Annotated in this window: 36 protein-coding genes (1 of these 36 only partly in view); 12 read left to right on the forward strand and 24 right to left on the reverse strand. The window is 58.2% G+C overall.

Features of this window, described 5'->3' with window-relative positions; translation table 11 throughout:
* The 14 genes from VFV96_07635 to VFV96_07700 form a co-directional block, all read right to left on the reverse strand.
* Positions 1-4172, reverse strand: the 5' portion of a protein-coding gene (locus tag VFV96_07635; GenBank protein HEU5070268.1) for a M36 family metallopeptidase. It extends 2974 nt beyond the left edge of the window; the window shows 4172 of its 7146 coding nt (coding positions 1-4172); its start codon is at positions 4170-4172; the stop codon falls past the left edge of the window.
* Positions 4173-4322: 150 nt separating this feature from the next.
* A complete protein-coding gene (locus tag VFV96_07640; protein ID HEU5070269.1) occupies positions 4323-13472 on the reverse strand; it encodes a Calx-beta domain-containing protein in 9150 nt (3049 codons plus the stop codon).
* A 96-nt stretch (positions 13473-13568) separates the two neighbouring features.
* On the reverse strand, positions 13569-16463 hold the full coding sequence (locus tag VFV96_07645) for a hypothetical protein (GenBank protein ID HEU5070270.1): 2895 nt from the start codon (positions 16461-16463) through the stop codon (positions 13569-13571).
* A 39-nt stretch (positions 16464-16502) separates the two neighbouring features.
* Positions 16503-17987 (reverse strand): hypothetical protein, encoded by a 1485-nt coding sequence (locus tag VFV96_07650; GenBank protein ID HEU5070271.1) that lies wholly within the window; start codon positions 17985-17987, stop codon positions 16503-16505.
* An 8-nt stretch (positions 17988-17995) separates the two neighbouring features.
* A complete protein-coding gene (locus VFV96_07655; GenBank protein ID HEU5070272.1) occupies positions 17996-19369 on the reverse strand; it encodes a hypothetical protein in 1374 nt (457 codons plus the stop codon).
* A 293-nt stretch (positions 19370-19662) separates the two neighbouring features.
* Positions 19663-20562: a 5'-3' exonuclease H3TH domain-containing protein gene (locus tag VFV96_07660; protein ID HEU5070273.1), complete on the reverse strand. Its 900-nt coding sequence runs from the start codon at positions 20560-20562 to the stop codon at positions 19663-19665.
* Between the two features lie 64 nt (positions 20563-20626).
* Positions 20627-23482, reverse strand: a complete 2856-nt coding sequence (locus tag VFV96_07665; GenBank protein ID HEU5070274.1) for a hypothetical protein — start codon at positions 23480-23482, stop codon at positions 20627-20629.
* 33 nt (positions 23483-23515) lie between these two features.
* The gene (locus VFV96_07670) at positions 23516-24310 is read right to left on the reverse strand and encodes a hypothetical protein (protein ID HEU5070275.1); all 795 of its coding nucleotides are present in this window, start codon (positions 24308-24310) and stop codon (positions 23516-23518) included.
* Between the two features lie 4 nt (positions 24311-24314).
* The gene (locus VFV96_07675; GenBank protein HEU5070276.1) at positions 24315-25337 is read right to left on the reverse strand and encodes an Amuc_1100 family pilus-like protein; all 1023 of its coding nucleotides are present in this window, start codon (positions 25335-25337) and stop codon (positions 24315-24317) included.
* A 1-nt stretch (position 25338) separates the two neighbouring features.
* Entirely contained in the window at positions 25339-27279 is a 1941-nt protein-coding gene (gene pilM, locus VFV96_07680) for a type IV pilus assembly protein PilM (protein ID HEU5070277.1), read from the reverse strand.
* Positions 27280-27417: 138 nt separating this feature from the next.
* Positions 27418-28386 carry a UDP-glucuronic acid decarboxylase family protein gene (locus tag VFV96_07685; protein ID HEU5070278.1) on the reverse strand — a complete coding sequence of 323 codons (969 nt, stop codon included), beginning with the start codon at positions 28384-28386 and terminating at the stop codon, positions 27418-27420.
* 40 nt (positions 28387-28426) lie between these two features.
* On the reverse strand, positions 28427-29818 hold the full coding sequence (locus VFV96_07690; GenBank protein ID HEU5070279.1) for a sugar transferase: 1392 nt from the start codon (positions 29816-29818) through the stop codon (positions 28427-28429).
* A 77-nt stretch (positions 29819-29895) separates the two neighbouring features.
* Positions 29896-30645, reverse strand: coding sequence for an exosortase-associated EpsI family protein (locus VFV96_07695; protein HEU5070280.1), 750 nt, complete (start codon positions 30643-30645; stop codon positions 29896-29898).
* Entirely contained in the window at positions 30642-31622 is a 981-nt protein-coding gene (locus tag VFV96_07700) for an exosortase/archaeosortase family protein (GenBank protein ID HEU5070281.1), read from the reverse strand. The genes VFV96_07695 and VFV96_07700 overlap by 4 nt, the downstream gene beginning before the upstream one ends.
* Positions 31623-31891: 269 nt before the next feature.
* On the opposite strand from VFV96_07700, the gene VFV96_07705 reads away from it, so the two are divergent.
* The 4 genes from VFV96_07705 (at position 31892) to VFV96_07720 (ending at position 36417) form a co-directional block, all read left to right on the forward strand.
* Complete coding sequence (locus tag VFV96_07705; protein HEU5070282.1) at positions 31892-32854, forward strand: glycosyltransferase family 2 protein; 963 nt, start codon at positions 31892-31894, stop codon at positions 32852-32854.
* Complete coding sequence (locus VFV96_07710) at positions 32749-33507, forward strand: acetyltransferase (GenBank protein HEU5070283.1); 759 nt, start codon at positions 32749-32751, stop codon at positions 33505-33507. The genes VFV96_07705 and VFV96_07710 overlap by 106 nt, the downstream gene beginning before the upstream one ends.
* A complete protein-coding gene (locus VFV96_07715) occupies positions 33504-34739 on the forward strand; it encodes an aminotransferase class I/II-fold pyridoxal phosphate-dependent enzyme (GenBank protein ID HEU5070284.1) in 1236 nt (411 codons plus the stop codon). Before VFV96_07710 ends, VFV96_07715 begins: the two co-directional genes overlap by 4 nt.
* A gap of 157 nt (positions 34740-34896) precedes the next feature.
* The gene (locus VFV96_07720) at positions 34897-36417 is read left to right on the forward strand and encodes a hypothetical protein (GenBank protein ID HEU5070285.1); all 1521 of its coding nucleotides are present in this window, start codon (positions 34897-34899) and stop codon (positions 36415-36417) included.
* Positions 36418-36457: 40 nt separating this feature from the next.
* On the opposite strand, the gene VFV96_07725 is transcribed toward VFV96_07720, so the two are convergent.
* Positions 36458-37120, reverse strand: a complete 663-nt coding sequence (locus tag VFV96_07725) for a WecB/TagA/CpsF family glycosyltransferase (protein ID HEU5070286.1) — start codon at positions 37118-37120, stop codon at positions 36458-36460.
* 237 nt (positions 37121-37357) lie between these two features.
* Between VFV96_07725 and VFV96_07730 the strand changes: the two genes are divergently transcribed.
* Together VFV96_07730 and VFV96_07735 are read left to right on the forward strand one after the other, a co-directional pair.
* The gene (locus VFV96_07730) at positions 37358-38479 is read left to right on the forward strand and encodes a glycosyltransferase (GenBank protein ID HEU5070287.1); all 1122 of its coding nucleotides are present in this window, start codon (positions 37358-37360) and stop codon (positions 38477-38479) included.
* A gap of 63 nt (positions 38480-38542) precedes the next feature.
* Entirely contained in the window at positions 38543-39379 is an 837-nt protein-coding gene (locus tag VFV96_07735) for a glycosyltransferase family 2 protein (GenBank protein ID HEU5070288.1), read from the forward strand.
* 170 nt (positions 39380-39549) lie between these two features.
* Here the strand turns inward: VFV96_07735 and VFV96_07740 are convergent, their stop codons facing one another.
* Positions 39550-41088, reverse strand: a complete 1539-nt coding sequence (locus VFV96_07740) for an O-antigen ligase family protein (protein ID HEU5070289.1) — start codon at positions 41086-41088, stop codon at positions 39550-39552.
* A gap of 393 nt (positions 41089-41481) precedes the next feature.
* Here VFV96_07740 and VFV96_07745 point away from each other — a divergent pair, with 393 nt between their 5' ends.
* A complete protein-coding gene (locus VFV96_07745; GenBank protein HEU5070290.1) occupies positions 41482-42489 on the forward strand; it encodes a glycosyltransferase family 4 protein in 1008 nt (335 codons plus the stop codon).
* Here the strand turns inward: VFV96_07745 and VFV96_07750 are convergent.
* Positions 42469-43671: a glycosyltransferase family 1 protein gene (locus tag VFV96_07750; protein HEU5070291.1), complete on the reverse strand. Its 1203-nt coding sequence runs from the start codon at positions 43669-43671 to the stop codon at positions 42469-42471. The two genes, VFV96_07745 and VFV96_07750, sit on opposite strands and share 21 nt — an antisense overlap.
* Before the next feature lie 100 nt (positions 43672-43771).
* Here VFV96_07750 and VFV96_07755 point away from each other — a divergent pair, with 100 nt between their 5' ends.
* Positions 43772-44629, forward strand: coding sequence for an FkbM family methyltransferase (locus VFV96_07755; GenBank protein HEU5070292.1), 858 nt, complete (start codon positions 43772-43774; stop codon positions 44627-44629).
* Positions 44626-45831, forward strand: a complete 1206-nt coding sequence (locus tag VFV96_07760; GenBank protein HEU5070293.1) for a glycosyltransferase — start codon at positions 44626-44628, stop codon at positions 45829-45831. Before VFV96_07755 ends, VFV96_07760 begins: the two co-directional genes overlap by 4 nt.
* 26 nt (positions 45832-45857) lie before the next feature.
* Here VFV96_07760 and VFV96_07765 read toward each other — a convergent pair whose 3' ends face one another.
* The 7 genes from VFV96_07765 to VFV96_07795 all read right to left on the reverse strand — a co-directional run bounded on the left by VFV96_07765 (position 45858) and on the right by VFV96_07795 (position 54647).
* On the reverse strand, positions 45858-47435 hold the full coding sequence (locus tag VFV96_07765; protein ID HEU5070294.1) for a lipopolysaccharide biosynthesis protein: 1578 nt from the start codon (positions 47433-47435) through the stop codon (positions 45858-45860).
* Positions 47436-47555: 120 nt separating this feature from the next.
* Positions 47556-48227, reverse strand: a complete 672-nt coding sequence (locus tag VFV96_07770) for an FkbM family methyltransferase (GenBank protein HEU5070295.1) — start codon at positions 48225-48227, stop codon at positions 47556-47558.
* 107 nt (positions 48228-48334) lie between these two features.
* Entirely contained in the window at positions 48335-49525 is a 1191-nt protein-coding gene (locus VFV96_07775; GenBank protein HEU5070296.1) for a hypothetical protein, read from the reverse strand.
* Between the two features lie 8 nt (positions 49526-49533).
* Complete coding sequence (locus VFV96_07780; GenBank protein ID HEU5070297.1) at positions 49534-50610, reverse strand: NAD-dependent epimerase/dehydratase family protein; 1077 nt, start codon at positions 50608-50610, stop codon at positions 49534-49536.
* Between the two features lie 62 nt (positions 50611-50672).
* Entirely contained in the window at positions 50673-51812 is a 1140-nt protein-coding gene (locus VFV96_07785; protein ID HEU5070298.1) for a PQQ-binding-like beta-propeller repeat protein, read from the reverse strand.
* Between the two features lie 101 nt (positions 51813-51913).
* On the reverse strand, positions 51914-53182 hold the full coding sequence (locus VFV96_07790) for a hypothetical protein (protein ID HEU5070299.1): 1269 nt from the start codon (positions 53180-53182) through the stop codon (positions 51914-51916).
* Position 53183: 1 nt separating this feature from the next.
* Positions 53184-54647: an MBOAT family O-acyltransferase gene (locus tag VFV96_07795; protein HEU5070300.1), complete on the reverse strand. Its 1464-nt coding sequence runs from the start codon at positions 54645-54647 to the stop codon at positions 53184-53186.
* Positions 54648-54953: 306 nt separating this feature from the next.
* On the opposite strand from VFV96_07795, the gene VFV96_07800 reads away from it, so the two are divergent.
* The 3 genes from VFV96_07800 to VFV96_07810 are packed head-to-tail and all read left to right on the forward strand — an operon-like array spanning position 54954 to position 57367.
* Positions 54954-55469 (forward strand): PH domain-containing protein, encoded by a 516-nt coding sequence (locus tag VFV96_07800; GenBank protein HEU5070301.1) that lies wholly within the window; start codon positions 54954-54956, stop codon positions 55467-55469.
* Positions 55470-55520: 51 nt separating this feature from the next.
* Positions 55521-56438, forward strand: a complete 918-nt coding sequence (locus VFV96_07805) for a type II CAAX endopeptidase family protein (GenBank protein ID HEU5070302.1) — start codon at positions 55521-55523, stop codon at positions 56436-56438.
* Entirely contained in the window at positions 56435-57367 is a 933-nt protein-coding gene (locus tag VFV96_07810) for a thiamine-phosphate kinase (GenBank protein ID HEU5070303.1), read from the forward strand. Before VFV96_07805 ends, VFV96_07810 begins: the two co-directional genes overlap by 4 nt.
* Positions 57368-57671 lie beyond the last annotated feature (304 nt).

A 57671-nucleotide genomic window follows, 5' to 3' on the forward strand; every position in this document is an offset into this window, starting at 1 on the left:
ACCGCCCCGTTGGGAGGGGCAAAGCTCTCAGTCTGCAGGGTCGCACCGGCGGCCACGATGCTGACAAATGGCGTGGCAACAAGCGTTGTCGCCACCGCGGTGTTGTCGGCCAGATTGGGATCAGCCTGCGTGCCGTTCACACTCGCCGAAGTTGTCATGGTGCCGACCGCCGTGCCGCGGCCCACCAAAGTAAACGTGGCGCTTCCCCCGACCGGCAGGCTGCCCGCACTCCAGACGGCCGTGCTGCCACCAATCACGACCGAGCCCTGCGAAACATTGCTGCTGACGAGCGAAAGCGCGGCTGGCAGCGACTGATTGACAACCACCCCGGTCGCCGGATTGGGACCACGATTGGTGACGGTCACCAGGTAGGTCACATTGCTGTTCAGCACGATGGGATCGGGCTGATCCACCAAACTGATGGCCAGATCCGCAGCTTCACCAACGCCTGTCGCAATGGTCGTCACGTTGTTGGCAAGAGTGGGATCACCCTGATTGCCAGCCACCCGCGCCGTCGCGAAGATGGTTCCCGCGCTCAGAGGCATGGTATTGATGGTGGCCGTTGCCGTGGCTCCATTGGTCATCGTCCCAATCAGACAGATGACCACGTTGCCATTGATAACCGCGCTGCCTTGCGAGACCGAAGCGCTGGCGATCAGAACTGAAGCCGGAAGCGAATTCGTAATCACCACGCCACTGGCCGTCGTTGGGCCGTTGTTCAAAACCGTGGCAGTATACGTCAACGCTCCTCCGACCGTCGTTGGATTCGGAAGCCCGGACAGCGAAACGGCCAAGTCAGCGGTCGGGAGCTGAACCAGGGTGGTGGCCGTGGCAATATTATCCGACGGATCGATTTCCGGTTCCGTCGAGGAAACGGATGCCGTTGAACTGATGGCTCCAGCCACGTTCGGCTGCACCACCACTGTGACCTTCGCTGTTGCTCCGATGGCCAGATTGCCAAGGTTGGCGGTCAGCACTCCACCCTCCTGAGTGACCGTTCCCGCACTGGTGGTGGCCGAGACAAAGATCACGCTGTTTGGCAGGTTTTGGCTTACCACAACGCTCTTGGCGGTGTTCGGGCCAAAGTTCGTCACATTCAAGGTGTAAACCAGATTGCTGCCAATGGTGATCGGATCGGGTGCATCCTGCATCGACAGTGCGAGGTTGGCGCCCGGGCATTGACCCCCGCCATCTTCACACTCCACGGGATAGAGAATCAACGACCAGCACTGAATGCTGCCCACATCCTGCGCTCCGCCATCCACGGCCCGAAGCTGCCAATTCCCGTTGGCGCTGGCTTGGGATTTTCCTTTGAAAACGGCCAACGGCGATTGCGGCTTGAAGACGCCAATGAAGGGAGGATTGCCGGAGGAGATTGGGGTTGTGGCGTCGTCATCGAATACCGTGCGCAACGAGTCCGAACCGCAGCCGGAGCCAAAATTGTGTCCGCTGCCACCCGCGTTGGCGGCCAAAACATTGGTGGTGCCGTCAGGGGAAATGAGTTGCAGGGTGAGGTCCGCATCAAAGGTGTGCTGCAGGAACAACGCCACCGCGACTTTGCCCAGATTGCCGGGGAAATTTGTGACCCAAATGGGCGAGGACGCACCGGCTGGATTGTTGTCCGGAATCGCCACCGGCAGGCTGCTGTCATAACGCAACGGGGTGCCCAACACTCCGGTATCGAGCGTAAACTGATTGGTATTGGCGCCGAGATTTGATTTGGCCGCCACGGTGAATTTAACCGGAGTGCCACAGACAAAATCCGGAACAACACTGACGCGGAAGGGACCGATGTTTGAAACCGCCGCTCCAATCGGGAAAACCGGGATGGTAACGGTGGGAACAGTGATGTAAACGCCCGGAGTGGTCGTGGCGAGCGTGAGCGTCACGGATGCACCGATGGTGCCGCTCCCGTTGGTCAGGGTGAGGTAAATCTCATCACACTCGTTCGGATCAATCATCCCGTTCTCGTTCCCGCCCCGAACGACTGAACTGACCAATTGCAGACCGGGCGTGCTGAACGACTCAACCACGCCCGTTGTCGTGTCGCTATCCGGAGAGGTGGCGCCAACTCCGAGACCGCGCTTCGCAAAACCCCGCCAAATTTCACCGATATTCGCCCCCCCGTTGTCAACCTGGTCCGCCAGAATAACGGCATCCCGGGCTTCAACATAGGTTGGGCTTGCCGGCGTGAGTTTCATGGCATCCGTGATGAGTTGCAGCATCATCAGGTTTCCATCAGCGCCATACTTATGAATCATGTTGGCCCGGACCTCCCAGAGCATCGAGCACCAGATCTCACCTTGATGATGCACCTCGGAGGCTTCCGTGGGATCAAACGGGTAGATGGGACTCCGTGGCACTCCGGCGTGCGGAATGACCTGGTTGGGGTCAACATCCTTGTATGTAAAAGGATTCTTCGTCATGTCCGTGGTGTAAGGGAAATGCCGGAGACCGAAGTAATAGTTTTCAGCCAACCCTCCCAGTTGGTAACCGGCATAACCCGCGGCGGCATAGACTGCATCAGGGTCATCTTCCGGACTGCTGAGAAGAGACAAAGCATAGAAGTCAGACCACCCCTCGCCCATACCATCGCCCTGCAGGTTGCCCAACCCCATGCCGCCGCCCACCAAACGCCAGCTGGTGCCATGGGTTGCTTCGTGAAAAATCACATCGGAATCCAAGTCGCCATCCCGCTTGGGGGTCGGCCAGCCCCAAACAAACATGGCGATTTCGCCGTTGATGCCGTCCGGCGCCGGACTGAAGAAGGCGTTGTCCTCCAAACCGATATCCGCACCGGCTTGAACGTGGCCGATAATCTCATCATTACCCAAGCCGCCACGTCCCAAATTGTCATGTTGATAATTGCCGTATGCCTCGGTGAACCCAAGCTCGTATAACATGTCATGGTAGACATTCAGCTTGTAAAACATCTGGACCACTGCCGCGTTGGAGTAGGTGATGGGGTCCTGCCCCAAATCCAAGGGGAAATCGAACGCGCGATTGGCGTCTCCCTGCGGCCGTCCCACATCCGGAACGCCATCGAGATTCCGGTCCAAATAGGTATCCGCATTGTTGCCGCGCGTTTCGTTGTCGCCATCGTTGATCCAGCCGTTCGGAGAAGCGACGACGGAAAACGCATTGGTCGTCACCAGCGTCCGGGAAACCAAAGGCGGCTGGCCTGCATTTGGGGTGGGCCAGCCCGGCGAAAACGGTGACGGGCTGTCGCTGGTGTAAACATTGTAGGACGCGTCGCTGATGAATCGCGTGAGATTCTTGCGCACCAAAGTCTCCCCGGTGGTGGCGTCCACCAGGACTTGGAAACGTTCCCCCATCACCCGACTGGTCAGGTAGAGTTCCCAAGCCAGCCGCAGATTGTCGCGATCCATGGGCAGCCAAACCAACCGGGCGTGCGCCTTGCGGTTGCGAACCGCAAAACTGGAGTAGGATCCGCCCGCTGACGATTCCCCCTGCACAACCGTCTCTCCAGCCCCCAAAGGCTCTCCCATGGCCCCCATTGCATTCGCGATGGCTTCTTCCGCCGATAGTGTGGGCGTGGCGACGGATCGGGACGCCGTGCTGCGCAGGTTGGGAACAAAGCGGCTGGCCACGCTGACCAACTGGCCCCCCGCCGTAAGGTTGGCAACCAGTTTCGCCTCAAAAATCGGGACGCCGCCCAACTGTTGCTCCCATACCGTTGTCCGAAGTCCGTTGCCCTTGCCAACCGCGTCGCGGACTTTCTGGGCCGAAGTCAGCTCGTCCGCCTTGAAACCAAACAAATCAGAATGTTCATCCAAAAAGAGACGAAGGCCGCGGTCGGACTCGCCCAAATACGCATTGGCGCCGGCCACCGCCGACACGCCGCCGCCCACACCGTTGGATCCGGTCAAGAAGCCGTCCCGGGAACGAACAAACTTCGGGGAGCCAAGGAGCTTGTCAAAATCCACCTGAACCCCCGGCACCTGCTGACTGAGGGCGCTGACACTCTGATTGCGCGCCGCAATCAATGCGGGAGCCGCAGGCGCGGTTTTACGGACGTCGATTTCCGCGATCCCGCTTGAACGCGCCGGGCGCTGAAAAGCCATGGCGGAGTCCACGGCTCCACCCATGATCGACAGAGCGACCAACACGCTCATCGTTGTTGAATTCCTCATCATCGGAAACTTTTTCATGTTGATCCTAAAACCACTGCTGCCTCTTCACTGAATACGCGCAACCGCGACGTCGCGCACTTTGCCCTCAATCCTCAAGGCATTCCTATTAACCCAAACGCGCCGCCCCGGTTTTCACTTCAGCCCCGCGCGACACCGGGCGGGCTTCAATTACGGACCCACCGGACGCACCCGGAAGAACTGACTGCCGCCCGTAATCGGCAAATCCAAAACGGGTGGCGGATTGGTCGCCACTGGCGTCCACGACACGGGCGGGGTCAAGCTGCCGGTGCTTTCCACAACAATGCCGGTCGTGCCCGGAGTAATGATGCGAATAACGCTGCCGTTCAATTGAGCCTGTATTTGCGGCGTGACCGTGGTCTTGACTGAGGCCGTGTTGTTGGCCTTCAACGGGTCGGTTACGGCTGAACTGACGGTTGCAGAGTTCGTGACGGTGCCAGGTTGCGCCGCCCACGTCACCAAGGTCACGGCGGCGGATGCGCCGCTGTTCAGCGTGCCAAGGTTTGCCCAGACCACGGCACCCGTGTGGCCCGCGGTGCCTTGTGAACCGGTCACGGAAGTGAAACTCAAACCAGTCGACAAGAGGTTGGTCACAGTGACATTGGTGGCGGCCGCCGGCCCCAGGTTGGTCACGAGAATTTGGTAGGTCAGCGGCCAGCCGGCAACCACAGGGTCTGGCGTGTCCGTCATGCCCAAGACCAAATCGGCCGTTGGCGCAGTGACGGCCGACACGGAGGTCACCGTGTTGTTCTCGGGATATAGATCGGAGACCCCGCTGGCCGCCACAGCCGTGTTGGTGAGGGAGCCGGTTGCGGAAGGAATAACGACCAGCGAGAGCGACGCTGTCGCTCCGTTCGCCAACGAACCAACCGACCAGGTCACCGTGCCAGATTGATTGGTGACCGTGCCAGTGGCCGTCGTGCCTGACACATATTGCGCTCCCGCCGGCAGCGTATCCGTCACGGAAACCGTGTTGGCCGTCGCCGGACCATTGTTGGTGACCCACAAGGTGTAGGCAAGTTGGGCGCCGGCGATGGCCGGCTGCGGCGTCGCGGCCATGCCCAAGCTCAAGTCGGACGCGGATGGGATTGAACTGCCGCGCGTAATGCTGATCCACCAGCCATTTGAGATCACCCCCGCTCCCGGGCTGGTGTCATCAATCACATAAAGCGACCAAACCCCGTTGGGATTGCTGCCCGCGAAGGCCGACAACGCATTGCTGTAAGCGCCGCCGGGCGCCGGCGCCGGGAACGGCGGCAGCGGTGCATAGGACGTTGGCTTGTAAACCCCGGAGCCGAAGGCAGTGCCCAGGGGCAGGCCATTCGTTGCGCCATCGTCGAACTGCAACGTCAGGCCGCTCACACTGTTGAAGCCGCCATCGTTGGCCATCAACAGGGTTTTCTGGCCGGCCGGCGAAACCAACAATGCGCCGACATCACCCACCGACACGTGGCTGAAGTTCGAGAACGTGATCGACATTTGATTGATGCCGCCCTCCACGCCGCTGACATTGATCGTCGAAGGATACGGATTGGCGCCAACCGGCGAAGTGCTGGCTCCGCGGTCAGTGATGATGATGGGGCTGCTGTTGGTGAAACCAAACGTTGCCGTGCCGACGCCGAAGGTGAAGACGCCACGGCCAATCGGTGCACCGTTGTCACTCAAGTCAAACGTGGCGGCAATGGTCTGGCCGTTTGTCGCGTTCACCACAAAGGTGAACGGCCGCGCGGTCACCGGGGCGCCAACCACCATGGCGCCATAGTTCTGTGATGTCGTAACCGGGGTGATGCCATTGGTTGCCAGGAGCGTCGCCGTGACATTCTGGGCGTTGGTGCCGGCACTGTTCCGGAATCCAAACAGCACGGTCAATGTTTCGCCCGGATCAACCACGCCGTTGTTGGTGGACTCGGAAACCAGGGCCGTTCCCGCCGGGATGATCAGGCTGCCGTCGTCATCCGAAATGGTCAAGGTGGCTGCGCCCGGACTGACAATGGAAGCGTCTCCCACCGCATTCGACAGCGTGAGCAAAACGGTGCGGTCCCCCGTAAGAATGGAATCATCCTTGAGGCCGACCGTGAATGTCTTGGCCGTCTCACCGTTCGTAAAGACCAGGGTCCCACTGGTGGGCGCATAATCTCCGGGGGCATGGGCGCTGCCGTCCCGCGTGCCATAGTCCACGGTGACCAGGCTGTTCGTGTAGTTGGTGCGGAGCACGGTAATCGTCGCATTGACGCCGCTTTCCACCACCCGATAGGCGGCCGTGGAGAACTGCAAACCGGCGTCGTTGTCCACGATGGTTGCCGTCAGCGTGCCCGGATTGAGCACCTGCGCGCCGCCCGTCGCATTGAACAGCGAAATGGTGAAGTTGCGATCCGGCTGCGGCAGCTTGTTGTCGGTGATGGGGACGATGATCGTCTGCTCTGTCTGGCCATTGGTAAACATCAGGGTGCCGCTGGTGGCCACGTAATCCTGGCCGGCGACGGCCGTGCCGTCCTCCGTGGCGTAGTTGACGGTCACCGCACCGCTGCCCGCATTGGAACAAACCACGGTGACGGCCAGATTCGTGGCGTTCTCGAGGACGGATTGAACAACATTGGTGAAGCTGATGCCCGGATCATTGTCAACGATGACAACGGAGGCGGGATTGGGCGCCACCAACTGAACGCCTGCACTGGCGTTCGTCAACGCGGCGAAGAAGCTCAGGTTGCCAGTAACGCGCGGGTCGCGCTGGATGGCAACGCTGACCGACTTGAACGTCTCGCCGACATTGAAGGTCAGGACGCGGTTTTCAGCGGTATAATTGGTTCCTGCCACCGCCGTGCCGTCGGCCGTGCGGAAGGTGACCGTCGATACGCTGTTCGAACCATTGAGCCGTTGGACACCGAGCGAAACCAGCGCATTGGTTTCGTTCACCACGTAGGCCGGGCTCGTAAAACTCATCGCCACATCGTCATCCAAAACCGTCACCGGGACCGATGGCGAACCGCCCAAGGTTGCCCCGCCCGTCGGGTTCGAAAGCTGGACGGTGAAAGTTTGATCGCCTTGCACCACGTTGTCATTGATCAACGGAACCAAAAAAGTCCGGTTGGTCTGACCGTCCGCAAAGCTCAACACGGCATTCGTGCTGACGTAGCGGATGCCGGGAACCGCCGTGCCCGCCAGGGTGTTGATATTCACCGAGACAATGCCGCTGAACCCGTTCGAGCGCAGAACCGTGATCATGGCATTCGTCGCAGACTCGCTGAACGCATACGCCGGCGCGCCAAAAACAAACTGGCCCGGCGCTTGATCCACATCATGAATTGTTAAAACCGCCTGCGAGGGATTCAGCAATACGGTTCCCACCGGCGTGCTCAACTCCAGATTGACCGTCTTGTCACCTTCCACCGCCGTGTTCCGCAACACCGGAATCGTAACCGTCCGGCTGGTTTCACCCGCCTGGAACGCTACCGTGTTTGTCGTTGGCAGGTAATTGACCCCGGCCACTGCGGTTCCGTTGGTCGTGGTGTTGAAGATGACCGAAGCCGTCCCTTGCGTGCTGCCCTGCCGCAGAATGGTGATGGTTGCCACACCGTCAATCGCATCCTCGTTGCGAACATAGGTTGCCGCCGAAAACCTGACCGCACTATCCACGTTGACGATGTCCAGGAGGGCGGTGGGCTGCGGTCCCAAAGTTCCCGCCGCACCGTCCAGCGACAAGGTGGCCAGCAGGTCTGACGTGATTTGGTAATCCTGAATCACCGGCACGGTAATGGTTGTTTCCACTTCGCCCACCGGGAAGGAAACTTGTTGGGTTACGCCCAGATAATTCACACCGGCAACCGCGGTGATGTCGCCCGTCTGAAAATTGACCGTCAAATTGCCGGTCCCGTTGACGCCCGTGCCTGACGTGCCACCCAGGCGGTGCAATGTGACCACCACATTCGTGCCATTTTCATTTACCACGTAGAGCGGCGCGGTGAATTCCACCTGGCCGGAGCCGGTCATGGAACCGCCGAAGAGACGGGCGATATGATTGGCCGTCTGTCCTTGGACTGCGGTGAAGCCGCCCCCCATCACCAAATTGCCGTCGGGCTGCACCACCAGCGCATCCACGAAGCCGTTCGCGCCCGAGCCGAAGTTGATCGTCGGATCCACGGTGCCATCCGGCATCAACCGCGTGATGCGCCGACGTGTCACCCCGCTGGCTTGAACAAACTCACCGCCAACCACGATCCGGTTGTCCGCTTGGATCGCAATCGCGTAAACCGAATCATTGGCCCCCACCCCAATCGCAAAACCGCCATCAGCCGAGCCATTCAAATTGAGCCGGGCAAGGTGACTGAACGGCTGTCCCGCTACGCTGGTGAACGCGCCACCCAGAACAATTTTGCCGTCCGATTGCAGCGCCAACGCCCGGACTTCCGCGTTCGCGCCGGCACCGGGATCGAAGGTCGCATCCAGTGAGCCGTCCGGATTCAGCCGGGCAATGCCAGCCCGGGCCACCCCGTTCACCGAACTGAAGGCGCCGCCAATGACAACCTTGCCGGCGTTGATGGTATTGGTTGGGTAAACCACAATCGCGTAAACCGGACCATTGACACCCTCAGCGAGGTCGAATTGCGGATCCACCGTTCCATTGTCGTTCAATCGCACCAAGCCCGGGCTGTTGAAGCCGTTGAACGTCGTGAAGTTGCCGCCCACATACAATTTCCGGGCGCCTCCCACAAAACCCTCGGCGAGTGAGAAAACCGGAGCGTCCGCGCCGGACCCGGGGTCAAACGTCGTGTCCAGCGAGCCATCCGTGTTCAACCGCGTCAGGTAATTGCGGCTGACATTATTGAAGGTGGTGAACTGGCCACCCACCAGCAGACGGGTGTCGCTTTGGCAAATCACGGAGCGCACCGGGCCATTGGCGCCACTCAAACCCGCCATGAATACGCTGTCTTCGACGCCATTGGTCAGCACCCGTGCCAGCCGGTTGCGGGGCAGGCCATTGACCGTGGTGAAGTCCCCGCCCGCGACAATGGAACCGCCGGGTTGGCGGGCCAACGAGAAAACGCTCCCATTGAAACCAATGCCGGCGTCGAAACCGGGGTCCACGCTGCCCGCCGGCTGGTTGAAGCTTTGCGCATCCACGATACGAACCTGGGTCGTTGAAGGTGAGCCGAGCACCGCCCCTCCGGGCGTGACACCCGACAGGGTGATGCCGAAGAAGAATGATGACGGATCGGCCACACCATCGTTCAAAATCGGAACCGTGAAGCTTTGACTGACAACCCCCGGGCCGAACACCAACGTGCCTGCCGTGCTGGTGTAGTTGGGCAACGGGCCGCTGGACACCGCCGTGCCGTCGGACGTGGCGTAGTTGACACTGATGGTCTGGGCATTGCCGCCAGACCGCACCACCGTAATCGTGGCGTAGCCTGCCGTTTCATCCACGTAGTAGGTGCCGAGCGTGAATTGGGGTGCGCCATAAAAATCTTCATTGGCGATGGTCACTGCGATGTTGGTGCGCACACCCAGCGCCCCAGGAATCGAAGGATTGGACAGCCGCACGTTGAAGTTGAGGTCCGGCGTAACGATGCCGTCGGGCAAGAGCACGACGTCCACCGTCCGCGGGGAAATATCTCCGCTGTCCCAATGCAGTGTGTTGGTCAGCCCCGTGTAATTCACCCCATCCACGGCCGTCCCATTGACCGTCCGGCACTGCACATCCAGCACCCCCAGATTTCCACCGGTGCGAGAGACCATCACGCGAAGATGACCCGCGTATTCGTTGGTTTGTGCAGCAACCGCAGTAAAGTTGATGCGTCCCGGCGGAAAATCGTCATCGATGATGCTCAACACAGCGTTGGTCAGCCCCAACGTGGCCCCGCCGGCCGCGCTCTTCAGTGTGAGCAGGATCGTCCGGTCGGCACTTTGAATCGTCGAGTCGTTCTTGATGGGAATGAGCACGGTCCGGTTCGTCACGCCTTGGCCAAATGAAATCGTGTTGGTCAGCCCTGAGTAATTGGCGCTCGTCGCCGTGCCATCCGCCGTGCTGAACACGACCGAAACCGGGCCGGAGCTGCCGTTCGTGCGGGTCAGGGTGATGACCGCATTCGTTCCATTTTCGTTCACCGTGTAGGTGGGCGCACTGAAACCAATCACGCCGGGCGAGTTGTCCACATCGTTGATTTGCAAGGAGGCCGTGGTCCTCGCCAAGGCGTTGCCCAGAGGCACGTTTTCGCCGCCCAGGAAGAAGATGTCCGCTTGCATGGGTGCGTCCAATTGAAGCTGAGCCGTGCGGTCGCCTTGGATGCCCGGATTGCGCGGGATCGTAACGTAAATGTCATCCGGGTCGGAGAGAATGGTGCTGTTCTGGAGCACGGTCAGCCCCACGTTGTTGGTGCCAAAAATACCATCAGCCAAATTACGAGTTCCCATGCCCCAAGTCGTGTCATAGAGCGGATTAACATGGTTGTAAGTGTAGTCGGTGGTGGTCTGAGCCAGCCCGGTGCCGCCCGTCCCGGGCGGCAGGGAGAAGGTCGTCTCGGCAACGCCCAGCGTCCCGTTTTCACGGAGCGTTTTGATGAAGACAAATCCGGCAGACTCATCAATTGAATACGTGTCCGTCAGGAAACCCACATTGCCGGGGCCATCCGTGTTGCCGCCCAGCAGACGCGCGACATTGTAGCGGTTGCGATAAGACTGGCGGCTGTAGCCGTAGGTGCCCTCCACGCCCTCATCGTAACGTGTTTGCGCGAAATCGAAGTCGTTCGTCTGAATGTTGGGATGAAGACGGCCTCCGCCCACTTGATGAAAACTGCCGCCAATAATCAGATTGCCGTCGGTTTGAACGGCCAAGGTCAGCAGGAAATTGCGCGGTTCCGCCGGATAGTCAACCTCGGTGGAGTAGTGCGTGGGAATGCCCGCGAATTGATTGTAGGCGGTATCCATGAAACTCGTGTCCACCTGGCCATTGGGATACAGCCGGGCCACGCCCGCCCGACGGGTTTGATTGACGTTCAAAAAGGCGCCGCCAATGTAGATACGCCCAGTGCCCGACAATTGAATGGCATACACCGTGTCATCCACCCCAGCACCAAGGTCAAACGCCGTGTCGAGCGTGCCATCCGTGTTGAACCGGGCCAAGTTGCGACGCGCCCGAAGGTCCACCGTGTCAAAAGCGCCGCCAACCAGCAACCGACCGTCTCCCTGCAAGGCCAGGGCATAAACCGGTCCGTTAACGCCCGTGCGCGGATCAAAGGTCAGGTCGAGCGAACCGTCTGCGTTGAGACGCGCAACCGAGTTGCGGAAGTAAGCGCCCGCCATGGTAAACCGGCCGCCCACGTAAATCGCACCGCCGGGGCTGACGGCGATCGCCTCGACCGGACCGTTCAAGGCATTTGTCGGATTGAACGTGGAATCCACGGAGCCGTCGGCATTCAAGCGGGCTATGTAGTAACGGCTCGCCCCGTTGACACTGGTGAATTCGCCACCGATCACAACTTTGCCGTCAGTCTGCACTGCCGATGCCCACACCGTGTTGTCGGCCCCGAGGCCGGGATTGAACGAGCCATCCACCGAACCGTCCGTGTTCAGCCGCGCCACGCGGGAGCGAAACTGACCATTGAAGGAGGTGAAGCCGCCGCCAATTACGATTTTCCCATCCGTCTGCAGCGCCAAGGTCGAGACGAAATCGTTCGCCCCGCTGCCCGGATTAAAGGTGCCGTCATTCGAACCATCCACGTTCATGCGCGCCACGCGATTGCGGGTGACGGTGTTGTAAGTCGTAAAGTCGCCGGCAATCAGGCACCGGCCATCCGCCTGAATCGCGCTCGAATACACCGTGCCATTGGCGCCGGGCGTCGCATTCTGCGGTGGATCCGTCACCAAATCGAAGTCCGGGTTGTGTGAAGCGTCCAGCGCGCCCGCCGGATAATCGTCATACAGAATGGTAACCGTGGCCTCGCTGACATCGCCCGGGGCGGCACTGTCGTTATCGCCGGTGCCGTAGAGCCGCAATTTAATGTCTTCGTTGAATTCGGGGACGGTGTCGTTATTGATCGGGAACGTAATCGCTTTGGGCGTGAAATCCCCCTGCCCCCAGGTAATCACACCACTGTAGGGCCCTTGGAAGTCAACCGGGTTGTCCGTAGGGGGCGAGGCCGTAACCGGGTCCGGCGTGGCGTAGTCGGAAGCGGCTTCCAACCCAAACCGATTGTCCAACAACTCCACCCCGCCCACTTGGTCAATCGCCCAGGCAATTTTGCGTTGGTCGGGTTTGTTGCCCTGACGATAGACATAAATGGTGACGCTGCCCGAATCCTCACGAGTGCGATACGTGGAGCGGTCAAAGTTTGCAATGGTGTCAATGTTGGTATTGGCCGGGTCCAAATCGAAGTTCAACAGGGTCACATCCTCCACCGAGTGGTCAGGATCCACCCGCGGCGGCTGAATGGTTGTGGACTCCAGCGGATCCAGTTGCGGATTGGAAAGCTGCACGGAAAAGTCCAGATCGTCGAAGGCGTCAGGATCCGAAAGCACCGGGATGATGACGCTCTTGCTCATTTCCCAGTCATTGAACACCAGCGTGGTGGTCACGGGGATGTAGTCCAGCCCGGCCACGGCCGCACCGTCCACGGTGGTGAGATCAACGGTGGCCCGCCCGCTGGCCCCGCCCACGCGGGTTACCGTGACTCGTGCGCCCTGAACACTCTTTTCGACATTTCCGGAAAACGCCCCAATAGGGCTCTGGCCATCTCGTTCAGACACGGCGTAACTGTCGGTGGTGAAGCGGAACACGCCGGCAGAATGGTAAGACCAGCTGAGCGCCAGAGCGCCACTGGCGCCACGATAGCCGTCCACGGCGATGAAATACGTCTGCCCTTGCTTCGCGTTGAAGCGCACCAGACTGGGGCCAAACCATGTTCCCACGGCACTCTGATTGGCCGGCGTGGCATCATCATTGGCCACCACAAAGTCAAGTTTGCCGACATCACTGCCCCCGGTATAAACCGCCAAAATCGTGTCAAAGCCGCTGCCGTAGGTGTCAAACTGCACCAACCCGCCCACCGGAGCGGTCCATTGGAACCAGGCAGAAGCCTGCGCTGGAAACCCCGCGTGTCCTGGCTCGCTGGGCTCAGCCGTGTAGCCCGTGGTGCTCGTGTTGGTCGTTCCGAAACTGCCCGTCAAAACTAACTTCTGGGCAAAATTGTCGTTGGTCACCTGCGCGTTGACAGCGCCGGCAAGTCCCATGAACGCCGCGCCAAAGACCGTCGCGGCCAGGATGGTCCGAAAAACGGTGCGCAAATTTCCGTGTCCGTTGTCTTTCATATCAAGCCATTCCAAGATTCTTTTGCGGGCCTCCGCCCGCGTCGCCTGCTGAATATTTTCCCGCCCGCGCCTTTGCGCCGTTCCGTTTGCTCCGCGTCAGGGTGCTTCGACGCTGACCTTGTAAAATCGGCTTCCCGACGTCAAAGGGGTCACAAACTGATTGGTGAAGGGCTTGCCCACCACCGGAGGGGAAACCAGATTGGTGACCAATTGCCAGTTCGGGGAACCCGTATTGGTGGCAGAATAGATGTGATTGGTCGCACCGCCAATCGTCAGCCAGGACAGAACCAGCATCCGGCTGGGCGAAGTCACCACTGACACGTCCACCCGCGCCAGTTGAGGGAGGAACACCGGCGACGGATCGATGCAGTTGGGCAGGCCATCGTTGTCGGAGTCCAGATTGCAACTGGTCACGAGCGCCGCGTTCAGGAAATTCGTCGAGCCGTTCGGATACACGACATTGGTGCCCGAGAAAGGCCCGGCATAACTGCTGATCCAGCGCAGGCGCCCGCCGTTCTTGCCGTTCATAAACTCGGCCGCCGAAGCGCCATCAATGGTGGCCTGCGCGTAGTAAACCGTCATCCCGGGTGCGATGCTCAATTCCGCCAGGTTGCCGTTCGCGTCAAAAAGGCCGGCGCTGTTGATTAACTCCAAGCGGTCAATGTAGATTGCATTGCTGGCGGCACCGGTGCCGGTGAAAGTAAACAGACTGTTCGCGGCGCCATTCAGGGCCAGGACACCCAAGGCCGCATTGTTCGTGAAACCGGAGTTTTGCGCGCCCCGGTCCGTTCCCGCCCACGTGTGGACCGCATTTTGGAATGGGATGGCCTGGCTTCGGATGGTCACGTAGCTCAAATCTCCCGCCGCCGGTTTTATGGGCAGACTGATGCCGTCCAGCACCTGCCACGTATTGGTGCCCGCCACCAACTGGTTGGTGACCGAAAGACGGAGGGTCCGGCCGGCATAAATTGTGTGGTTGCTGACGGTCACATTGCGGCCGGACAAGCTGACGTCGGCCTGAATGGCACTTAACAAGCCGCCGTCGTTGAGCGACAGATCGGAAACAGCCTGCACGCTGAGCGGCCCATACAGCGAATTCATCGTGCCCTGATTAACCAGATTGGTCGCCCAGACCGTCATCCCTCCCGCGGTCAGGTTGCCGAAATTGGCGAGCGAGCCGTAAGCGCGCGGGGTGCTGTTGGCATTATGCGCGTAAAAGTTGATCGTGTTGGTCGCGGCAATCAGGCCGTAATTGGTCAAGGCATTCAGATGAGAGGCGCTCTTGTCCCATTGAATTCCCAATGAGCCGATGCTGATTGATCCATTCGTCAACACCGTCAGCCGGTCCACGTCCAACGACAAGGAGCCGATGGCGTTCAAATTGTCGCCGACCACCAAATTGGTCGCGCGCAGGCTCGCATCAAAAATCTGCATGGCGGCGCGGTCATTGAGGAGCGAATCCACAAAGAGAACATTGAAGATGACCGAATTAGTGCTCCCGCCAAAGGCCACCGCGTTGGTCCAGACGGCACTGTAAGCGTCAACGGGCCCGTTGCAACGCGTGACGTAGGGTTCCAAAACGGACGTCATATCCAGATTGCCGTTGGTGCTGCCAAGGGCGATGTCCGCGTAGGGCGCACTGATGGACGAATTCGAACTGTTGACGAAGTGATTGGTGGCCTGAAGTTTGACGTAACTCAGCGCGGCCACTTGGGACAGGCTCGTGTCCAAGAGCCGGCTGGCCTTGATTTCGACCCGGCCCGGACCACCGCGAATTGCGTTGGTGGAAGCGGAAGTGGTGGGCGTGGGCGCCACCACCACACCGTAGGCCGAATATTGGGCGGAAGTCACCACGATGGGAGAACCACCGGTTCCCCAGAAGTCAGCCGGCTTGTCGGTAAAGGGGGTTCCGGCATCCGCGAAGGCCAGATTGAAGGGGGCGGTTCGTGAAATTTCGAAGTTGCTGGGCTGGAATGACAGCGGTTGAACCGCAGTGTTGTGCGGCGGTGGCGGCGCGTAAGGGTAATTGGTCAGATACGCGTTGGTTGCGCTGTAGCCGTAGGTGTCGGTCAAATAGAGCATGTTGGACTGAATCACCCCGGCCCGGTTGGTGTTGACCGCCGCCCATTCAATGATCGGAATGCCCAACTGGGTTGGTGAACCGCCCGCACTGGCAATCCGCGTGGTGATGTTGGGATTCGAGTTGCGGACGAAGACAATTTGGACCGATCGGTTGGTGCCCGATTGATAAATGAACTCAGCCGAGGTCAAACCGTTTGATCCCGCCCCAATGGTGTAACGCGGCTGTCGTATTGTGTTTGTAAAGTAACTGGGAAAGACAATCACGTCATAGAACGGTGTATAGGGGGAGAGTGCCGTGAACTGCAACTGAGGGCGAAGCTCATTGGTGCCAAAAAACCAGTATTGATCGAAGATGCCCTCCGGGGTTGTCGAGCCCCGTTCCGCAAAACCGCTGGTTTGGAGAATTCCCCGCGAGGTGTCCACGGTTTTGCCATCCAGGCTGACCAACCCATACTCACTCACACGCAACGCACCATGGTTGACGATGTTGGTGGCTGACACGAGCAGTTGAAAATCACCATAGATGGAGGCGTTGGTGGCCACGTTGCCCACCAACGGGGCATTGTAAAAATTCGCCGCCATGTGCCGCGGCCACGATTGGTCCGTTGGCGGCGCCGTGTCGAATCGAAAACCCGGACTGCCCGTGAACAAAAGCCCGCCGGTGACGAACACTTCATCCAGAAACCCGTTCCGCATTTGGTTCCGATTCGTGTAGTTCAACACGCTCGAAAATTCAAACGGCAGTTCCGTGGCGATGGAGAAAACCCCCTCGTTGACAAAATTGGTGGCATCAATGACTGGCGGAGTCGTGACAAGCCCGCCGTTGTAATAGGTGTCATCCGCCGCCCGGCCAGCCACCGAGGAAGCAAGGATCATGACACCGGCCAAAAAGTATCGCTTCAGCTTCATATCGCTCAAAGTGCGTGACACACGATTATCGTCTCAGCCTCACTGGGTGGTTGTAGCCGTGGTGTTGGTGGTGATATTGGCGCGCGGTATCGAAAAGGGACTGCCACCTCCGCTGCCGCCGCCTTGCAATACCAGCCATTCCAAGTCCTGAATGGATACATCCGTCGGAAACACGACAGGCGGATTGGTTGTGCCATCGAATGACCCCCAGATGAAACCCGCCAAAGAATTGATGGTGGAGAACGCCGAGGAGGCGCCGTCGGCTGGATAATAGCCTTGTAACCCATACATATAGGGTCCCAATTTGCTATAGGTAAAGAAAACGGAACCCTGAATCACGCCGGGGCCATCCAACGTGGTGGACCCATTTATGGCATCATTGTTTGCCCATCCACTGGTATCGGTTCGGCGGAACAAAATTGGAACGCCGTCTGACAACCCCAAGTCCGCCGCGGCAAAGACGATGTCCGGCTGGTCAACAACTCGCTGAATATTCTGACTCTTGAGGACGGAATTCGTGTAGTAGAAGTCCGTGTAGGTGTTGGTTTCGACCTGAAAATAGCCAACGCCAACAAGGGAATCATATCTGACCTGCTTGAACGTGATCTTGTCCACCCCGCCGCGCAGCGCCAAACTCACCACACTGTTCGAGCCATTGGCATTGGTGCCACCGGCGGGCTGCCAGGGCGAGGAGGATCCGCCGGCCACGGAATTGCTCGACAGGCTTTCATACTGAATGTTGGACGGCAGATAAAGGTAACGCAGCCCGCCCACATCATCGCGCGTCAGGCCGGTAAAAAAATAACCCGGATGAAGGCGGAAATCCCCCAAATCGGACGGCGTTGTCGCGTCATCAATGCCGCTCGCCACCGTGTTGAAGCCGTAGGAGAGCCCGTCTGCACGAAATTCGATGGCATCAGCAAACTGCGGCGCAGGGTCTTGATAGACCGGGTCGATGATGGCGAATTCATACAAAACCCCGTTCACATAGCTGGAGTAGTTCCACGTGATCGGGTCAAAATTTCGCTTCACCACCGTGTAGTAGTCGATGTTCTGGACGGTCTGCTTGCTGCGCAAAGTCCACACGTAACGTTCAGCGCTCGCCAATCCCATTTCCTCCAGCAACGCCGACAGCGTAAGCGACTTCAAATCCATGATCCCCAGGGCCTGCGCGGTATAGTTGGGCCGGGTCGTATCCGTGGGAAACTCCGCCAAATTGGAACTCATTTGCGAAACCGGCGGAAGCGCATTCAAGATCGTCAACGCCCGGTCAATCGCATTGGTGCCTTTGGGGCCGAAAAAATTCCAGAAGGATTCGTCGTAACCGTAGTAAATGGTCTTGATGTTCCAACGATATTCCTCGCCGATGTTCATCGGCCCGCCAATATCCGTGTCCAACGGGTTGTAACCAATTTCCGTCGTCTGCCACGCGGCATAAGGCCCAAGCAGCGCAAAGGCTGAAGCTGACGTGGCCGCACCCACCGCAGCCAGGACGAGAAGAAGTCGCTTATACTTGGCGAACATAAAATGAGTTATTCAACGCGAACCACCCGGAAAATACCCGCCGTGGCCAGATTATTAATGGTCACCGCATCACCATAACCCGCTGCGGTGCGCGGAGCCCCATAATCCGACCAGTTGACATAATCCGTGGAAACTTGAACCTGATACACACTCCCGGGCTGCGTATTCCAAGAGATCTTCAATCCCCCGGCCGCCTGATTAATGGAAACTTGAATCAAGTCGTAAGCCCGGCCCATCAAATCGAAACTCGTCCCAGCCACAAACGAAGTCCATGTCACCAAAAAACGACTGATGCCATCCGAGCAAACGGCCGGTTGCAACTGGCGCCCGGCGGTCGTTGTGTTGACCCGGAATTCGACACCCGCCAGTTTTCCGGAATTGCTGAAAAACTGGCCGTAAACCCCTTCCCAAGCCGCATCCTGTCCCATGCTCACCCACGTGGCCAGGTAGCTAGGCCCAAACGCGCTGAGCTTTGGAGAATACTGATTGCCATAGACCATGGTGTTCAGCCGGAAGGGTGACGCCACCACAGAGGCGGTCTGACCGCTGCCGCCAGCGCTGCTTACGTTGAAGATTTCCGCCATGACATCCCAACTGCTCCCAGGATAAGCCGAACCGCTGAAGGTTCCCGTAATTTGCTGCCGCGGCACATTGAGCTCGGACCAAGCCACGGCAAACCCGCCATCGGGTGACGCCGCAATATCCGGATGCGCACAAATGGCGTTGCCCGTGTTGACCAAAAATTCACCGCCGACTGCGTTCCCGGCGGAATTGAAGAGGCGCCCAAACGCATCAACGCTCGTCAGATTGCGTTCCAGCTCCGAAATCCAAACCACGACGAAGCCACCGTCCTTGAGCGCAGCCACAGCAGGCGAGCGCTGGTTGTTCGCCGTGAAATCGTTGATGCGGAATTCCGGACCCAGCTTCCCACCAGCCGCGGTGAACCGCTGTCCGAAGATGCCCTGGTAGCTGCCATCCTGTCCGTCGCTGGCCCAGACAACGATCACGCTCCCATCTGCCAGCGTGGCCACCGCCGGGTCGATTTGAAAGCTGTTCGTGTAGGTGTTTACCATCACGTCATTGGCAACGAAATTGGTGCCGGTGGGATTGAGAAAACGGGCAAAAATTTTCTGAAAACCCACGGTTCCGCCCTGCCACACGATCACCGCGCCACCGTTTTGCAGCAATGCCACCCGCGGCTTTTCCTGGTCACCTGCGGCGATGGAATTCACGCGAAAAATTCCGCCCGCCGCCATCAGCCCCGGGTTCAGCCGCGAGGCCCGAATGCCCAGACCGTTGCCGTCCGCATTGTTGTCCTGCCAGACCAGCACGCCGCCGTTGGTGTTGACGGCGGCTTGCGGCCAGGTTTGCTCACCGAGCAAATTGCCGACAATTGGGTATTCGTTCCCACCCGGAGAAAAGGCATTTTGAGCGCCTGCCAAAAACGGAAGCAGCAGCAGACAACTCGCCGCTCCAAGACGCCCGACGGAGCGTAGCGCGCATGACACCGATTTTGGGCGGTTTGCAATGAATGGCGACAGCGCGCCCACAAGGCGTGGAACAACGCAAGCCGCACCGCTGCAAAAAATAGCGATTCTGCGCATGGAATTTGGCGATGATGTAATCTGTGTGCGAACACTACCAAGCACAACAGGGCCTGTCCAAACTTTCTTGGTCATGCTCCGTTCAGTGCTCCGAACAACTCCCCTTGGCGGGCGCGCAACGCCGCAACGTCCGCCGCAAGGCTCTTAAATCCCCAGCGTTGAAACTGGCCAAACAACTTTTCCAAGTCCGCACCCCGGTTGATCAAGTCATCCCATCGGCTCAATCCGGGCACGGCGGCGTCCAGCCGGATCAACGCCTGGTTGCGTCTCACCGCCGCTTCCGCTTCCGCAAGGGAAGTTCGCAAACGCTCCGATGACACCTCGGCCAGGCGTGCGTAAATCGCGTCCAGACTGCCAAACCTTTGCAGTAACCCGGCCGCAGTCTTGGGCCCAACTCCCGCCACGCCGGGAATGTTGTCCACCGCGTCGCCAATCAGGCTGAGCCAGTCCACAATTTGAGGCGGCCTGACCCCGGTCTTGTTTTGCACATCGGATTCATCCCAAATCCGCTCGGACTTGTCAGCGGGATTGAGGAGACCAATGGCGGGACCGATCAATTGAAAAAAATCCTTGTCCGAACTGGCGATGACCGCCTTGGCGTCGTGCCGGGCCGCCTGCCAGGCGAAGGTGGCGATAATGTCGTCGGCTTCGACTCCAGGGTGTTGCAGCGAGGGGATTCCGGCAGCTTCCAAGTATTCCTGAATGTTGCCAATCTGCGTTTCCAAGTCATCCGGCATCGGGGGCCGCTGCGCCTTGTAGCCGGGCAGCGCCGCCATCCGCTCCGCGCTCAGCCCGCCATCCCATATCACCGCCAAGTGCGATGGCGCCACCAACATGCGCAGCCGGGCGAACATCTTGACGAAACCGTAGATGGCATTCGTCGCCTTGCCGTCCGGAGCATTTAATTTGCGAATGGCGTAGAAGGCCCGATACGCGTAGGCATGGCCATCGACCAGAAGCAGGGTTGCCATTTTCAACAAACCCTTTCTTCACCTTTCGATCGATGCCAGCGGCGCCGCAATCAGGGCAGGCAATTTACTTGGCGCCGGCGCTGCCATCCTGAACCACCGGCCGCTGCGGAGGAATCACCCGTTGGGCAAACGGAAGCTGGTCATCGGTGTGAACACGGTTGCCGGCAGGATCAATGATTGTAGGCGTGACGAAAATCACCAGATCCTTCTTCTGCGTCACGTTCGACTCGCTCCGGAAGAACCGGCCAAAGAAAGGCACATCACCCAGCACCGGGACCTTGTCCTTGGTCTTGCTCACGTTTTCCGAGAGCAGCCCGCCCAGCACGATGGTTTGTCCATCCCAAATGACCGAGGTTGTCGTCACCTGCCGCACTCGGAAGTGAGGCAGCGGCAACTGGGCGGTCAACGGCAGGCCAACGCCGCCGGCGCCGCTGGAGACCGACTGCGCCTGCGGGATGAAGCCGCCCGGGTCGTCATAGCCGATGAACTCGGTAATGGTGGGAATAATAACCATCTGAATGGTAAAACCATCCGCCGACACGTAAGGAATGACATCCAACACCGGACCGAAAGGCAGGGGCTGCGTATTGTAATTCAGGGTGGAACCGACCACGCCACCACCACCGCCATTGTTGGCCCCGAGCGTATTATTGCCACCGCCACTGGAATTTTGATTCAAATCGTTTCCGGTCACAATGGTGCGAATGTCCACGACCTGAAGCTGCGCCTGCCGGCCGCTTACCGTCGTGACATCAGGTGCGCTCAGCAGCTCAACGCCCTCGCGTTGTTCCAGCGCGCGCACCACCATGCGGAATTGCGGATCGGTCAGAATGCCGGTCAACGTTGCAACCGCCGGCGCATTCGCGGCGTTGCGCAATCCGGACGTCAGCAACTGATCGGAAGCTGCCGGTGGCAGCAGGTTTTCAGTGGATGTTCCTGGAAAGAACCCGTTCGGATTGGCAGCCGTCGGAGCACCATTGTAAGAAGGCGCCGTTCCGCCTTGGGCACCGATCGCACCGCCATTCATGAGAACGTTGCCAAGATACCAATCGAAACCGAACGCGCGTGTGTCATTCTGCGTCACTTCCGCAAACTTGGCACGGATGTTCACCTGCGGCGGCGCGATATCCAGCACTTGCACCGCTTGTTCGATGATGTCCAAATCTTGCAGGGTGGCACGAACGATCAGGGTGCCTTGACGGTCGTTGAAAAACACGGTCTTTGGCGGCGTCAGGTCAACGCCAAGACTCACAAAAAAGGCGCGCACGGCTTGTTGCACCACGGCCACACCTTGCGGCTGGGTGATGAAGGACAAGCCACCGCCGCCCTGTTGTCCGGCATTGCCACCGCCGATGGCACCGACACCACCAACTCCGCCAGCACCCGTTGCGCCACCGCCGCCAAGCGATGTGCCGCCGAACAGCGTGCTGCCCCCGCCGTAGCCACCACCACCACCACCGCCACCTCCGCCATAGCCACCACCGCCACCGTAGCCCCCTGCACTGCCACCCGCCACGCTTACGCGCGGCACAATCATGGTTGAACCACCCTGGCCGCCGACACCGCCGCCACCACCGCCGCCGTAGCTGCCGCCACCGCTGTTGCCGCCGCTGCCCGAGCTGGTTTGAACGTCACCAAAGGGAACCCCCTGCACGTTTTCCAACCCCATCCAGAAGGTGTTGGGATTTACCTTGAAGGTGCGGGTGTAAAGAGGCGTCGTTTCCTGGGCCTTCAGCGAGAACAAAACACCCCAGTCCTCGATGGAATATTTGATGGGGCGATCCGCGACGCGGACAATGATGTCCAGCAAATCCTGCAACCGAATATCGGCGAGCGGAGGATTGATTTTGATGGAGATGCTGCTCATGTCCACCGGTTCGGCCGCCACTGGCGCGGCCGCTACTGGCAACTGCGTAACCGGGTCGATTGTTGTCGCGGCCGCCTGAATCGGCGCTGCGGCCGTGTCGGCATTCGCGCTCATGAGGAAGTTGATGCCCTTCTTGTCCGGATCGCGGCGTTTGGCTTCTTCGCCCAGGTTGCGGAGGACTTCGCTGAGGGGCAACCCGTCATACATGACCGAATCGAGGTAAATGCGGTCGAGTTTGGAGATGATCTCCTGCCGGCGTTTGCTGGTGTAAACCAGATTGGTGTTCGCCATCGGATTCGGCACGGGGAGAGATTCCCGGGAAGTCGGCATTTCCCACGCGTTTTCCACGTCCAAAATGCGCTGCTTGGTTTGGATCTCGCGCTTGAGGATCGAGTTGGCCTGCCGCTTCTCCTTGATGAGGCTGGTGTAGTAGGCGGCCGCGAAATTGCCCGGCTCATCCTTCATCACCTGGTCCAACATTGCCTCCGCCTCGTCATACTTGCCGTTTTCGTAAAGCAGCTTGGCGTCCTGAACTTTGGTGGAGTTGTCCACGCGGTTCGTGGTCCAGCCGGGCACGCGGGTGAGCATTTCCTTGCTCGGCATCAGCCCTTTCATCTCGTCCAGCAGCTTGTCATTTTCGCGCTTGAATTCGATGGCCTCGGTATTGGTGGGGTTGACGCGCAAGACCCGGGAAACTTGCACGTCGGCTTCGCGCGGGTCGTGGCGCTTTTGCGCCGCCTTGGCGAGCGTCATGCGGACGTTGGTCAATCCCTGAACGACCGTCACCGTTTCGGCGTCAATGCCATTGGGGCCGATGCTTTGAACCAGTCCGAGGCAGTCTTCGTAGAGTTTGGCTGCGGAGGCCAGGTCACCCCGCCGTTCGGTGTCTTGCGCCTTGGCAAGCTTCTGGCGCAGCAGGATGGTGTCGGCTTGACGTTTGACCGCTTCTTGCACGGCCGCGTCCGTGTCCGCAGTCACTGTCTGCGCGGGCAAACCAACGGGGCTGACGACGAGCAAGGCCAAGCCAACAGAAATGCCGATTTTTCTAATCATGGGATCGCTTCTATTTTCTCCGCCGCGTCCAAATCAAGGCTTCACGTCCATTCGAACGGTGGTCTTTTTTCCGGAACGCGCCGAAACTACAACTTCGGTCTCGTTGATAGCAACGATATTGTATTCTTCGCTGGCGAATGTGAGCTTGTCGCCCACCCGGCGGTTGGGCCAGGAACGATTCTCGGGCGGATACTTCAAATCCGCGAGATAGCCATCGATGCGCTTGAAGGGCTTGTTGCGCGCCACGGTGATCTCGTCATCCGAATCAGCCAGATCAATGACCAGGTCGGTGGGATTTTGCGCCGGGCCTTTGATGCCCGTTAGTGTGAAAAACTCGGTCTTGGTGTCGATCGACGCGTAGGTTTGCCGCTTGCGCCGGTCGGCCAGCTTTTCGGCCGCCTGCCGCTCGATGCCAATGGCGTAACGCGCACCGGTTTCGTTGGTGATCACGTTGTCGAAACTGATGATGGTGTAGAGCGGCGCGGTGCGGACGACCAACAGCGCGGCGGGTCCGATTTCATTGCCGCTTTGCACCTTCAACGGCCGCCCGTCGGTGGTTTTTTGCCAGAGCACCGGGTTGAACAACCGGTGGCCCGTGGAGAAATCCAGCATCATCGGGGACTCAGCCCGCTTCAACGAAGCCTGCGCCAAGGTGAGGTCCACCGGCGGCAGTGGTTTGATTTGCGGATTCAAGATGCGGTTCCGCGTCTCCTGCATCAGTTCCTTTTCGCTGGCGATTTTCAGCGGCAGGAAGGCCACCGCCACCGCCAAGCCGAGCAGCACCACGCCCAGCAAAACCTTCTCCCAGTTCTTTTTGATGAAATCCATGGCGCTATTTCTTGGAGGTCAGCTTAACCACCTCGATCAACAAGGTTGCCCGAAGTTGTTTCTCATCGAGCAGCGTCGGCAACCCGCCCCGGCCGGGCACGGCCGTTGGCGCGGCCACCGGCGCATAAACGGGCCGCCGCGGATAACCGCCTTCGCCGGGAATGGCTCCGTAGCGCGCCCCGTAGCGGCGATTCAAGGCGGATTCCGGCATTACGGGCGGCAGAACATAGGTTGGGGTTGCGAGGTCCACGTTCACGCCCGGCTCGCCTCCCATCATGCCCGTGGCCGCCGCCGGCTCCACGTTGATGCCGCGCACAATGAAGCCGTAAGGCGAGGAGGCGAAACCGGAGAGAACGCCGGCCAGCTCGGAACTGAAGCAACGGATGGAAACCTCGTAAGGCGAAATCAAAGCAACGTCGTTGGTCACCGTCGTCCGATCCAAATAATCGGTGGTCGCCTGGGCCTCGTTGTCATGCACCGAAACCCGCTCGCGCCGGATGCCATCCAGGGCGTTGATGCGGGCGGCGAAGAGAATGTCGCAGATGGCCTTTACTTCGCCCAGCTGGGTCGCCAGCGGTGGCACTCCGGCGCGGTCAAACATAATCCGGTCCCGTTCGGCCGTGAATGAAAAGTAGTAGTTGGTGGCCAGCTCGACCCCGCCGCGGGCGGCCTCCTTGCGCATTTCGTCAATGGTGCGCCGCAAGGCCCCCGCCAGCATGGCGTTGTTGATGTTGGTCGCATCCGGAATGCGGGGAATCGGCTTGAAGACTTTGGCGGTCTGCCCAATGAACGCGCGCACTTCCTGTTGTTCCTGCCGCGCGGCTTTGATGTTGTCCGTCTTTTCGTTGCCGGGATGCGGGCTCTGCCGGTTCAAACGCTCGAGTTCGTGATATTCGGCATCAAGCTTCTCGAAGGCGGCAGCGTTTTTACCCATGCTGGAGTAGAGGTAAAAACCGGCCAGCCCCATCAGCGCCAGCGCCACGACGGCGCCGATGACGAACATCAGATTTCGCTTGATCCAGTCCATACTAGAGCTTGAGGGGACGCTTCAGGCCGAGAGTGACGCCGAAGGAAAACGTCATGTTTGCATCGTCGGGTGTGACCTGCGGGGACAGGACGATGTTGGTGGAATTGAACAACGGACTGGCGCTCAACTCGGCTTGCAGGGCGAACGGAACCACCTCGCGGGCGATTTTCACCCCGTTCATTTCCACATCGACCGAGCGACACACCAGTTCCACGGAGGATATCTCATTCGTATTGGCCACGGGGGCGCCACCCACTCCCGGCATGCCTGGTTGCCCCATGCCGTCCGGCGTCATGCCCGGCTCCGCGCCCGGCATCCCGTTTGGATTCGGCGGAGGCGCAACTGGCACCTCGCCCGGCATGCGCCGCATGTAGCGGGCGGCCAGTTCAGGCGGCAAGCCCATCGGCAAGGCGGGCGTGGCCCCAGGAGGCGTAATCGTTCCCATTCCCGCCCCACCGAGACCGGCGGCGCCCAGGCTGGGCATGGATGTAAATTTTTCAATCCAGACGCCAGTGTCGGCCCCGAGCTTCTTCTGCGTGCTGTCTTCCACCCGCGCCAGGATGCGCCGTAATTCGGCCAGAACGTCCGCCCAATAATAACGGTCGTCGATCCACGTCGTCACCTGTGCCAGGTCATTCGTTGCCTTGTTCAGATCGGCATACGCAAGCTTGAACAGTTGTTCCCGCTGTTGCAGCGGCTGCACCTTCTCACTCAAGGTGGTGTATTCCCGCTCTTTGACGTCCGCCAGTTTGGAAAAGAGCCAGCCGGTGGCCGCAACCACCAGCACCAAACTGAGCACGGTCAAAATGAAATAGGGCTTTTTCTGATTAAAACTCTGCCAGCGCAAGGTGCTTTCCGGCATGAGATTCAACTCGACCGGACAGTTGGCCAGATTGCGCAGTCCCAAACCCACCACTTCGCCCATGCAATGCGCCACCCGGGCCAGTTCCTCCAAGTTGACTCCCGGATCGATCTGCAAATTGCGGAACGGGTTGAAATACTCCACCGGCACGTTGAGCTTCTCAGCGAAGAACTGCGCCGTGTAGGGCATGACGGACGCACCGCCCGACAAGAAAAGGCGCTGGGGCGCGGAACCGCCCTGCTGCCCGCGATAAAACTGCATCGTCTGATTGACCTGAATGTGCAGCCGCGTCATGAACTGGCGGGCAATCTTGGAAATGGCCGCCTGGTGTGGGTTCTCCGGCTCCTCGTAGGCGCCGCCCAAGCTCACAAATCCTTCGTCAATCTTGATCTGCTCCGCCTTGGGGAACGGGAGTTTTGACTCGTTGGCAAAATCCTGCGTGATGGAATTGGCGCCCAAATTGATGCTCCGGGCGTAAACTTTCCCTTTCTCGAAGAACAGCAAATTGCTGGTCTTGGCGCCAATGTCCAGGAGCATCGTGCAGTCGTCCAAGTCGCCATAATTGTAGCGAAATGCGTTGCACAGGGCGGCGGGTGAAACATCGGTGATTTGCAGCGACAACCCGGCGGCTTCGGTGGCGTGAAACAGGCCTTCCACCACATCCGCCTTGATGGCGACGAGCAAGACCTCCAATTCGCCCGTCGGCGTGGCGCCCAGAATCTGGTAATCCCACACCACCTCGGCCAGCGGAAAGGGAACGTTTTGCTGGGCTTCGTATTGGATGATTTGGGTGACCTTGCTGGAATCGACCGGCGGGAGTTTGACGAACTTGGAGAAAACGTGGAAACCGGGGGCACAAACGTTGACGCTGTTGGCCTTGATTCCCCGCTCGGCGATGAGTTCCTGCAGGGCCTTTAGCACGACCGCCTCGCGCTTGGACTCCTGCGCGCCTTCGGCCCCAAGCGGCTTGATGCCAAACTGCAGCAGACGCAACACGCCGGCCTCATCCACCTCGAATTCGGCGAGCTTCAGGCTCCCAGCCCCGAAGTCGATGGCCAAAAAATTCTTTGTGTTCAACATCTGCGTCGCCGTCCAAATTAGAGTTTAACCGGGCCTGATAATTTGCGCTGTGACACCAGCTTGTTTCCGCAATTTTGCTCCGGCGGTCAAACAGAAAATCCCCGCCTCACAACCTCCGGGCTGGCAAAACACCACCGCTCAGACGCGGGAACGAAAGTATTCAATGGTCTTTTTCAACCCCTCAGCAAGCGGCACCTGCGGTTCCCACTTCAACAAGGTGCGCGCCTTGGTGATGTCCGGCCGGCGCTGCTTGGGATCATCCTGCGGCAACGGTTTGAAGGTGAGCCGGCTCCTGGATCCGGTAGCCCGGATGATTTCGCGCGCAAACTCCACCATCGTCAGTTCGTGCGGGTTCCCGATGTTCACCGGCAGGGCGTAGGCGGACATCATCAGACGATAAATCCCCTCGATGAGATCGGCGACGTAGCAAAAACTGCGTGTTTGTTTGCCGTCGCCAAATATCGTGATGGGTTTGTTCGTCAATGCCTGGCTGACGAAGGCCGGCACCACGCGACCATCGCGCAAGCGCATGCGCGGTCCATAGGTGTTGAAGATGCGCACAATTCGCGTCGGCACGCCGTGCTCCCGGTGATAGGCCATGGTCATCGCCTCGGCAAACCGCTTGGCTTCATCATAACAGCCGCGCGGGCCGATGGTGTTCACATTGCCCCAATATTCCTCCCGCTGCGGGTGCACTAGCGGGTCGCCGTAGATTTCAGACGTGGACGCAATGAGAAAACGAGCGCCCTTGTGTTTGGCCAGGCCAAGCGCCTTGTGCGTGCCCAAAGAACCCACCTTCAGGGTCTGAATCGGGAGTTCGAGATAGTCAATCGGACTGGCCGGCGAGGCAAAATGCCAAACGTAATCCACCGGCCCGTCGAGAAAGATAAATTCGGTGACATCCTGCTGAAGAAACCGAAAATTGGGATTGCCCGCCAGATGGGCGATATTGTCCACCGTGCCGGTAACAAAGTTGTCGATTCCGATCACCTTGTGGCCACGGGCGATCAAAAGGTCGGTCAAGTGCGACCCGAGGAAACCAGCGGCGCCAGTCACCACGGAAACGGGTTGCGATTTCGCCCGACGAATTCTCTTCGGCTGAGTCATGTGGGTAATGGGTTGGGTTGTCTGAAATCCTATGGAAGCTTCACTTGGCGCCCGCTCCCAGCAGGACGACCGGAATGGTGCGCGCCAAAATCTTCAAATCCAGCCAGAGGGACCAGTTGTCGATGTATTCCAAGTCGAGCCGCACCCAGTCGCGAAAGTCTTTAACGTTGTTGCGGCCGCTGACCTGCCACAAACACGTCAGCCCCGGTTTCACGCTAAGACGGCGTCGATGCGACATGTCGTCGAACCGCGCCACCTCGTCCACCGGCAACGGACGTGGACCCACCAGGCTCATCTCGCCGCGCAAAACATTGAAGAGCTGGGGAAACTCATCGATGCTGAATTTGCGGAGCCAGCGACCCAACGGAGTGATGCGTGGGTCATTGGTAACCTTGAAAACGGGCCCGGTCATTTCGTTGAGCTGCGCCAGCTCCTGCTTCAATTGCTCGGCATTCGTAACCATCGTGCGGAATTTATACATGGTGAACGGCCGCCCATTCAGGCCCGCCCGCTCCTGCCGGAAGAAGACCGGCCCGCGCGAGGTCAATTTGATCAGAAGGGGAACCCCGAGCATGATCGGGGAACTCACGAGCAGGAGCAGCAACGCGCCGAGAAAGTCGAGCAATTGCTTGCCGACCCCCTGCCACGAGGCCTCCGGCGTGGTGCGAAACACCAAAACTGGCCGGCCGTAAAATTCGTCGAAGGTCGGCCGGGAAATCTGGGTTTTGAAGAAATCCGCCACCAGCCACGCTTCGACGCCCTCCAGTTCACACACCCGCACGAACTCCTCCACCCGGTCAAACAAAGTATGTCGGGCGCTGACCAGAACACCGTTGATGGCGTATTTATGGAGCATTTGCACGAGTTGCTCGGGCGACGTCTGATCCAGTTCGAGCACGGCCATAACGTCCACCTCCTCATCCCGGTGCGATGCCAGTTGGCGGCGCATCTTCTCCGTTTCCTCCGGCGTGCCGGCCAGCAGGAAGCGTGGTCGCAAACGGGCCACCCCAAGCCGGCTTCGGTAAAGCGCACGCAAAACCTCCTCCTTGAGCAGGACCAGGGCAAAGGCAATGGCTGGAAACAAACCAACCACCACACGGGCAAACGTAATGTGCAGCAGCGAGAGCGACAGAATCAGCAACCCCGTGGTCACCGCGCTGGCCCGCAACAGCGGCAGCACCACAGCCCGACGCGGCGATACCAAAGGTCGGTTATAGAACCCCTGCCATTCGAGGATCATGGGTGCTGCAGGAACCAAGAAGAGGAAAATCCAAAACAACCCTTCGTCTGGCGGGGCGGGATCCAATCGCAGCCTCTCAATAACATTTGGGTTTGCGCGCACCGTCGACGCCACCCAAAAGCCGGCCGCAAAGAGACACGCATCCATCAACTGATGGATTTGCATGCGAATAAGGCGATGCCGACGGAGCATGGATGCGCAACCCTTTCGGGAGAGTTATGCTAGCAACCGCCGGCCGCAACGCAACCCGGGCCAACTACCAAGGTTCATCATCGCGCGTCCGCCACGGTTGGGGCGGGTGTGGGCCAGGCGGTCTGAAACTGTGGCACGGTCACCTTCATTAGCTTTTTGATGCGTGCAAAAGCTTCATCTTCCTGGCCAGGCAGGCAGGGCAAAAAATACGAAATATAAGCCCAACGCTGCAGCTCGCCGGTTTTGACCAGTTCCTCCGTCATCCACCACATGCGCTTCCAATGTTCGGCCGTGACGGCGTCGTGCGCCACGAACCAGTAAACATAGATGCCCGAGTAATTGACTTTCCGTCCATTCTCCTCGCGCGTCAACGTGGCCACCAGCTTCATCACCGGCAGGTCCATCGGCTTGGGATGATCCAAGTGCACCGTGGTCAGTGCGCTTCGTGAGTCGTCGATGTTCCAACCGGCGCCCGGCAGGCAAAACTGCGGCTTGTGAATGCTGGTCCGGTCCGTGCCCATCAAAACCGTCGTGGCCATGATCGGCGGGCCGTCCGGTTGCGTGGGATCGCGATAATAAACCTGGCCGAAGCTGGTGTCCGCCGGAAGCGCATCCACAACCGTTTTGTCCATTTCGCGCGCCTCCGCCTGGTAACCGGGCACGTTGGTAGGCATCTCGATCTGCAACCGCGCACTGCCCGGAATGGGTGCCGTTTTGACACCGGGCAAACCGAGCCGCTGCTTTTCCTTGAATTGCCTCAAGGCCACAGCGCTGGCCGCAATCAACAGCAGCCCAACTGCCAGCAGGATGGCTTCACGCCGTTTCACGCCGCAGCCTCCTGTGAGGACTTTTTCCGGGCAGACGAATCCAGCCGGCGCCCGAGATACACCAAACCGACGATCACAGGGACATACGGCAACAGGCTGACCACCATGTTCTCATGCACCCAATCTCCGGCGCTTTTCCCGAACAAATCTGCCGTCAAAACGATCAACAAGAGGCGAACGGCGTTGCCAAAAACGGCCAGTGGAAAGGAGGCCAGCAACATCGCCATCCAACGCCATGAGGCCCGGAACAGTGCATAGCCATAGACTGTGGCCAGAAAAAAGATTGCGGTCAGACTCCGCAGCCCGCTGCAGGCCGGAGCCACGTCATATTGATACGTCTGGGAGGCATCAAACAGCCCCGTGCCCACCCGGATCACATCCAGTCCCAGTAGATAATGAGAGACAAACTCAACGATCACGGTCACCAACATCCGCAACGGAAAGGTCACCACCGTGTCCACCCCCTGCAACGGCACCATGAACAGGAACAAAAAAAAGGGAAAAAAACTGGCCCGCAACCAGCGAGGTCCCCACGCTAGCCCCATCATGCCATAAACTCCGACAAAAAAAGCGATGATTGAAAGGCGGGGTTGTTGAACGAGGTAACCAACACCATGCATGAATAGAGCAACCACCACCAAGCCCAAACCCGGAGGCCACGTTTCTTTCTCCACCGTTAGCAGATCCCGGCGCTTCAGCCAGAACAGCGCCAATACCAAAAAGGGAGATAACAGGCCTGGCCCCTGCTCCGTTTGGACATTGGTGTGCACATTGATGGTCCACACCCAACCAAACAACGACGGGGTATCCACATAGCCAAACGTGCCATTGCCCAAAACCTGAAACAACATCACCCATGCGCCCAATAAACCGAAAAACAACCCCTTGTTTGGCAAAGCTCCCCAACACGACATGCACTCAACCCAAATGGACTCGACCACCCCGTCACGAACAATGGCATCAGTTGCGGCTTGCATTCGAGTTTGCACCACTAGCTCATTGACCAGCGGGTCTCAATGAAATTCAGTTTTTTGTTTATGCCGCACCCCCAATGCCGCCGCCCCAGACCATGCCAATGCAATGTTTGAGAACGGGTGACCCACTCGCCACCGATCAAAACTCGCTCAAATAATGAGCATGGAATCGGGACGCCTCCTTCTATAGCCTTAGCGCGAACTTTAGCCACAGTATGAGGCAGGAGCCAGAGGCACCCATAGGTGAACAAACCGCAAAAATGCAACGGCGATTGTCCATCGTAATACCGGTTTATCAAAACGAACTCAACCTGCCTGACTGTCACGCAGCTGTCAGTGCGGTGCTGGAGTCCTTGCCGCCGGACGTGACAGCCGATCTTGTTTTCGTTAACGACGGCTCCACTGATAATTCCTGCGCCGAACTCATTAAGATTCAGTCCCAGAGCAAATACCCGGTCACCATCGTAGATTTGTGGCGCAATTTTGGACAGGTGGCGGCCTTGTTCGCCGGCTATCGCACGGCGCACGGTGAGGCAGTGGTCACCATGTCGGCCGACCTGCAAGATCCGCCCGAACTGATTCTTGAAATGGTCAAAGCTTGGCTGAGCGGCGAGAAACTGGTGTTAGCCGTGCGAGCCGGCCGGGAAGAGGGTTGGTTTCGGAAATGGACCTCATGGGCATTTTACAGTGCGATGCGCAAGCTTGCGATCGGCACGATGCCCATTGGAGGTTTCGACTATTTCCTGATGGATCGCCAGCTGCTGGACACTGTCCTATCGGTCAACGAACGGAATGTTTTCCTCCAAGGTCAGGTGCTTTGGCCGGGCACCAAGCCGTTCCTAATCCCGTATTTGCGCCGGCAACGCCTCAAAGGCAAAAGCCAATGGAAGCTCGCCCGAAAAATCAGCTATTTTTTGGATGGCTTCACAGCTTATACGGCGTTCCCTTTGCGACTGGCAGCTTGGGCAGGCGCAGGCTTTTGTGTGCTGGCCTGCATCGCTTCAGTGCTGCTGGTATTTCAACGTGTCTTCTATGGCACTGCCATCGCAGGGTGGACGTCCTTGATGATCGTAATTCTTCTGGTCGGTGGCATACAAATGCTCACCATTGGAATTCTGGGAGAATACTTATGGCGGAATTTGGAGCAGACACGCATCCGCCCACTGTATCTCGTCCGAGAAGTTCACACTCCACCCAAGGCCCGCCAGTCCGTCACAAACGGGGACAGCCGATGAAATCAAGAGTCAAACTCATAGTCTGGGGAGCCGGTGGGCATGCCGCCGTTGTGGCGGACATCATCCAAAGAGGCACAAATCATCAGCTGGCTGGTTTCATCGACGACATCAATCCAACACGCAAGGGACAACCCTTCGGCGGCGGAACAATTCTCGGTGGACAAGCCGAACTGGTAAAACTTCACGCCGCCGGCGTGAAGCATCTGCATGTCGCCATCGGCAACAATGCGGCACGCATCAAAGCGGCCGCCCGCGCCAAAGAACTGGGTTTTTCGCTGGTCACCATTATCAGCCCTTCCGCCGACGTGGCCGTCAACGTGCAAATTGGCGCGGGAACTTTTGTCGCTCCAGGCGCGGTCGTCACGCCCGGTGTTTGCATTGGCGAATGCGTCATTATCAACACCAGCGCCAGCGTCGATCATCATTGCACAATTGCCGACGGCGCTCATATCTGTCCGGGCGTTCATCTGGCGGGCGGCGTGTCTGTGGGCAACGGGGCGTGGGTTGGCATCGGCGCCACGGTGATTGAAAACATCCGGATTGGTTCAGGCGCGACTGTTGGAGCTGGTGCGGTGGTGGTGCGAGACATTCCTGAAAACACTTTGGCTTACGGCGTGCCCGCACGGCTGGTGCGCCGGATGGATGGGGCATGATGAAAAACAATTCGCTCGCAAAATTGGCGGTAGCCGGCGGCAAGCCGGCTTTTGCAGAGAAACTCCATGTCGGCCGCCCCAACTTGGGCGATCGGGCACAGTTGCTGCAACGGCTCAATGACATTCTCGATCGCCGCTGGTTGACCAATTCCGGCTGCTATTTGCGGGAATTTGAGCGCCAAGTCGCCACCTTGACCCGCACCAGACATTGTGTCGCCATGTGCAATGGTGAGAGCGCACTCCAAATCGCCATCCGCGCACTGGGCCTGAAAGGTGAAGTCATTGTTCCAGCCTTCACATTCGTTGCCACCGCACACGCGCTACAGTGGCAGGGCATCACACCCGTTTTCGCCGACGTTGACCCGGTCACCCACCTGATTGACCCTGCGAGCGTCGAACGTTTGATATCGGAGCGGACCACCGCAATTCTTGGAGTCCATCTCTGGGGCCAGCCCTGCCCCGTCCGGACATTGGAAAAGCTGGCCCAAACGCACCGTTTAAAGCTCTTCTTTGATGCCGCGCATGCCTTCGGTTGCAGCAATGAAGATGGAACCGTCGGCGGTTTTGGAGACGCTGAAGTGTTTAGTTTTCACGCCACAAAATTCGTAAACAGTCTCGAAGGAGGCGCTCTCGTCACCAACCATGACGACCTGGCCCAAGTGGCACGAATGATGATCAATTTTGGCTTTGTCGGGTTTGACGACGTCCAGCATGTCGGGATGAATGCGAAGCTGAACGAGTTCAGCGCCGCAATGGGGCTGACCTCGTTGGAGTCCATGGACAGGTTCATCGCACGCAATCAGCAGAACCACCGTTTATATCGAGAGCTGCTCGGAGATGTTCCGGGAATTCGCGTGCTTGAATACCCATTGGCTGCAAGATTGAATTATCAATATGTGGTCATTGATGCAGATCCCCAGGCGTGTCCCATTTCACGAGACCGATTGCTGGACGTGCTGTGGGCGGAAAACGTGATTGCCCGCCGTTACTTCTATCCCGGAGTCCACCGCATGGAACCCTACCGGACACTCTTTCCCGACGCCGCCGCGGCTTTGCCGAACACCGAACGCGTCAGTGCCGGAGTGCTGGTGCTGCCGACTGGTGAAAGCATGACCGCAAATGAAATTGAGCAGGTGTGTGAAATCATCCGCCTGTCCGTTCATCATGGCAGCGAACTGATGCGTATCTTGGAGGATTCGCCTCGCCGAATTCATAAGGAAATTGGCCGATAGCTATTGAAAGAGAATCGCATTCTGGAGTGTTTTGCTGGGCAAATCCGAGCTTCCCCATGGAATACGGCTTGGAATTAACATCGCGAACGGCTTATGAACCGCTCAAATACCGAACCCCGCGTGCCAGAGAAATAATGAACGCCACGATTTCACCGTTATGATCAGCACCTCATCAAATAAACTCGATTCAGCGTCCCAACGCGCAGCTTGGTGGCCTTGGATATTTATTCTCGTGCTAGGGATTATTTGCGCGCTGGCAATCAGCCGGGAGAGCTTCTGGATTGATGAACTGTATACACCGCGCGCGGCAGAGCAGCCGACCTTGACCGCTTGGTGGAAGGAGGTCTTTTACGAAAAAGGGTCCAACCTGCAGGCCCCCCTTTACATGCTTTGGATTTGGGTTTGCGGCCAAATTTTTGGCACAAGCGAACTGGCGCTTCGCGCCGTCAATTTGCTCTGGTTTGCGCCCGCCCTGCTGGCGCTGACCCAAGCCTTGGTCTCGCGGCCGACCCTCCAAACCACTGCGTTGCTCACGACAGCAATGGGCCCAATGACGTGGTATTACCTAAACGAGGCCCGGCCCTATGCCATGCAATTGGGCACAAGCCTCTACCTCTTTGCCGTGATTATTCACTGGCGGCTTCACCCAGACGCAGCCATCACAAGAGAACGATGGCGGGTTTTGAGTTTTGCAACGGCTCTCGTGTTGTTGTGCGGCAGCAGCCTGCTCGCCATGATTTTGGCCGCAGCACCCCTGTTTACGGTCCTGGTCATGTTGCCGTTGAATCAACTCCGGGCGTTGGGACGGACCTTTCTGGCCGTCTGGGCAGTTACCTTGACTGTGCTGTTTTGCATGGGAGTTTACTATTTGTGGACTCTGCATCAAGGCGCCCGTGCCACCTCCTTGGCGACCACAAACCTCAAAAACCTAGCGTTTATTGCCTACGAATTATTGGGATTTGACGGCTTGGGGCCCGGCCGGCTCGAAATCAGGAGCGGCGGACTCAGCGTTTTCAAAGTGTTTATGCCTGTCCTTGTTTTTTACGCAGGCGTGACGGCCATCTTGCTCTTTTTTGGCGGACAAGAGTTGTGGCGAAAGATGGGAGCCAAAAAGCTGGCTGCCATTTTGTTGGCCGCACTCGCACCGGCAGGATTCATTTTTGCCACCGGCGCTCTGGTTCATTTCCGGGTTTTGGGACGGCATATGATGTGCCTGGCTCCGTTGGTGTTCTTGCTGCTTGCTGTAGGCGCGGCCGCCACTTGGCGGCGTCGCCGGTGGGGAAAGATTACAGTAACTGTCTTTTTTACGCTCTACTTCACATCATCACTCGCGCTCCGATTTGCATCGCGCCACCAAAAAGACGACTATCGGGGCGCAGCCGCGATTGCTAAGAGGGCGATCGCCTCGGGCAAATCAGTCTGGTGGAACGCCGAGCAAAACGGAGCTGTCTATTATCAAGTGCCTTTCTCGACGGGAAACACCATGGAAAGAGGCAAGGCGTATTATTTGATGAATCCGTCCGAAGACCAGCTGACCGCCACAACGCCGCCCGATCTGATCATCACCTCCCGCCCCGATGTTTATGACGGTGATGGCGCTCTTGGAAAATACCTGTCTGAAGGCAATTATCGAACCACGTCAAACCTGACGGCATTTGTGATTTGGAAGCGCGAATAAAGCTCAAAAAAGTCGTCACTATGTCCGATCTTTGAGCGGTTTACTTTCCCTTTACGCGCCCCCGTAGTCCGTCAGACAGCAGATAAAACAGGAACAATGAATTGTATTTGAGGTATCGCCCCAGGAGCCGTTTGGGCTCGGAGCTAAGCCGAAACAGCCACCCCAGTCCCAGCCGCTGCATCCAGATCGGCTGATCCCGCTTCAACCCTGCGTTGACATCAAAAGCAAACCCAACCGTCAGAATCACACCGCGCCGGATTTGCGACCGATAGCGCCGCACCCAGGCCTGTTGTTTTGGGGTGCCTAACCCCACCCAAATGAAGTCCGGCGACAGGCGGTTGATTTCCTCAACGACTCGCGCTTCGTCCGCAGGATTCATTCGGCCGGAGGCATCGCAGTTACCATGATAACTGCCTACAAATCTGACCTCAGGGTTGGCCCGTGCAAATGTCTCCCTCAACTTTGCACCGCACAACTCTGACCCGCCCAGCAGGTAGTGCGTGAACTCGCCTGATACGCGAAGGAGGAAAAACTGCATGAACGCCGGACCATAGACCCGATCGCTCAGGCCAGCCCCCGCACGATTAAGGCACCAAACCAACGGCATGCCATCAGGCGCCGCGAAATCCAAGGCTGCGGCGGCCGCGCGAAATTCCGGATCATGGCGACACATCGTCACGGTCTGGGTGTTGGCAAAATCCAAGGCCAGGCAATTTGGTTGCCGCGCCCAAACCCGACACAACTCGGCAAGGGCCGCATAATCGGTTACCAACAGAGGCCAACCCAACACCGGCAGGGTGCGAACCACAGGCGTCTCAGCAGATGGAATTCCGGCATTCGGGTGCATCAGCCCGCCAAGAAACCCCGCCCCTGCGGCCGGCGCAATGCAAATCCCGCCACTTGACTTCACCCGGCTTCAAAACCATTCCTAGTCGCCAGCATGGCCCTGACCTTGAGCTATTCACTGGCCGACCAGAATTTTTACCACACCAAGTCGATTGGCGTGTGGAATGTCGCCACGCAATTGCTCCCGGCACTGGCCGCCCGCCCGGAACTCGAACGGCTCACGGTCTTCTCCAACCCCAGCCTCACGGCGCTCAACTTTCCCTCAAGGGCTGGCCTGACGTCACACGCGCGGGCTGCCTCCAGCCGCATCGGTCGCATCATCTGGGATCAATGGGGCGCGTATCGCGCGGCAAAACGCAGTGGCAACCACTGGCTCTTTCTGCCCAAAGGCTTCGCCTCGTTTGTCCGGCGCTGCCCCGTCAGTCTGGCTGCTTTCGTGCACGACGCCATGCACGAGCATTACCAACAACACTACCAGCCCAATCCCTTTGCCCGCGAAGCGGGCTATTTTCTGCGCAGTCTTCGCGCCACCCTGCGCCAGGCGGACATCATCTTTACCAACTCGGATTTCACCCGCTCCGAAGTGCTGCGCCTGGCCCGCACGTGGAATTTGAAGCCACCGCACGTCCTGACCGCCGGAATCGGATTTGATTTGCCGCCCGCCGGCGCCGCCGCGTTCCGGAACGGCATCGTTGTGCTGGCGGGACGTTGGCCCCACAAGCTAACGCCGCGGGCCGTGGATTATCTGCAACGCTGGTCAGCAGCCTCAAATCGCAATGTGCCCGTATCGTGGGTCGGCGCGCTGCCGGCCGGATTGACCTTGCCGTCGCTGCCGGGTTGGACGCAGCACTTGCGGCTGCCCGCAGCCGAGTATGAGCAAATCCTTCAACGCGCTGCCGTGGTGGTTTATTTCTCCGCCTACGAAGGTTTTGGCATGCCACCAGTCGAAGCCACCTTGCGCGGAGCGGCGGCCGTCTATTCAGCCATCCCGGCCATCACGGAAAGCATGGGCGACTGCGGTTTCCCGTTTGCCAACGATTCCTTCGAATCATTTGAACGCGCCTTAAACGAAGCCCTTGCTGTGCCGCCGGGGCAAACAAGTCGTTGGCGTGAGCGACTTCTCGCCCGACATAATTGGGCCGCCGTTGCGGAACGAATTGTAACCGCCTTGTTGCAGCTTGAGAAACCCAACACCATCGACCGGGCCCACGCATGAACGGCATGAGCCCGTCCACCCCAAGGCTGAATCATTAAACCATTTGGCTTACCCGCTTCATCCATGATGTTTTCAATCGTCACGCCCAGCTTCCAGAACAACCACTGGCTCAAGTTGTGCATCGCCTCAGTAGCCGACCAAGCCGGAACCACTTGGGAGCACATCGTGCAGGACGCCGGATCCGACGACGGCACCCTGGACTGGTTGCCGCAGGATAAACGCGTAAAAGCCTTTGTCGAAAAAGATGCCGGCATGTATGACGCCATCAATCGTGGCTGGCGACGTGCCCAAGGCGACCTCGTGGCCTTTCTCAACTGCGATGAGCAATACCTTCCTGGCGCGCTAGCTCGCGTGGGCGATTACTTCGCCGCCCACCCGAACGTGGACGTCGTCATAGCCGACGCGCTCGTTTTGCATCCGGACGGCACCTACCTCTGCCACCGTTTTGCGATGAAGCCCTATACCAGTCACCTCTGGTTTCGTTTCCCCGTTTTGACGTGCGCAACATTTCTCCGCCGACGTGTCCTGGAGGAAAAGGCGCTCTGGTTCGACCCCAGATGGCGGGCCATTGGTGATTTATTTTGGGTCAAAGAGATGGTCGCCCGCGGGGTGCGATTCGGCGAACTGCGTGCGTTCACCTCCATATTCACTGAAACCGGCGCCAACCTGGGCCTGAGCGCCACCAACCAGCAGGAAACGCAACTCTGGAATCAAATGACGCCACGCTGGGCCCGCGTTCTGAAGCCGATGCTGATTGCGCACCATCAACTGCGCATGATCGCGCGCGGCGCATTTCAGGTGAAACCTTTCCGCTACGCCATCCACACCGCGGGTGCAGGCGGTCAGCGGCAAGAATTCCAAGCCCGCCACCCCACCCCGCTGTGGCACGGGCGGCGGTGAATTCGATTCCAGTTCGACAACGTGTTCCCATTTGATTTCGAGGAAAAGCGATTGCCTCGCTGGTCGCACACAAACAAAGTCACCCGTCTGAAATCACAGATAATTTTCATGCTCTCCTGCAGCTCCCAATCGCAAATCATCGAGTATGGTTTCAGAATCATCTTCGTTCTTCACCCCACTCCCAACCGGCGCGCGTATGCGGCTTGCTGTTTGCGCATCACAGGCTCCGACGGCATGACGGCTTCCTGCGCCGAACGACATGCTACGCCGCCATTCAGGGCCACACCAAGCCCCAGCAAACCACAGAAATGCAACATGTCTGAATAAATGCTCCCGAAGACGATGAAGAAAACAACAATTTTTGCGCAAAACGAGGCAAGCAGGAAGGTGTTGATTTTACGTAACGCCGGGATACCGTAACGAAAATTCTTCCACAAGGCCCGCCCACCCGCCCAAAGAAACCACAAAAAAGTCAGCACGCCCCAGATCCCAAGCGGCATGACCACGGAAAGGGGACCGCTGTGGTAATCGCCCGCAATATAGGCTCCGCGATCCTCCACGGTAAACTGCCCGAAGGCCCGGTCAGTAACATATTCGTAGTCCTCCCGCGTGAACAAATAGCCCTTGCCGAGAAGCAGGTATTTGGGAATTTCCGGTATGGCGGCCCGCCACATTTCCAACCGCCATTCAGATGAGCCTTCTGCGTCTGCCTCGGCCCGATGATCCACTTGAATCGGCAGAAAAGCGAGCGTGCGTTGAATACCGAGCGGCAACCGCGTAACAAGTGGCAAAGCCACCACCAAGGCAACAGCAAAAATTGCCGCAAAAATTCCTAGCCACTTTGTGCGAAGCATGCCTTCCAACCAGAATTGAAAAGCAAACGTAAGAACGAATATGATAAGGATGGAACGGAACCCACTCAGCAATCCGGCCACGCAGCTGGCGCACATGAACGCGAAGAGATATTTGCGCCCCGGCGCAAGCATGCCTCGTATGCTATAGCGAGCCAGCATAAAGCAAAATACCGCAAATGATGCATTCCTAATTCCTTCAAATCGGTTGACCCCCCCATACGAGCTCGCTAACCAATCGGACGAAGGCGGGAAAAAGTAGAATAGAAAATTCATGAATGACGGCAGGACTCCGTAAAGATCGCCAAGCATGGGAGCCAGCCCCCCAAGGAAGAACAGCCCCATATACTTGACCGACTTATCTCGAGGAATACTTTGCGTCGTCAGGGCAAAATAACCCAAGATCGCAATAAATATCCACATATAGCGTCTCCCGCCGACTTCTTCTCCACCAAAGGCTCTCATGCCAAACCCACCACGAAGCAGAGCGGTAACAAAAACGACGGCGCCCAGCGCCAGCAAGGGCATCGTTAATTGTGGCACGGACAAAAAGCGAACCTTCTTGTCCATAATTCGATGGGTAAATGAAAGTGCATAGCTGGCTGTGATGGCCACGAGCCATGAGTTAGCGCTGCCCGGCAGAAAGAACAGCACCATGCCCATGTTCCACGCCAGCAACATCAGTGGATAATGGAACCGCAGCAAAATCGGCGTGCTAATCAGCAGCAGGACTACCGAAAAAAAGGTGAAGCTGCCCATGTCCAACGGGTTGGCCAGCAAGTAACCCAAGACCAGAGCCAAGGGAAGGCAGACGGCCCAGATGGCCAAGGAACGCAAAGCAATTCGTGCGTCGGTCATGAGCGAAGGGATTCGGACGAAACGGCATCTTGGCAGAGCAATGCCATGGGGCTCAGTTTAACATAACGCCTGTTGTTGTTCACTGTGCCTAAAGTAGAGTCAACGCCCTCGCCCACCGCAACCCAATTCTCGCGACGGCACGCGTCCCGCCTGCCTGCAATCGCAACTTCCAGGTCACATGCTTTTCTCCGAAACTGCTATTCACCCCCACCGTTCGACGCTAACGTGAAGAGCGAAGATCAGCCAGCATGGCGCATGAACCCGGAAAAAGTTGCAGTCACGCCTCCAAGGCAAAAACCACCATAAAGGGTTGGAGCGATCGTCCCGCGAACAGACAACCACCATCTGTTCATCGCTTGGGGAGCTTTGCGGTCTGTATCGTTATGAATCTGAATGAAAATCCTCTTTGATCATCACACCCCGTTCCGACTCGCGCACGGCGGCTTGCAAATCCAGATCGAGCAAACCCTCCACGCTCTGGGCGCCATTGGCGTCGACGCCGAACGCCTGCGCTGGTGGGACGAATCCCAGACCGGCGACCTCATTCATTTCTTTGGGCGGCCTGACGCCAGTTACATCCATTTCGCGCATGGCAAGGGGATGAGGGTGGTGATGCAAGAGTTGCTCGCCGGCTTGGGAGCGCGCAGCGCGTTGACACGGTTCGCTCAAAAACTGTTCATGACGACCGCCAAAGCCGTCTTACCATCACCCTTCACGGCGCGGATGGCCTGGGATTCCTACCGGCTCGCTGATGCGTGCATTGCGCTCACGCCATGGGAAGGATACTTGATGGGAAAAATGTTTGACGCACCACCCGAGCGTGTTCACGTGGTGCCGAACGGCGTCGAGCCGGTGTTTCCAGCCAGCGCTCCGCGCGAACGCGATCGATGGCTCGTTTGCACCGCAACCATCACTCCACTTAAGCGTGTTGTGGAGTTAGCCGAAGCTGCGGCGCTGGCCAAAGTGCCCGTTCGGATCATCGGGAAGCCCTATGCAGAAAGCGATCCCTACGCACAATCATTTTTCAAAACGGCGCACCGGCATGGCGAATTCGTCCGTTATGAGGGGCCGATCACGGACCGGACTCAACTGGCCTCGATTTACCGCGCTGCACGAGGATTCGTTCTCCTAAGCACGATGGAAACATTGAGTCTCTCGGCGCTTGAAGCCGCCGCGTGCGAGTGCCCCCTGCTCCTCAGTGATCTGCCATGGGCAAGAAGCGTATTCAAACGGGACGCCACCTATTGTCCAGTGGCTGATGCCACCAGAATTGCAACCGTGCTGCGACAGTTTTACGATGCTGCCCCGTCTCTCAAGCCGCCTCCAAAGCCGTGCGCCTGGACCGATGTGGCCCTGCAATTAAAACGCATTTACGAATCGTTATTGTCCCAGCGCACCTGACAGGACCTTCAGCGTGGCAGCAGCCATTCGTTTGATTGAAAATTCCTCCGCCCGCCGTCGCAGCTTTTCGGCATCGCTCGCACGTTGAGCCTCTCGCAGTCCCACACACTCACGCATCCGCTGCACGAACGATTGCGGTTGAAAATCCGCGCACAACGGCACGGCACCGCCCACAATTTCCGCCGCCGGCCCAGTCGCCGCCGCAATGGGTGGACACCCCTGCGCCATCGCTTCCGCAACCGGATAACCAAACCCCTCACAGGTGCTTGGAAACACCAACGCGGCAGCACACGCATACAACGCGTCTCGCAGCTGCCCTGAAATGCCCGAAAGCAGAACCAATGACGAACCGACCTGGCGCGCCAGTTCGCGTTCCATCAACGCGCCCCGCGCTGACTGAGGAACCACCATGACCAGTCGGTGTTCGGGAAATACCTTGCGATGCGCCACAAACGCTTGGAGGAGCAACGGGATGTTCTTTCGTTCCTGACCAGGATTGCCCACCCAGATGAAATACTCGCGCAGCTTGACGGGGATGGCTTCATGCTCGATCAGGTTTTTCGCTTCCGTCACCGCCAGTCGGTCGCTGTCGATTCCATTTGGAACCACAACAGCCTTTTGAGCTGCCCTCGGCGACCAACGCGCCAACGCAGCGCAGGTGAACTGGGACACACAAATCAGCGCCTTGGCCCGCAGGCAAGCCGAGTTTATCTGCCACCGATGCACCTGATGCCCCAAGGAAAAAAAGGGGTCCGATAGAAAACACAGGTCGTGGATTGTGCTTACAACCGGAACGCGCCTGGGCCACAGCGGGGTCAAATGAAACGGCGAAAAGTAAAGGTCCGATCGGAGCCGATGCATCAAGCTGGGTATCACGACCTGCTGCCAGAACAGTTGCGCCCGATAGGAGACCGTGGGGTCCATTTTCCGCTCCGGCGTGACCAGCCTCACGTTTGGCGCGGAAAAAATCTCTGTCCACGGGGTCTGCCTCTCCGGCAGCACCGGCAGCAACAGGTCAAAATGAAACACCGGGTCGGGAGCAATCCACTCCTGCAACATGCTCCCCAAATAGAACGCCCCGCTGGTATGCGACTCGCACACCAGCCGGTGGGCGTCAACGGCGACCCGGATGCAATTCGGACTGATACGATTCATACCTGTATTTATACGCGCGTCCGTCAAGAACCGTTGAGCGGCCTGTGTCCCCGCGCGCCAACAAGTGTTCAAGTAGCAAATATGCTCGCCTTACCGCCAGCCTTGTTGAAGGATTTACGCGCATTTCATGAATTTTCGACTCCTATACGAGCGAAGCATTGGAAGATCCTCACAGCTCAAACGCCTGTGCCAGTATGTGGCCGCCCCTGCCGTGCACCTGATATGCCGGGCCCGGAGCTGGTCCTTTACGCCGGAAATACCGCTTTGGAGTCGACTAATGTGGGCGCTGGGGATTCGTTCACGTGAGGATCAGCAGACCTTTCAAGATTATCGACTTCTGTTGCGCCAAGATGACATCGTGTTGGATGTGGGCGCCAACTTCGGCATCCACACCCGTGAATTTGCGAAGCTCGTCGGCCCCAAGGGGCGGGTATTTGCCTTTGAGCCAACCCCCGCTGTGTTCGAATGCCTCAGTTTCAACACGCGGCATTTGTCGAACTGCACCTGTGTGCGCAAGGCCGTGTATCGCGAAGACACCACGCTCGAATTCGGCATCAACAATGTCAGTTGTCTTGGCAACTCGCTCGCTACGAAAGGAGGAGACATCTCAAAAACAATCTCCGTGGAAGCAGTTTCACTCGATTCTTGGGCGGCCCGCATGCTGAGCACCCCTCCTCGACTCGTCAAAATTGACGTGGAGGGGGCGGAAAGTGCTGTGCTGGCAGGAGCTGTCCAGCTGATCAGCCGCAGCCCTGATAGCGTGCTAATCATTGAATATTGTCCGTCCAACATGCGACGTTTTGGCGTCACCCCTGATCAATTCTACGCCACTGTGAAGTCGACTGGCCTGAAATTGTTCCAACAACAAGATGGCGGCACATTTCACGAAATCCGCGACGCACGCGAACTGGAAAACGCACGCCAAGACTGGGAATACATCAACGTGGTTGCCGCCCACGATATCACCGCATTGACCCTTTCATGATTACCTCCGGGCGCAAGGTGTTGGCAGTGATTCCACTGCCCTACTCGGAAACGGGCCGCTTCTGGGAAAGGGATATGGGGTTGCTTGTCAGCGGACTCCGCGACCACGGCATCGATGCCCGTTTGGTTGCGTTTGGTCAGCCACATACACCGGATCCAAAACGGCCACTTATTCTCGGGAGCTTGGGTGATATTGAAAATCCCGCATGGTGGAAAGACCAGACCCCATGGGGTGCTGTTCTGAACACGTGGTCGGCGCCTCGCTATGATCGGATACGGCAAGCTGCACTGGCAGCAACACCACGCGTTTTGGAAAAACTGGACACAGATGGAGTTCGCGCCCCATGGATTTGGCCGGGCTATTACTGGCGCGCGACTCTAGGAGGTTATTGGGACTCGCCAGTCAAAACGAAGAGGTTATTTGCTCCATTGCTAACACTCTTGCGCATGGGAACAACCACGATTTTGCCCGCATTGCTCGATAAAAAAATGGCCCGAACGATGGGACAGCTGCCTGTCGTAGCCGCTGAATCGCCCATTGCCACGGCCCGGATGCAGCGATTTCTTCGAAGGTTCGGACAAAAGAAGACTCAAGTGGTAACCATCCCACATCCCTCAGCTGCTGCACCAGCCATCCCGATGAATGAAACAAAACGGGGTAATACTGTGATCAGTGTAGGCCGTTGGCACACCTATCAAAAAAATTTTCCTCTCCTCCTGAGCGTGTTGGAACGATTCCTGACTTTAAGACCGGGCTGGAATGCGGAAATCGTCGGGGAACTGCCCAAAAGCAAGCACTCGACCGAATCTCGCGTCCCGGAAACGCTACGGGGAAGAATCCGTTTCCACGGGCTAATTCCACACCATGAGATAAGCCCCGTCTATCAACGTTCGAAAATTTTCCTGATGACCTCCCGCTTTGAGAGCTACAATATCGCTGCGGCAGAGGCCCTGTGCTGCGGGTGCAGCGTGGTCGGTCCCAGTGACATTGCGAGCGTTCCCTTCTTCGTCAGCAGTGCGTCAGGCACCAGCGCATGCCGACCATCTGCCCCTCACTTGCTTGATGCCCTCTGCGCAGAAGCCGACGCCTGGAAATTGGACCAGCGCAACCCGAATACCATCTCGCAGAAATGGCTAGCTGCCGTTGGCATTCAAGCCGTTAGCAAACTAGTGATTGACACGCTGGAAGATATCGGGCCATGACCGGCTATGCCATTTGAAGCCCGTTCTTACACTTCTCCAGCTTTTTGCCGCGGATTCGGCGCAACCGCACGAGCTATGCGGACAAACCATAATCGCACCAACCCCGGCAAATGCCCTCTAACCCTTTCCACCCATTCGACGGAAAGTCCGTAACGGAGAAATAGGATCGCCCCCGCCAACCCCGTAATTGTGACACGCACGGCCAATTGAAGCAGCAGCGGCCAGGATTGCGTGGACCACTGCAACAAGACACCAAGCGGAATCAACCACGCCAGGACCATGAGCATTGGTTTCTGCCAGCCAATCAGCACGCGCATGACCGGCACATGCATCAAACCTGCAATCCGCCACGTGCTGTAGGCAAACGTGAACAAACTGGTGCAAACAATTGAACACAACAGGAAGACCGAGAATCCGCCCCACCCCGACAACGCCAAACACGCCAGCACGAATATCATGCCCTCGGCAAAGTATATGAACTTCAACGCGCGAATCCGCTTTAGGGACATGATCAGGCTGCCATGACCGGAAACCTGTGCCAGCAGAATCAACCACAAACCAAGCAGCCAATTATTTTGAGAGGCCCAACCAATTTTCCCGTTCGTCCACACCGCCAGAAAGGGACCATTGCAAACGGCAAACGCCACTGCAGCAACGGCCCCCAAAGTGGTCACTAAAACAAACATTCCTTGGTAGCGGGTGCGTATTCGTGTTTCATCCCCCTGCGCCTGCATCTCGGAAAACGCCGGCACCGCCGCCGCCCAGATGCGCCATACGAACTGAAAAACCAAATTAAATGCCTTAGTCGCCACTGACCAAACCGCTGCAAGGTTCACGCCAAAAAGCCGCGAGGCAAGGATGGTCTGGCTGGAGTTAATCAGTTGCGACCCCAATGAGACCGCAAACATGTCCGCTCCATAGCCGAATATCTCGAAGAATTTTTGCCGACTAAAAGGGCTCCATTCATGGGACTTCGGCCAAAAACCCAAATGGAGGCAGACGCCGACACACATTAGGTATGACGTTATCGTCCCTGCGACTGCCCCGATCAACTGCCCATACACACCGGCTCCAAACGCAAACGCCACCCACATTGCTGGCAATTGAACCGCGAACTGAGCCACCTGCCCGTAATTGATGATGTCAAGACGTTGATGGGCATAGAGCAGATGTCCGTAAATCCGCATTGGAAACCCAGCCCCCATGAGCAGTGCCTGCCCCACCAACAAACCGAAAAATGCGGTGTGCAACGAATCGGGGATCCCCAAGAATGCCGGCGGAATATATGCCAGTGACAAGCCTACAAGTGCGACAATCACCCCTTGCGAGAGCAAAACCAGAAAACCGGTCTTAACCATCGACCCATAAGCCGCTCCACGCGCCTCCTTGTAGTCAATCAGCAACCGACCAATCGAACTGGACATCCCCAAATCCACCAAGTTGAGATAACCTGCGATCTGGGAAACCACCGCCCACAAACCAAATTCCTCCTTGGAAAGGTATTTGAGTGCCAGTGGCACCGATGCCATGGTCAGCAACACGCTGGCACCAATGACGGCGTAGCCCGACATAAGCCCACGGGCGATATTTTTTACTCGACTCACGTTTGCGAGAAGCTAGCGGGCATGCTTGGAATGGTGAATTAAAAATCCGAACCCCAATGGAATCGACCAAAGTTGTTTGCCCCGTCAATTACATGCTTCACGACCGGCCTTTGCCGCTCATCAGTAGGATGAGCCTTTTCCCACAACCTCCTCCGAGGCAAACAGGGCATCCGCCCAAAGAAGTCGATTCTGACTGGAATAGGCCGCGCTGTATAAGCCGACAAACGTCATCCCAATGGCCGCCAGATGTTCGAACAACTGCGTGAAAGCCGGCTGGCCTTCGTAAAAATCCACGAATTGAACCTCCAAATTGATCACCGACACCTTGCGCTGCGCCAGCATCCGTTGAGCCCCGCGCAAAACATGCAGTTCGTAACCTTGGGTGTCGATTTTCATGAGGTCAATGCGCGCCAGTCCGCGTTCGTCACAAAATGCATCCGCAGTCTGGACAGCAATTTTGACGGAACCAACCCGCCCGATCATGCTGCTTGGCAACCAAGCTTCGGCGGCAGACGTGGCAGGCAGGATCGAATTGGTTTCGCTATTCGCGTTGGCAAACATTTCCAGTTCTCCCGCCTGCTCACCCAAGGCCACGTTAACGGGCTCAACTCCAGGAAGCCGGCGGCATTCGGCTTCCAAGGTGGCGAAAGACCCTGGAAATGGCTCAAAGCTGAAGACCTTCGCCCCGGGAAAGGCCGCCGCGAGGCGGACACACGTTTGGCCCGTGTTCGCGCCAACATCAAAAATCACCCCGGCCTTGCGCTCCCCCAAAATACGCCGTGCGTCGGCCACCCAATCACGCCCCTGAACCTGGGGCCAGGGACGAGGCAGACGAACGAGATTGTATCCCAAACGGGCCAGCCCCGCATTGATGTGTTCCTTCCAATTCATAAAACTCTTCAGTTCAATTTTTGATCCACTGGGGACGATTTCACTGCAAGCTCAAGTGTGCGGCGCACCACCGCCCGATATTCCACTTCAGCGACAAATCGTTGCCGGGCTTCCTGAAACTCGCCCCAGTCGCTTTCGCCCCACAAGGCGATCCGCCCCAGCGCTGCGTTAAAACCGTCGCTTTCACCATAGTGGAACAGCTCGCCCAGCCGGCCAAATCGCCTGAACATGTCTTCAGCATAGGGAAAACGGCTGGACAACACCGGCGTCCCGCTCGCCACCGCCAAGGCAAAGTTCGCGCTGCCTTGGGCAAAGGCAGGTGCATAAACAATTACCGCACACCGCACCGAGGCGAACAATCTCACCAACGGCTCGCCCACAAGATAGTCGGTGACGACTTCCACGACGTTTATCGCAGACGGCTTCACCCATTGTCGTCCGTCGGCCAGAACCGGTTCGGCTTTGCCGGGTTGGTGCAGCACCAGTTTTGCAATTTCAGTCTTTGGCCCAGCATCCAGGAGGTGTGCCAACGGCGTGCGGCGATCATTTTCCTCGCCTGAGACCAGCAGGGTAAATGGTTCGGAAGCCTTTTTCACCGAACTGTTCCTGACGAAATCAGGCACGAAAATTGGGTCGGGCAAATATTCGATCGCGCCGGAAAATCGCTGGGCTTGATATTCACGCACCAGAACATCAGCCGTCACCGGAGCATTGCAGAGCAGGATGCAGCCGCGTCGGAGCAGCGCAGCAAACTCCCACCGCCGCCGCTCATCGAGTCGGGGCTGGTCTGCGACCATTACAATCCCGCCATACATCACAACTTGCAGCCACTTTGCGGGCCGAATAAAATGAGTCGCAAAAGCCAGCGACATCGGTCCTGACGCAGTAAGTCCGATCAGAGGAGCCCTTGTTTGGCGGCTTACTGTCCCGGCGCGCAGATACGTCCAAAACTCAGCCCACTTCGCCTTGAAACGACATGGCACGAACCGTCCGAGGGCACGCGCCATGGCGGGCGCCACCACCACCCGTTCCACGCGGCAGGGCGGCCCCTCGATTTGGCTCCACGTCACCAACGTGATTACTTTAACCCCCGCCGCGCGCGAGCCTTCCGCCCATAGCTTCAGCTTCTCGGTGAAATGGCCACTTCTCACACCCGCGGCAGGCTCCACAAGGATCAGATGTCTTGGCGGATTAAGCACAATTATCGTCACCCCACCTTTGTGCCATCTACGCAGAGCCGCCGCTCCCAGGCAGCCCCGATTTGTTGGAAGATGTCCTTCAAGCTGTATTGCAACTCCCACTTGGGAAAGTGTGCCCGCATCTTGCGCAAGTCGCTGTAATAGCAGATGTGGTCGCCGGCTCGCGCCTGGTCCACATAGGTGTAAATTTGTTTCCGTCCCGTTACGGCCTGGGCCATTTCAAACGCCTCCAGAATCGAGCAGGAATTTCCCTTGCCGCCCCCGAGGTTATAAACCTCCCCCCTGCGCGGCGCCTGATAGAATTCAAACATGAACCGCGCCACGTCCTCGGAATGGATGTTGTCCCGGACCTGTTTGCCCAGGTAACCGAAAACCTTGTATTCACGCCCTTCGTGGTTGCATTTCATCAGGTAACTGAGAAAACCGTGCAGTTCAACGCCGCTGTGGTTCGGTCCCGTCAGGCAGCCACCGCGCAAGCAACAGGTGGGCATTCCGAAGTAGCGGCCATACTCCTGCACCATGACGTCCGCAGCGACCTTGGAGGCACCGAACAGTGAATGCTTGGATTGGTCAATCGAAAAGCTTTCCGAAATGCCGTGTTCATACGCGGGATCGGCATAGTCCCAACGTTGGTCGAGTTCCCGCAGTGCAATCATGTTGGGACGGTCACCGTAAACCTTGTTCGTGGACATGTGAATGAACGGCGATTCGGGGCAATGCTGCCGCACGGCTTCCAACAGGTTCAGCGTGCCCCCGGCGTTCACGTCGAAGTCATCAAAAGGAATCTTCGCCGCCAGATCGTGCGACGGCTGCGCCGCCGTGTGGATGATGACCGCAGGACGCAGTTCCTTCACCAGCGCCGCCACACCGGGTCGGTTTCGGATGTCGAGTTCGTGATGGGTGAAACGGGCCAGCTCGGTGGCGAGGCGTTGTTGATTCCAACGCGTGTTGCCCTGCGAACCAAAGAAGGTTTCACGCTGGTTGTTGTCCACCCCATGCACGGCAAACCCGCGCGAATGAAAGAAGCCGGCAACCTCGGAACCAATCAAGCCCGAGGATCCGGTGATGAGACAGACCTTGCTCATGATAGGTGCGGATAGTGCGTAAAAGGCCGCAAGGCGGGCAAGAATGGAACGCGAAGAAATGACTACGGCTGGGGATCGGCAAGGTTGCCGGTGTTGCGCAAGTTGCCGCGAAACTTGGGCCACGGCGTGCTGGCGAGCGGAGCATCTCCCTGAATGGCGATTAGTTGGTATTTACCCATATTCATCACTAGCAACAGTCCGGAAGGAGTGATGGCCGGTGAACTCCAGCCGTTGGGACCAGGAAAGGCGTGCCACTTCATGTTATGATCCGGATCAAAAGCCGCCACCATACCCACCGGTTGACAAATGAACAATGTGCCATCGGCTTCAATCAACGGTGATACGGTGAAAGGAGCCCCGGCTCGCTTCCACACGCGTTTACCCCCCTCGTCAAACTCCCACAAACCATCACTACCCAAAGCATATACATGACCGTTCATGCCCACCACGGGTGAGCCATTTGAACTGCCGCCGGTGCGCGCTTTCCATCGCAAACGACCATCTTGCTCCAAGGCATAAAAAAAACCATCTACCGAACCAAAGTAAACGCGCCCTTCACCATCAAGAGCCGGCGAAGTGATAATCGGTCCGCCCGTGGCAAACGTCCAACGCTTCTTCCCGTCGGCCGACAACGCGTAGAATTGATGATCGTGCGAGCCAAAATAAATGTTCCCCTCCCGGTCAATGGCCGGAGACGAAACCACCGGACCTTGTGTTGCGAACCGCCACAGTTCCTTCCCATTCCTGTCCACGGCATAAAAGTTTTTATCCCACGAACCAAAGTAAGCAGCACCATTGGTTCCCAATGCCGCTGAGGAATCCACCCACGCCTGGGTTTGAAAAGTCCAACGAAGCTTTCCTTCGGGCGTTATGGCGTAAAATTTTCGGTCGCGGCAGCCGAAGTAAATGGTCCCGTCTGAACCAATGGCAGGGGAAGACCAAATTTCACTGGGTGTTAGAAAGGCCCACTTTTGAAGCCCTTGGGGAGTCACTGCCAACAGCCCCTTCACAACCGTGCCGAAGTAAACGGTCCCGTCCGAACCAACGGCCGGTGTTGAATCACTATAAGATCCAATGAAAAGGCGCCATGCTTCCGGCCTTGGATCATCCGCCCAACTGGCCGTTGAGGCGAAGACAAACAACACCAGGCACGCAGCACATCCAAAGCGGCGCAACACTAATGTTATTACGGCCTCAATCATGATCCTGCATGCTGCCTGTGACGAGAAATCGGAACAAGCTCCGAAAGCGTCGGCGCATCCCCGGAACAAAGCTTGCCCAGATTTGAATTTGCACAGGCGCCCTAAAGAGCCGCAGGCGTCACCTGCGGGTTACGCGGCCGGGCCAGATAGCGTTCCAACCACCCGGCCATAAAACCCGTAAACTTGCGCTGCATGTCTGGACTGACGTGGCTTAGATCATCGTAGTCCTGCGGTGTTTGAATCGGCAAATCGGTGGTGGGAATAACCACCACGTTGGAATGGCTGCTTTGCAATCCTGACAGAAAACGGACCATGTCCCGCCGAATGGCAGGATCCAAGTGACGTTCCAAAATCGGGTTATGGCCTCCCTCAATTAGAATCATTGTGCGCCCGGTCCGTTCACATCGCCGAACCAAATCTTCGAAGGCGTGCTTCTGAAAATCGCTTTCCTCGTTCAGTCGAAATGTGCAGGCCATCTGGACGGCGCGGACATCAAGATTCGTATTCAAGGAGTCGTCGTATTCTGTCTGACGCAAATTGAGTGCCTCGGAACCAAGCAAGCGCTGACTTAACACATCACGATAACGAAAGACGGGCAGCATATCGCCCAACAGGCCGCACCCGATTTCCCGCCCGGAAAGATGCGTCAGCGCACCGCGGCGCCATGCATCAGGCAATTCTGTAAGAGTCAAGAAGTTTGGCGGCACTTCGCCGTGCGAGCCCTGATAAAAGTAACCCAGAGTCAGGTAGCAGATGACCAGTTGCGGGTTTGCCCGGCGCAAACTTGGCTCGATGAGCAACAGGTCATAGGCTTTGCTGCCCGGAAAATGCAGTTCGCTGGTCCACAGGTTGGTGCCCAATCGCCGATTGAGTTCGTTCTCGTCAATTTCCGCCCGCGTCTGGCTGGACCCCACCAGCACCGCCTTTAGCGGAGCGCGATTTTCCTCAAACACAACCCGCTTGAATTGAAACTGCATGTAATTCTGCACGCCCGCACCGGCCCCCATCACTCCCCAGAACAACGCCGTGTTGCCCGCCGCCGCCAGCCAGAGGTTGAGCATGACAAACCCCGCGATCCCATGCACCGCCCAACGATGCCGTGCCAGCCGCGGCCGGCGGCTTAGCACCCGGTTCAACGTGGTTTGCAACGCCGCCCACGCCATGGCCAGCGTGAACAGCCAGAGAAACTCCCGCATGCGGCCCTGGGCAAAAATCACCGCGTCGTTGAATTTGTTCTGCCCAATCCGAAGGAGCAGGCCGCCAAACCGGTCGCCCATCCAATGAGCCAGCCGACCGCCCAGCAGGGCATAGCTTGCCCAGCCGAACAACACAATGGCCCAAAGCCCGGTTTGAATTCGATGACGCCTCATTTCAAAACTGAAAATAAATGAACTGCGCGCCTTGAAACACGCCCAGCCCGGCTACGGCCGCGAGCGCCAGGACCACCGCCGCCGCCTGCCACGGCATGTGCCATTTTGAAAAATTGTCCATCCGCTCTTGCTTCCACTGGAAAAGCATCGCCAGACCTCCCAGCACGAGCACGGGTTGCACCAGCGGGCTGATGGTGCCAGGCAATTGAAACATGGCGTGCAGGTAGCTGGAAACCACCCGCACCTGACTGAAATGCGGCGACACCGATCCCGCCCGGAACAACAACCAGCCAACGCAGGTCAGGTGAAAAAACAGCACGGCCAGCGCAACATCCGTCAGCCAGGCTGGCCAGAGCCTCCTCGAATTCGTTTCCTGCGCGGGCACCGGTTCCTTGTTCCGGCGGCCCAAGCCCGTCAAATCACCCCAGGCCCGGTGAATCGCGAGCATTGTTCCGTGAAACAATCCCCACAGCAGGTATGCAGCACCGGCCCCGTGCCACAATCCGCCCAGCAGCATGGTGACCATGAGATTCGCGTAGGTGCGCGAGGGCCCGCGCCGGTTGCCGCCCAGCGGAATGTAAAGGTAGTCCCGCAGCCAGGTCGAAAGACTGATATGCCAGTTCTGCCAGAACGCGGACGGATTGGTGACCAGATAAGGCGCCTTGAAATTCGTGACCAGTTCGAAACCCATCAGCTTCGACAACCCACGCGCAATGTCCGAGTAACCGGAGAAGTCGCCATAAATTTGGAATGCAAAAGCATAAACAATCAGCCAGGCGTTCGCGTCCGCAAATGGCGGCGCGGGCTGCCCGAATCCCCAGTTCACGATGCCCGCCAGCCGGTCAGCAATCACGACCTTCTTCACGTAACCCATGAGGATTTGCCAGATGCCGTTCACCACTTCGGTGGAATTGATGACCCGTGCCCGCTGGCATTGCGGCAGCAGATACGACGCCCGCACAATCGGCCCCGCCACCAGATGCGGGAAAAACGCCACATACAGCATGAAATCGAGCGGATTGCGCGCCGCCTTTAATTCGCCGCGGTAAACGTCAATCGTATAGCTCATGGAAAGGAACGTGTAGAACGAAATGCCCACAGGCAGGATGACGTGCAGCACGGGAAACGATGCCTTCATCCCAAAAAAGGCCAGCACGTGCTCCAGCGAATCGGCAAAGAAGTTGAAGTATTTAAACACCCCCAGCACGCCGAGGTTGACCATCATGCTGAACGAGAGGAACAGCTTGCGCTTGGCCGGATTCGGCTGGCCCTCAATCCACAAGGCGCACCAATAATCAAAAAAAGTGGAAAACAGGAGCAACGAAACAAACCGCCAGTCCCACCAGCCGTAAAAAACGTAGCTGGCCGCCAGCAGCAGCAAATTCTGCCCGCGATGCTGCAGCCGGTAATACGCCGTCAGCACGACGGCCAGGAAAATCAGAAACGTGAGCGAATTGAAGACCATTGGCGCCAGCGTTTATGCTGGAATCTGCAATAAAAATGTTTGGCGATTGTATCCGTCCATCGGGCAACAGCTGGTCAGATACAGGAGCGATTTAGATTAATCAATCCCCCAACCGCGTGCCCCTCACATTCGGACCTCATACCAACACCCGCTCCCATCAGCTTTCATTGACAAATGCGGGCTCGAGCCAACAGTTTGGGATTGGAACGGACGCCGAAGCCGGCTTGCCCCGCAAAGGTCAAGAGCGGGGAATGCAATCGCCGGAGGGCGTTCAGACGGGGCTGTCACACCAAATTGGAAAACGCCATGAACTCGGAAACCCGTTACCACGCCCCGTGGTGCCTGGTGGTGAAAATCATCACCGCGTTTTCGCTCATTTTGCTGCTGGCGGTGGCCGGCTACGGGGCGCTCTTCTTCTCGCCCTCCGCCTCACCCGTGCTGCGGCTGACCGTGGCGGTTCTGCCACTCGCGATCATTTTTGCCACGCTGCCGTTCATGGTGCGCGGCTTTGTGCTCGCCCCCGGCGAATTGCGCGTTGAACGGCTCGGCTGGCAGAACCGCTATGCGCTGGCCGACGTCGTCTCTGTAAAGATCGATCCGGAAGCGCTGCGGGGTTCCATCCGGTTATGGGGCAGCGGCGGATTGTTTGGCTTCTTCGGCATCTTCAGGAACCGCCAACTCGGCGTTTATCGTGCCTATGGCACTGATCCCAAACTGGCCGTCATCGTCAAGTTGAACCAGCGCACCATTGTCGTGACCCCCGAACATCCCGAACGGTTCGTGGCCGAACTGGAAACGCTGCGCGCCCGGGAAATCCCGTGAAGCAAAGCTTTTCACTTGGGCGGCTGGCGGCGTTTGCTTAGCGTCCTGCACGTGCTGACCGAAAAACCGTGGCGCCTGGAAGCCGTGGCCCGTTTGCTGGCGGGCCTCTTCGCGGGCATTCTCGCCGCGTCCCTCACCCTGACCGCCCTGCGCTTTGACGCCGGTTCCGCCAAAGTAGCGCCGCTGGTTTTCGTGGCGCTCATCGCCGGCGGCTTGTTCGCGTCGACGGCCATTTTTTTCCTCATTGCCCGGCCCTGGACGTTGGAAAACGCCGGCCTGCGGGGCGCCGGCCTGATGGTCTGTGCGTTCGCCGGGGTGGCGTTGACCAGCATTGCGCAAGGTGACGCGGGCGACGCCGGGCCGGAAACTTCGGTGCTCGGAATGGTCATTGCCACCGTCGGCTTCCAAGGAACCGCCCTGCCGTTGATCTGGATCCTGGCACGTCAACACGGCCTGACCCTGCGGGAAGGATTTGGACTGGGATTGGCGCCCGGCCGGGCTGTGGTGTTGGGCGCCACAGTGGCCATGCTCTTCCTGCCCGTCGGCCTGTTGCTGCAATCGGGCATCAGCCTGATCGCCCATCGGTTCGGCATCCAATTGCCCGAGCAAACTTCGGTCTACATCCTGCGGCTGGCCGATTCCTGGCCGGACCGGATCGGCCTCGCGGTGGTCACGATGGTGCTGGCGCCGCTCGGTGAAGAAGGCTTGTTCCGCGGCATCATTTACCCGGCCATCCGGCGGCTGGGCTTTCCCAACGCCGCACTGTGGGTGACGTCACTCGTGTTTGCCGCCATCCATTTCAACGCGTTGACGTTCATCCCACTGTTCGTGCTGGCGGTGGCGCTGGCCAAACTTTACGAACGAACCGGCAACCTGCTGGCGAGCATCGCGTGTCACGCTACATTCAATGCGTTCAACTTTGTCATGCTTTACCTCATTCAAAAGCAGGAACTGCCGCTGCACTCATGACCGAATTTGAACTCATCGCCCGCCTCACCAAGGCGCTGCCCACGAACGAATCGGTCGTGGTGGGCGCCGGGGATGATTGTGCGGTGCTCGACTGCGGCAACCCCGGACAGCAACTGCTTTTCAAAACGGACGCCGTCGTCGAAGGCGTTCACTTTACCCGCGAAACACCACCCGAAAAAGTCGGCCGCAAAGCCCTGGCCCGCGGCTTGAGCGACATCGCGGCGATGGCCGGCACACCCAACGCTGCACTGATCACGATTGGCCTGCCCCGGAATTTTGACGCCACCATCGTTGAGCGCCTTTACGCCGGGATGAGTGAACTGGCCCGGAAATTTCACGTCGCCATCGTGGGCGGTGAAACGACGACGAGCCCGGACCGCATGTTTGTCTCGCTCGCGCTTACGGGTTTTGTGCCGCAAGGCAAGGCGGTGCTTCGCTCGGGCGCCAGAGCGGGCGACGCCATTTTTGTCACGGGCGAACTCGGCGGTTCGCTCGCCGGCAAGCACCTCGACTTCGAGCCCCGCCTGGCGGAGGCGCACTGGCTGGCAACGCACTTCAAGCTGCATTCGATGATTGATCTGAGCGACGGACTGGCCGGCGACTTGCGGCACATTCTCCACGCCAGCCACGTCGGGGCGGAACTTGGTTCCGCCATCGTGCCGGTCAGCCGGGCCGCCAAACGGACGGCGCGCACCTCAAGTTCCGCCAAACCGCCGTTGCTCGCGGCCCTGACCGATGGCGAGGATTTTGAGCTGCTGTTCACGGTGGCGGCCGGTTCCGCCGTGCGGCTGAAGGATGCGTGGCGGGAGCGCTTCCCCAAGCTCAAGCTCACGTGCATCGGCAAAATCACGGCCGAACCCGGCCTGCGGCTGCGGGACAAGTTCGGCGTGCATGCTTTCCAAGGCGATGGCTACGTTCATTTCGCATAGGATCATAATTCCATTGAATTGAACGAACGCGCGTGGTCTTGGAGGTGGTTCTGTTTTCCTTTGAGCTTGTCGAGTGTGGTGTCCCAACGCAATTTTTGGCCGACCTCGGACCATGATCCCATCAGCAATGAACCATCGTCACCTGATCCCCCTCGCGTTGCTCTGTGCACTGTGCATCACTGGCTGCAAGCGGAAGCCGGCCCGCACGGCGGAGGACAATTCGCCGGTATCGCCGGGCTCACCGACATCTTCAGAGCCATGGCCAAGCGCAGGCGCGACAGCTGCCGACCGTCAGGAATGGCTG

Source organism: Verrucomicrobiia bacterium (genome assembly GCA_035765895.1).
Lineage (GTDB): Bacteria > Verrucomicrobiota > Verrucomicrobiia > Limisphaerales > DSYF01 > DSYF01.

What these genes read in the sequence shown, in the direction of transcription:
- VFV96_07690 (HEU5070279.1), bottom strand. Translation starts at nt 29,818, where the DNA reads ATGCTCCGTCGGCATCGCCTTATTCGCATGCAAATCCATCAGTTGATG.
- VFV96_07800 (HEU5070301.1), top strand. Translation starts at nt 54,954, where the DNA reads ATGAACTCGGAAACCCGTTACCACGCCCCGTGGTGCCTGGTGGTGAAA.
- VFV96_07795 (HEU5070300.1), bottom strand. Translation starts at nt 54,647, where the DNA reads ATGGTCTTCAATTCGCTCACGTTTCTGATTTTCCTGGCCGTCGTGCTG.
- VFV96_07645 (HEU5070270.1), bottom strand. Translation starts at nt 16,463, where the DNA reads ATGAAGCTGAAGCGATACTTTTTGGCCGGTGTCATGATCCTTGCTTCC.
- VFV96_07670 (HEU5070275.1), bottom strand. Translation starts at nt 24,310, where the DNA reads ATGGATTTCATCAAAAAGAACTGGGAGAAGGTTTTGCTGGGCGTGGTG.
- VFV96_07715 (HEU5070284.1), top strand. Translation starts at nt 33,504, where the DNA reads ATGATGAAAAACAATTCGCTCGCAAAATTGGCGGTAGCCGGCGGCAAG.
- VFV96_07780 (HEU5070297.1), bottom strand. Translation starts at nt 50,610, where the DNA reads ATGAGCAAGGTCTGTCTCATCACCGGATCCTCGGGCTTGATTGGTTCC.
- VFV96_07640 (HEU5070269.1), bottom strand. Translation starts at nt 13,472, where the DNA reads ATGAAAGACAACGGACACGGAAATTTGCGCACCGTTTTTCGGACCATC.
- VFV96_07735 (HEU5070288.1), top strand. Translation starts at nt 38,543, where the DNA reads ATGATGTTTTCAATCGTCACGCCCAGCTTCCAGAACAACCACTGGCTC.
- VFV96_07675 (HEU5070276.1), bottom strand. Translation starts at nt 25,337, where the DNA reads ATGGACTGGATCAAGCGAAATCTGATGTTCGTCATCGGCGCCGTCGTG.
- VFV96_07785 (HEU5070298.1), bottom strand. Translation starts at nt 51,812, where the DNA reads ATGATTGAGGCCGTAATAACATTAGTGTTGCGCCGCTTTGGATGTGCT.
- VFV96_07740 (HEU5070289.1), bottom strand. Translation starts at nt 41,088, where the DNA reads ATGACCGACGCACGAATTGCTTTGCGTTCCTTGGCCATCTGGGCCGTC.
- VFV96_07810 (HEU5070303.1), top strand. Translation starts at nt 56,435, where the DNA reads ATGACCGAATTTGAACTCATCGCCCGCCTCACCAAGGCGCTGCCCACG.
- VFV96_07730 (HEU5070287.1), top strand. Translation starts at nt 37,358, where the DNA reads ATGGCCCTGACCTTGAGCTATTCACTGGCCGACCAGAATTTTTACCAC.
- VFV96_07665 (HEU5070274.1), bottom strand. Translation starts at nt 23,482, where the DNA reads ATGATTAGAAAAATCGGCATTTCTGTTGGCTTGGCCTTGCTCGTCGTC.
- VFV96_07710 (HEU5070283.1), top strand. Translation starts at nt 32,749, where the DNA reads ATGGCGGAATTTGGAGCAGACACGCATCCGCCCACTGTATCTCGTCCG.
- VFV96_07755 (HEU5070292.1), top strand. Translation starts at nt 43,772, where the DNA reads ATGAATTTTCGACTCCTATACGAGCGAAGCATTGGAAGATCCTCACAG.
- VFV96_07720 (HEU5070285.1), top strand. Translation starts at nt 34,897, where the DNA reads ATGATCAGCACCTCATCAAATAAACTCGATTCAGCGTCCCAACGCGCA.
- VFV96_07790 (HEU5070299.1), bottom strand. Translation starts at nt 53,182, where the DNA reads ATGAGGCGTCATCGAATTCAAACCGGGCTTTGGGCCATTGTGTTGTTC.
- VFV96_07760 (HEU5070293.1), top strand. Translation starts at nt 44,626, where the DNA reads ATGATTACCTCCGGGCGCAAGGTGTTGGCAGTGATTCCACTGCCCTAC.
- VFV96_07685 (HEU5070278.1), bottom strand. Translation starts at nt 28,386, where the DNA reads ATGACTCAGCCGAAGAGAATTCGTCGGGCGAAATCGCAACCCGTTTCC.
- VFV96_07745 (HEU5070290.1), top strand. Translation starts at nt 41,482, where the DNA reads ATGAAAATCCTCTTTGATCATCACACCCCGTTCCGACTCGCGCACGGC.
- VFV96_07650 (HEU5070271.1), bottom strand. Translation starts at nt 17,987, where the DNA reads ATGTTCGCCAAGTATAAGCGACTTCTTCTCGTCCTGGCTGCGGTGGGT.
- VFV96_07660 (HEU5070273.1), bottom strand. Translation starts at nt 20,562, where the DNA reads ATGGCAACCCTGCTTCTGGTCGATGGCCATGCCTACGCGTATCGGGCC.
- pilM (HEU5070277.1), bottom strand. Translation starts at nt 27,279, where the DNA reads ATGTTGAACACAAAGAATTTTTTGGCCATCGACTTCGGGGCTGGGAGC.
- VFV96_07700 (HEU5070281.1), bottom strand. Translation starts at nt 31,622, where the DNA reads ATGCAAGCCGCAACTGATGCCATTGTTCGTGACGGGGTGGTCGAGTCC.